Origin of the sequence: Microbacterium sp. ZW T5_45 (genome assembly GCF_044987415.1) — a bacterium.
Lineage (GTDB): Bacteria > Actinomycetota > Actinomycetes > Actinomycetales > Microbacteriaceae > Microbacterium.
Map to the genome: position 1 here is coordinate 1 of NZ_JBJDRJ010000013.1, position 54,018 is coordinate 54,018.

Genomic DNA, 54,018 nt, shown 5'->3' on the forward strand with positions numbered 1-54,018 from the left:
TCGCGCAGAAACGACGGATGCCGCGACCCCGAGGGGCCGCGGCATCCGTAGAGAACAGGTCGGGGCTCAGCCCGGGTGCGTCATGCTCAGCAGGTCGAGCTTCTCGTCGAGCTGCTCGAGCGTGAGCTCGCCGCGCTCCACGTAGCCGAGATCGATCACGGCGTCGCGCACCGTGATGCCCTTGGCGACCGAGTGCTTGGCGATCTTGGCCGCGGCCTCGTAGCCGATGAGCTTGTTCAGCGGCGTCACGATCGACGGGCTCATGCCCGCGAAGGCGGCGGCGCGCTCGAGGTTCGCCTGTAGGCCGTCGACGGTCTTGTCGGCGAGCACGCGCGAGGCGTTCGCGAGCAGGCGGATCGACTCCAGCAGCGCGGTGCCCATGACCGGGATCGCGACGTTCAGCTCGAAGGAACCGGATGCTCCCGCCCAGGCGACGGTCGCGTCGTTGCCGATCACGCGGGCGCAGACCATGAGCACGGCCTCGGGCACGACCGGGTTGACCTTGCCGGGCATGATCGACGAGCCGGGCTGCAGGTCGGGGATGTGCAGCTCGCCCAGGCCCGTGTTCGGGCCGGAGCCCATCCAGCGCAGGTCGTTGTTGATCTTCGTCAGCGAGACGGCGATCGTGCGCAGCGAGCCGGATGCCTCGACGAGACCGTCGCGGGCGCCCTGCGCCTCGAAATGATCCTTCGCCTCGGTGATCGGCAGCTCGGTCTCGGCCGCGAGCAGCGCGATGACCTTCTGCGGGAAGCCGAGCGGGGTGTTGATGCCGGTGCCGGTCGCGGTGCCGCCGAGCGGCACCTCGGCGACGCGGGGGAGCGCCGACTGCACGCGCTCGATGCCGAGGCGCACCTGGCGGGCATAGCCGCCGAACTCCTGGCCGAGCGTGACCGGCGTCGCGTCCATGAGGTGGGTGCGGCCGGACTTCACGGCGTCCTTCCACAGCTCGGCCTTCGCCTCGAGGGCGACGGCGAGGTGGTCGAGCGCCGGGATGAGGGTGTCGATGAGGGCCTGCGTGACGGCGATGTGCACCGACGTCGGGAAGACGTCGTTCGACGACTGCGAGGCGTTGACGTGGTCGTTCGGGTGCACGTTCGCGCCGAGGATGCGCGTCGCCAGCGTCGCGAGCACCTCGTTCATGTTCATGTTCGATGAGGTGCCGGAGCCGGTCTGGTAGGTGTCGACGGGGAACTCTCCGTCGTGCGCACCCGAGGCGACGGCATCCGCAGCCTGGGCGATCGCGTCGGCGATGGCCCCGTCGAGCGTGCCGAGCTCCTTGTTCGCCAGAGCGGCGGCCTTCTTGATGCGGGCGAGCGCGGCGATCTGCGCGGACTCCAGGCCCTTGCCCGAGATCGGGAAGTTCTCGACGGCGCGCTGGGTCTGCGCGCCGTAGAGAGCGTTCACGGGCACCCGCACCTCGCCCATGGTGTCGTGCTCGATGCGGTACTCGATGTCGGTCATTCCGAACCCTCCTTGGTTGCGGGGCTGTCGATCCCCTCGGTCTCGATTCCGACCGTGATGACGGGCACCGCGGTGCCCTCGGCCAGACGGTAGTTCGCGCCGACGATGCCCAGACGGCCCTCCTCGACGGCGGTGCTGATGATCTCGGATGACTGCAGCAGATCGGCCACCGTGTTGCGCAGGTGCTCACGGCCGACGAGCTCGGCGTCGATCTCGGCGACCGTGCGTCCACCGGACTCCGCGAGCACCTTGCGGGCGGCGGGCACGATCGGGGCGACGAGCTTCCAGATATGCGGGGGCAGGGGCGCGGCGTCGATCGCGGTGCCGTCGATCGCGGCGCGCACGGCGCCGCACGAGTCGTGCGCGAGCACGACGATCAGCGGTACGTTCAGCACGGCGACCGCGTACTCGAGGCTGGCGACGATCGACTCGCCCATGACCTGGCCGGCATTGCGCACCACGAACAGGTCGCCCAGGCCGAGGTCGAAGATGATCTCGGCGGCGAGGCGCGAGTCGGAGCATCCGAACAGCGTCGCGACGGGGTTCTGCGCGGCGGCGAGATCCCGTCGTCGGGCGACGTCCTGGTTGGGATGACGCGGGGCATCGGCGACGAAGCGCTCGTTGCCCTCCTGCATCTGCTTCCAGGCGGCGGCCGGCGTCAGGGTCTCAGTCATGAATCCTCCGTGAGTGCGTCGATCTGAGGGGTGAGGGACTCGGCGAGCTCGGCCGTCGAGTCGGCGGAGCGGGAGCCGTAGAGAAGGACGTAGTCGGATCCCGCCTGTGTGCCGATCGCGTACGTGATGTTCTGCTTCGCGCCGGCGTCGCCGGGCTTGTAGACATCCCACTCCCGGCCGTCGATCGTGACGGTATCGGTGGGCGCGATGCCGTTCAGCCGCTGCGGCGCCCAGGTGGCGTCGGCATCGAAGGCCTGCGCGAGACGGATGTACCCGCGTTCGTCCTCGTCGGCGGGTGCGAGTGTGACATCCCAGACGACGGTGGAGCCACTGGTGAGTTCTGCCTTGTTCACGCGCCAGAACGTTCCTAGCTCAGGGACGACCACGGGGCTCTGCATGGTCGACTCGACGTCGGCGGCGATGCCGGGCAGGTCGATCGTGCGGACGGATGCCGGTTCGCCGCGCGGCACCGCGAAGACGATGACGGCCACGACCGCGACGGTCACGATGAGCGCAGCGACCAGGCTGCGCACGTTCTGGCTCGCGCGGTAGACCCGGCTGGACTCCGCCTTGCGGGCCGCGGTCTCTTCGGGGGTCTCCGGGCGGCCCAGCTCGGCGACGATGGGGGCGGGCTTCTTCACGATTCGTCCTCTTCGGATGCTGCGGAGCGGGCGGCGTCCAGCCGGCGCTTCGCGCCGAGCAACCACTCCTCACATCGGGCGGCCAGGGCCTCTCCGCGTTCCCACAGGGCGAGGGACTGCTCGAGGGTCGGCGCGCCCTGTTCGAGTTCGGCGACGACTCTGACGAGCTCATCCCGCGCGGCCTCGAACGACAGTGTCTCGACCGGGGTGTCGTTCTGGGCGCTCACCCCTCCATCCTACGTCGTGGGCGGCGACGCTCCTTCCGGCGTCTCGCCCTCGGAGCGTGCACCGACGGATCCACGATCCAGGGTGATCGTGAGTGCCGTGCCCGCCGGCGCATCCTTCGCGTCGCGCAGGATCGCCCCGTCGCGGAGGTGCGCGATCGCGTAGCCACGAGCGAGAGTCGCCGCGGGGGAGAGCGCACGCAGCGAGGCTCTGAGCTCGCTCGCCGAGCGACTCGCCGAGTCGAGCCGTCTCGTCACCGAGTCGCGGCCCCGCGACTGCAGCAACCACAGCTCCTGGGCTCGGGACTCGATGATCGGATCGGGCGATCGCAGCGCGGGGCGCGAGCGCAGCTGCTCGAGCTGTGCGATGTCGTGTCCGACCCGCTGGATGAGACGCGTCGTGGCCCGCGAGCGGAGCTGGGCGATGAGCGCGCGCTGCTCGCCGACGTCAGGGACCACCCGTTTCGCAGCATCCGTCGGGGTCGATGCGCGCAGATCGGCGACGTCATCGAGCAGCGGGTGGTCGTTCTCGTGGCCGATCGCACTGACGACGGGAGTGGATGCCGCGGCGACGGCTCGCACGAGGCGCTCATCGCTGAACCCGAGCAGGGTCTGCGGGTCGCCGCCCCCTCGCGCGATGATGATGACGTCGACCTCGGGATCCGCATCGAGGCGGGCGAGTGCCCCCAGCGTGTCCGGCACGCAGCGGTCGCCCTGCACCGCCGCGTACTCCGTGCGGAATCGCACCTGCGGCCAGCGCAGTTCGGCGTTGCGGTGCACGTCCTTCTCGGCATCCGATCGCTCGCCGGTGATCAGCCCGATCACGTGGGGGAGGAACGGCAGGCGCTTCTTGCGGTTCTGATCGAAGAGCCCCTCCTGGCGAAGCTGCATCCGCAGCTTCTCGAGCCGCTCCAGCTGATCGCCGAGTCCGACGTGCTTCATCGCCGACACCGTGAAGCTGAAGTCCCCGGACTTCACGAAGTAGTCGGACTTCACGGCGGCGACCACGTGATCGCCGACGCCGAGATCCTTCGGGATGCGGGCGCGGACGCTCGACCAGACCCGGATCGAGATCTGTGCATCGGAGCGGGTGTCCTTGAGGCGGGCGAACACATTGCCGGCCCGCACGTTCCACGAGGTGATCTCTCCCTCGACCCACACCGTGTTCCAGCGCGCCACGAAGTCGCGGATCGTGGCGTTGAGGCGAGCGACCGACGTCGGCGCATCCGCCGAGGAGTCGCGCGGCGCGACGGCATCCGCCGGGGGCGTCTCGCCCGGTGCGGTCTCGGCCTCGAAGACTGTCATGCGCTCTCGTCCTCACCCCGGCTCTGCTCAGCTTGGCGACGGTAGAATTCAGGGGTGACTTCGACTGCCGTGCATCTCTCCACCCCGCGTGTCCCACGAGTTCGTGCGGCGGCCGGGCGGCTTCAGGATAACCCGGTGGCCGGACACAAGCGGGTGCTGCTGGCCGCACCGCGCGGATACTGCGCCGGTGTCGATCGCGCGGTGGTCGCCGTCGAGAAGGCGCTCGAGCGCTACGGAGCACCGGTGTACGTGCGCAAGCAGATCGTCCACAACATCCATGTCGTGACCGAGCTCGAGGCGAAGGGCGCGATCTTCGTCGAGGAGGTCGACGAGGTCCCCGAGGGGGCGCACGTCGTCTTCAGCGCGCACGGCGTCTCGCCGGCTGTGGTGAACGCGGCATCCGACCGTGGCCTTCATGCGATCGACGCGACCTGCCCGCTCGTCACGAAGGTCCACCGCGAGGCCGTGCGCTTCGCCCGTGATGACTTCGAGATCCTTCTCATCGGCCACGACGGACACGAAGAGGTCGAGGGCACGGCGGGTGAGGCACCCGAGCACGTCACCGTCGTGAACTCTCCGGAGGAGGCCGACACGGTGGTCGTCAAGGATCCGAGCAAGGTCGTCTGGCTCTCGCAGACCACGCTCTCGGTCGACGAGACGATGGAGACCGTCAATCGGCTGCGCACCCGGTTCCCCGAACTGCACAATCCGCCGTCCGACGACATCTGCTACGCCACGCAGAACCGTCAGGTCGCGATCAAGAAGGTCGCGCGCGCGGCGGATCTCGTCATCGTGGTCGGATCGGCGAACTCCTCGAACAGCGTGCGGCTGGTCGAGGTGGCTCTCGAGTACGGAGCCAAGGCCGCCTACCGGGTCGACTACGCCGAGGAGATCCAGCAGGAGTGGCTCGACGGCGTCGAGACCGTCGGCGTGACCAGCGGAGCATCCGTGCCCGAGGTGCTCGTGCGCGAGGTGCTCGACGCGATCGGCGACGCCGGCTACCGCGACGTCGAAGAGGTGAAGACGGCGGAGGAGGACCTCATGTTCTCGCTGCCGAAGGAGCTCCGACAGGACGCCACCGGTCAGCGCGACGCTCGTGCGCTCGGCGGGCGCACTTCGGGCGCGTGACCCCGAGACCGGATGCTGCACCCACTCTGATCGGATCGGTGCAGCGCGCACTGCGACTGGTCGATATCGTCGCCAACTCCTCGCGGCCGCTGCCGCCCAAGATGCTCGCGGCGATCACGGGTCTCACTCCCGGCACCACCTACAACCTCGTTCGCACGCTGGTGCACGAAGGGTATCTGCAGCACGAGCCCGATGGTCTCGTGCTCGGAACGAAGTTCCCGTCGTTCCAGCGGGACATCGACTCCCGCGGCGTCTTCCTCGCGCAGGTCCGTTCCGCGCTGCGAGACGTCGCGGACGAGCTCGGCGCCTCGGCATACCTCTCTCGATACGACGACGGGGAGATGCACCTCGTCGACATCGTCGATGCCGACTTCCACCCGCGCGTGGACCTCTGGGTCGGATTGCAGTCGAGCGGGCACGCGACGGCTCTCGGCAAGCAGATCCTCGCGGGGCTGTCCGCCGAGGATCGCGCGGACTATCTTTCCCGCCACCGGCTCGAGTCGCTCACACCGCGCACCATCAGTGATCGACGAACTCTGCTCGCGCAACTCGACGAGTCCCGCGGGTTCGCCGTCGATCTCGAGGAGTACGCGATCGGCAATGCCTGCGTGGCGGTGCCCGTCGTCGGTCCGCATATCACGGCCTCCCTCGCGATCTCGTTGCCTGCGGACGGACTCGTCGTGGATGATGCTCTCATCTCGGCACTCCAGCGGGCGGCTCGTCGGCTGTCGCTCCAGCTTGGCGCAGATGCGTTGGAGAGCGGCGCCCTGCCTGTCGTGAGCGTGACCTGAATGTTCGTTCACCATTTGAAGAAGAACCCCTGGCGGAATGGCATGCGCTTTCCTATGATCGGAACTGCAGCGCTCCGTACATCGACGCTGCTGGTGGTGGAACGTCCCCAGCGTTCCGCGAATCCACTCGGATGATGAGCGTCCCCAGTGCTCTGATTCCGCGGCCCCGAGGAGTCCCCACTCCTTCGGGGCCGCTTTCGTCCTCGGGCCGTCCCCCCCGGGGGCGGGCTCTCCGGGGAGGGCGTTGCTCCTGAGAGCCGTCCAGAGCCCGGCCGGTTAGCATGGCCTGATGACCGATCAACGGCCTCAGTACGGCGAACTCGCGACCCCGGAGGAGCAGCGGCGCGCGGCGGGACTGCCTCCGCTCGATGAGGTGCCGCCGTCCCCGGATGCTGCCCCGGAGCTCTCTCCGGCCGGTTCTGCAGTGCCGCCGGTGGCTTCTGCCCCGCCGCCGACGCCAGCACGTCGCAACCCGGTCGACCGGTTCGCGACGATCGGGCTGCTGGCCTACGGGCTCGTCAACGTCGTCTCGACCGCGATGTCGTACCTCAATCTCCCCGCGGTCATGACCGAGGCCATGAAGATTCTGGGGGTCGAGGGAGAGTTCACGAACTACGCGCAGGGCCGGCTGTGGGGCACGATCGCCGCGATCGTGCTGTTCGCGGGCTGGGCGGCGACGACGGTCTTCGCGCTCCGTCGCCTTCGAACCGGAAAGCTGTCGTGGTGGGTACCGCTCGTCGGCGCCGCCGCGACGATGATCGCCGCATCGATCTGCGTCGCGATCCCGACGATGAATGATCCCGCGTTCATCGCATACGTGAACTCGATGAACGGCTGACACCCGCCTTCACGAAGAACGCCCCGGCCAGCAGGCCGGGGCGTTCTGTCATTCCCTGCGCGAAGGTCAGCTCTTCGACTGGCCGTGCGAGCCGAGCTGACGGGTCGACTCGACCACGCGTGCGGCCATCGCCGACTCGGCGATCTTGCCCCAGGCGCGCGGGTCGTACTGCTTCTTGTTGCCGACCTCGCCGTCGACCTTCAGCACGCCGTCGTAGTTCTTCAGCATGTAGTCGGCGATCGCACGCGTGTACGCGTACTGAGTGTCGGTGTCGATGTTCATCTTGATGACGCCGTTCGCGACTGCGAGCGCGATCTCGTCGTCGGTCGAGCCCGAACCGCCGTGGAAGACGAGGTCGAGGGGGTTGGGCCCGGTGCCGTACTTGGCGGCGACCTGCTGCTGGATCTCGCCGAGCAGCTCCGGGCGCAGCTTCACGCCGCCCGGCTTGTACACGCCGTGCACGTTGCCGAAGGTGAGGGCGGCGATGTAGCGCCCCTGCTCGCCGAGACCCAGCGCCTGCACGGCCTGGTCGACGTCGGCGAAGGTCGTGTAGAGCGCGTCGTTCGAGCCCTCGTGCTGCACGCCGTCCTCTTCGCCGCCGACGACGCCGATCTCGACCTCGAGAATGGCGTTGATGTTCTTGATGCGGGGGAGGAGATCCTTGGCGATCTCGATGTTCTCCGCGAGGGGAACGGCCGAGCCGTCCCACATGTGGGACTGGAAGATCGGGTTGCGACCCGCCTTGACCTCTTCCTCGGACGCGGCGATGAGCGGCTCGACGAAGCCGGCGAGGGCGTCCTTCGGGCAGTGGTCGGTGTGCAGAGCGACGGTCACGGGGTAGTTCTTCGCGACCTCCGTGGCGTAGCGCGCGAAGGCGAGGGCGCCCGTCGCGCGAGCCTTGACAGTGTGGCCGGCGAAGTAGTCGGCGCCACCGGTGGTGACCTGGATGATGCCGTCGGAACCGGCCTCGGTGAGGCCCTGGAGGACCGCGTTGATGGTCTGCGAGCTGGAGACGTTGAATGCGGGGTACGCGAAGCCGCCGGCCTTCGCGCGGTCGAGCATTTCTGCGTACTGGTCCGGGGTTGCGACGGGCATGAGAACTCCTGCGATAGGTGAAGCCGGGACGACAGTCACTCTATCCGGCTCGGAGGACGGATGCCGTCGGCCTCCGCGCGTTCGAGGTGCCCACATATCCAGGTGTTAAGAATCGGCATTCCTTCGTCCGATCTCGATGAGAAGGACGCCTCTTCACACCTCATGCTGGTTAGGCTGACCGCATGGTGAGTCTGACTGGTGATCTGAGCCCTCTTCGTCCCGACCGCAACCTCGCGATGGAGCTCGTTCGAGCCACCGAGGCGGCGGCGATCCGCGCCGTGCCGTTCATCGGTCGTGGTGCCAAGGAAGCGGCTGACGGCGCGGCGGTCGATGCCATGCGTGCCTTCCTCGGCACGGTCGCGTTCCAGGGGCGCGTCGTGATCGGCGAGGGAGAGAAGGACAACGCCCCCATGCTCTTCAACGGCGAAGAGGTCGGCACGGGGACGGGGCCGCTGTGCGACATCGCGGTCGACCCGATCGACGGGACGTCGCTCACTGCGGCCGGTCGGCAGAATGCACTCTCGGTGATCGCGGTGTCCGACCGTGGGACGATGCTCGACGCATCGAGCGTGTTCTACATGGACAAGCTGGTCACCGGTCCTGCAGGGGTCGGGGTCGTCGACATCCGGCTCCCGATCGGCGAGAACATCCGACGACTCGCTGGGGCGCTCGACAAGCCGATCGATGAGATCGTCGTCTCCGTGCTGAACCGACCGCGTCACGAGAAGCTGATCCAGGAGATCCGGGATGCCGGCGCAGGGACGCGTCTGATGAGCGACGGAGACGTCGCCGGAGGTATCAACGCGGCTCGGCACGGGGCGCGCACGGATATGTGCGTCGGGGTGGGCGGCAGCCCCGAGGGCATCGTCACCGCATGCGCGATCAAGGCACTGGGAGGTCATATCCAGGGCAAGCTGTGGCCGCGTGATGATGACGAGCGTCAGCGGGGCATCGACGCGGGCCTCGACATGGACAAGATCTACGAGGCGGACGACCTGGTCAAGGGCGACAACACGATCTTCGTGGCGACCGGTGTCACAGACGGTCAGCTCGTCGCGGGTGTGCGTCGCGAAGCCGGCTACATCTACACCGAGAGCGTCGTGCTGCGCGGTGCGTCGGGAACGCTGCGCCGGATCGCGTCAGAGCACCTCGTCTCGAAGTGGCTGTGACGCTCGTGGTCGGGATCTGATCACCGCATCGTTACCGAGACGGAATCGCCGCGCCACGCGCTGCGCCGCGCCCGGACGGAGCGCGTGTCACAATTGTGACTGGGTTTCTCACCGTCGACGGAGCCGCAGGGCACCGCAGACACAGGAGGCGAATCAGATGGCGACGCAGCAGACGAGCAGCTCCAAGGCCGCTCCGACCAAGATCGTGACGACCAACACGGGGCGTATCCTCCGGGTGAACGCGGATGAGATCGCGGGTGCGTCTCCGGTGAAGGCGCCGGCTCCTGCTGTCGTGCACGCCTCGGATCCGGCTCGCCGAGCGGACGTGCTGTTCCGCGTTCGTCGTGATGAGGGTCACGAACTCAGCCCCTGGTGGATGATCGGCGCGTTCGTGGTGACGAGCGGTCTCGTGATCCTTCTTCTCTCGGGCGTTCCCGGAATCGCCTGAGCCGCGTCACGGCTGACGACGCGACCCGCGCCGACAGCCGGGAGGAACTGCGCCGGCCGCCGAGACGAATTGCGCTGAAGCCGGGAGGCCCTGCGCAGTCAGCCGTGAGGCACGCGTCTGCGCCTCGCCGTGCGGCATCCGTCCTTGCCGTGCCGCGTCAGTCCTCCCCGAGTCGCTCCCTGATCTCCCCGATCTCGGCACGCACAGCGACAGTTGCGTCGGGGTCGACCAGTTCCGGGGCGGTGAATCGTCGTGTGTTGCTCTCGACGACTCGTGGTGCCGTGTCGAGGGTGGATGAGTCGATGCCGGGGAACTGACGAGCGGTGACCAGGACCCTGCTCTCGAGAGAACCGGCGAACTTGTTGTAGCTGGCGACCGTGCGCTCGAGTGCGCGGCGCAAGTCGTCGGCGTGACCGGCGAGCACACCGAGGCGGTCGTAGAGCTGGGTTCCCAGATTCAGCAGAGCTTTGGCCTCGGTGGACACCTCCTGCTGCGTCCAGGTGTAGGCGACCGTTTTGAGTACCGCCCAGAGATTGACGGGGGAGGCGAGGGCGACTCGGCGGCTGAACCCATAGTCGAGCAGCGTCGGGTCCTCATCGATCGCGGCCGACAGCAGGGACTCGCTGGGAAGGAAGCAGATGACGAACTCGGGGCTCGATTCGAGGCCCGACCAGTAGGCCTTCTTCGTGAGCGCGTCGATGTGCGATCGAACGGCCTTGACATGCTTCTGCATCAGCATCCGTCGTTCCGCCTCGTGGGCGTCGCCTGCCGGAAGAGCCGATGCCTCGAGATAGGCGTCGAGTGGGACCTTCGCGTCGACAGGGATGGAGGCGCCGCCGGCGAGCCGGATCACCATGTCGGGGCGTCCGACGCCGCGGTCGGAGGAGACCGTGGACTGCAAGTCGAAGTCGACATGACGGGTGAGGCCGGCCGCTTCGACGACTCGGCGCAGCTGTGTCTCGCCCCACACGCCGCGGGTCGAGGTCGAGCGGAGCGCGCCGGCGAGCGATTCCGTGGTCGCGCGGAGCGCCTCGTCGGACTCCTGCGCGCGGCGCAGTTGCTCGGTGAGGGAGCCGAACTGCGCGTGACGCTCCTGCTCGATCGTCGCGACCTTCTGCTGCATCTGCTGCAGGCTCTCGCGCACCGGTGCCAGCGCGGCGAGCACGGCGTTCTGCTGCTGCACGCGCAGCGCTTCGGCGCGCTGCTCTTCACGCGAGTGCTCGACCGCATCGCGGTAGAGGTCGTACTGGCGGTCGCGATCGTCCCGAGCGGCTGTGAGCTCCGCCTGGGCGCGCGCGAGTTCGGCGGAGCCCCGCGCGGCGTGCAGCAGCCAGCCGATCGCCGCGCCTGCGGTGAGGGCGATGACGACGAGAACCACGGTGAGAGCGTCCATGCTGATCATGATGCTCCGGGCCTCCGACATTGCGGTGCAGGCGGTTCCTCGGTGCTCAGTCGCGTGGCAGTATCGTGCGCTCGAACTCCGGATAGTCGCTCACGTGCTCACCCTCAGGGAACGTCACGCACGCGTTAGAGGTGGTGATGCCGACCTCGAGTTCTTCCGCACCGTAGCGTGTCTCTCCCACGGTGAATCCACCAGTCATGAGGTCGATCGTGACGTCTCCGCGTTCGAGTCGAGCGGACGGGTAGTCTCCGCCGAGTTCTCCGATGTACGTCCAACCGGACGACTGCAAGCCTGTCGTCATCCGATCTATGGCCGTTTGCAGGTCGTCACCGACCGCAGCGCTGGCTGACGCCTGATACTCTCCACCCCAGCCGGTCAGGCTTCCGCCGCACTGCTCGAGATGGCCGGATGCCTGGCCGTCGGCGAGTCCCGCGGCGTAGATCGCGCTCAAGACGTCTTGCGCCGCTTCGTCGACCGGCGCGGCGACTCTCTCGACCTCTGCGCTCGGATCCGCGGGCACGGCTGAGCAACCAGCTAACGCGAACAGCGCCGTGATCGAGAGCGCCGACATTACTTCGCGCATTGTCGATGCGTCAGCCATGCCAGGACTCTCGTCGGATCGCGAACCGACGTCGCCCGCCGGACCGAGCGGAGTCCAAGGCGTTGCACGCCATCGCCTCGTCACTCGATCGTCTTCTCGAGGTCATCGAAGTCGCTCGCGTGCGTGCCCGAGGGCACGCGCACACAGCTCTGGACGATCGTGACACCGAACTGCATGGCATCCTCGCCGTGTCGGGTTCCTCCAATGCTCGCCCCGCCGGTCTTGATGTCCACCCGGATGTCGTCGCGTGTGAACTGTCCGGCCGGAGCCGACGGGTCGATCGTCGCCCCGTCGTATGCGGAGGACTCCTTCCACCCGTCCTTCTTGAGGTGCGACGTCACTTCGTCGTATGCGCTGACCAGATCCTCACCGATCGTCGCCTCGATCCCCGCTCGATAGGAGACACCGGGGTCGGGCATGCCCTGGCAAGCCTCCACGATGCCGCGTGCGACAGCGTCGGGAAAGCCCGCGGCCCGGACCGCCGTCAGTACGTCACGCGTAGCGGAATCCACCTGCGGTGCCTTCGTTTCCAATGAGGTTCTCGGATCTTCCGGCGTAGAAGAGCACCCGCCAAGGAGAAGGGCCAACAGCCCCATGCTCGCGACGATCCTTCCTCTTCTCCTCACGGATCCAGCCCTGTGTCCGAGCGTCCACGGACGTCAGTTGTCGGTGCTCTGGTCTCGTCAGGATCGACGATAATGTCGATATCGGTATGCCGCCTTCGCAGCACGGACCAGAACGGATCGCTCTTAACCGCGTTGGTGTTGACGTCGATGTTCGGCATGAGAGCCCCCTTTGCTCGGATGCCTCATCCTAGGCATCCGACTGCGTCGAGGGACTCGAGAAGGTCCTTGGCTCGTCATCGACGGCGGATGCCTTCCCCTCGAGCGCGGCGGACGGCAGGGACTCGCTGGGAGGGGGGCAGATGACGAACTCGGGGCACGCATCGAGGCCCGACCAGTAGGCCTTCTTCGTGAGCGCGTCGATGTGTGAACGAACCGCTTTGGCGTGCTTCCGCATCAGCATCCGTCGTTCCGCCTCGTGGGCGTCGCCTGCAGGAAGAGCCGATGCCTCGACATAGACGTCGAGCGGGACCTTCGCGTCGACGGGGATCGATGCACCTCCGGCGAGCCGCACGCTCGGCGGGCATCGGGGTGTGCGTACTGACCACGAGCACATGAGAATCGCGAGGAGCGGGACGCCTGTTCGCCCGAACGATCAATCAACCATGGCGAGGGATGTCCCGTTCGAGGTCTTGAAGATCCGTGAAGTAGGCGCTGTCCGGAATCCGTACGCAGTCGTCTTCGATCTTCACGCTGAGCTCCATCTGATCGGTGCCGTATCGCACACCACCGACGGTGGCTCCGCCCGTGGTGACATCGAGGGTGATGTCGTCGCGGACGAACCGAGCTGCCGGCGCGTCGTCATCGATATCGGCCGAGTCGAAGTCATCCGTCATCGACCAACCGGCGTTCGTTAGTTGTGCGGTGAATCCATCGAAGGCCGACACCAGGTCCTCGCCCACGGCCACGGTGATCCCCGCCGAGTACGCGGCTCCCGGTAGGGGCTCGCTCTGACAAAGATCAATGGTGCTTCCCGCAGACGCATCGGGCAACCCCGCGGCTTCGAGCGCACCGAGAAGATCTTCGACTGCGGCATCTACGGTGACCGCTTTCCCCTCGATCACGCTGCGAGGGTCAGCCGGAACCGGCGAGCAGCCGACAATCGCGAGGGCGAGGAGACCGGCGCCGATTACCATGCCTTTCGAACTTCTCATCCGTCGCGCTCGCTCAAGCCTGTCCGGGACTCACCCGGTACGCCTTGAGTAGGCGTCCGGTCCGACTCAGGATCCTGAGGGAGTTCCCAAAATGGATCATACGAGTTCTTCGCCGGGTTGATGTCATCTCCATGCCCGTCCACGATGCGCCCCAAGTTGTAGAGGGATTCGCTATCGCGGTCGAAGTACTTGACGTGGTCATCGAAGTTGTAGCTCGGCCCATCGTAGTGTCCTCCCTTGACCACCCCTTCATTGCGCTGGCGGTTGACATCCTCCGCCCGGAACCGTTGAGCATCGAACTCTTCAGACGAGGGATCGACGCCGAGCCCGATTGGGTGCTTGTTCAACCAGCCCTCATCTCCGAGCGTCGCGACGAGGTCACTGCTGTTGCGGCCGACGTAGACATGGTCTGCCCCGACGCTGAAGTCTGAGGCATCGTCGGCGGGGCCGGTGCCTGGGCTCCCGACAAGGGCTATGTCATCGACGGCGAGGTCGTGCTCTGCGGCCGCGTACGACGTCGCCGTCGAGCCGTAGCTATGCCCGATGGCTGTCATATGGGCGGGGTTATCGGCGCGCGATGCTCGCAATCCGTCTACCGCGGCGGCGAGTCGTTCACCCCCGTCGACGGCGTAGTGCTCGGAGGGGACTTCGCCCCACTCCAGCAGGTCGCCAGCGGGCGTGTTGTATCCGAGCCAGAACATCGTCGCCACGGTCGAACCATCGCCGATGTAGCGCGCGCTTTCGTAGAGATCTGTCGCGTCCTGAACATAGTCTGCAGTGTCGTCCATCTCAGTCCTGATGCCGGGAATCTGGATTGACACATCATCCGCGGTGTCCAGATCTCCCACAGCGATGGCGACCCGACCATCACCGCCGAAGGCGTCCGGATCGTACAACCAAAGCATGCCGCCCGGTTTGTCATCCGTACCAGGTACGACATAAGTGTCGGCCGTTCGCAAAGCCGCTTCCGCAGCCTCGGCATTCACGAGCCGTTGCTTCTCTGTCTCGGTGAGCGTCCCGTCTTCTTCTTTCGCGCGCAGGTCCGCGAGGTCGCTGTCGAGGAGCAGACGGTTCGCATCGTCTCGTGCCCACGCCGGGAGACCGTCAGCGCTTCCGAGCCTCTCCGGATATGCCGCGGTCAGTGCGTCCTGCTCGGCTTCGGAGAGGCCTTCCCACCATGCCGCCATCTTCTCGGGACCGTCTTCGACCGACGGCATGCCATTGATGGCAGTGAGCGCGAGCGGATCGATCCCTCCATCCGCCTCTCCCGCCTCAGCGGCCGTGTCGGCACCGGTGAAGAGCTGGACCAGGAAGTCCTCGTTCGCAGTAACCCGCTGCGTGAAGCTCACGATCTCCGACACCAGGCCGGAGCGTTGTGTCGTCAGGACCCTCGCGCGTTCCTGCAGGGCGCCGATCTCGGACTCCGTCACATCTTGGGCCGCATTCACGTCCGTGATGAGGTCGTTCCGATCGCGATGATAGGTGGTGATCTCACCCGTGAGGTCGGTGTGATCGCTCTTGAGCGTTCGTAGCTGCTCGGCGAAGACATCGACCCCGCGCGCCACACGTTTGAGTGTCGTAGCCATGGGCTCGTGCCTCGTCGCGAAGGCCGATGCGTGGGCGGAGTATGCTGCTGAGGCCTCGCCGACCCAGAGCGCATTGTGGGTGGCCAGTGCTTCTGCTTCATCGGCGAACTCGTTCATCCGCGCCGCATTCGTGAGCAGCGTGCTGGCAAGTGATTCGGCGTCGGCGGGCGAGCCTTCGGGACGGTCGACAGAGCCGATCGCTGCGGGCACATCGATTGTCGTCATCACTTCTCCAGAGCTTCCATGCGCCGAGCGATCTCCTCGTCGAAGTTGGAGTACACCCCGTGCGTGGAACGTAGCTCATCGGCGTAGACGTCGGATGCGACGGACGCCTTCCGTTCTGTGGTTTCCCACATGTCAAGAAAGATGCGACCAGCGCCCTGAGCGACGGAGGGCAGGCCGCCCGTAGACGCGGACGACAGGCTGTCTGCTGCAGCGCGCAGTTGGGATGCTTGAGTGCTCCACCGCGGAATCAGGATCTCGGTCACGGCCGGGTCGTAGTAGACACCGTCGGTCATGATGCTGATCCGATCAGCTCGTGCGAACGCGCCTTGCCGACCGGAAGACCCGTCGACGTGAGACGTAGGAAAAGGCGCCCTGTCTCGGGAGCGAATCCGAAGAGGATCTTCTCGGCGCCGAGCTCTCCAGAACGGTCTGCCGTGATCCGCGGCATTCCGGTCGGCGGAGCGAACACATTCCAGTCTGTCGAGGTCAGCAGCGCGCCCGCTTCACGCAGGTGTCCCAGGCCTGCGGTGCTGCTCACTCCGTCGAGCGTCATCGTGACGGTATGACGCACGGAGTCGCCGGTCGGGCCGGCGATCCATCTGCGAGTGCTGACGGGTAGACCGTGTCCGACGAGCTGTGCCCAATAGTCATCCGCTTTCGTGATCTCAGACTCGGCGAAAGCCCCGGCCGAGCGCGGAGGCAGCCCGGATTCATCGACCAGACCCGGTTCTTGCGGGAGGATGACGATGTCGAGGTCGGGATGCCGTCGTCGCACCACAGACCAGAATGGATCGTCCTTTAATGCCTCGTCATCGACGTTCGACATGTGAGCCCCCCTTGCTTTGCTCGGATGCCTCATCCTAGGCATCCGGCGAGCGGCGCTTCGAGGGGGAGAACTCCCCATACGGTAGCCGCTCCCGTCCCAAGGCCGGATCAGTCGCGGGGGTGAATGGTCTTCTCCAGATCGCGCATCTTCGAGAAGTAGGCACCGTCTGGCATGCGTACGCAGTCGTCGGCGATGGTGATGCCGAGAGTCATCTCGTCGGCACCGTATCGGGTGCCACCAGATGTGAACCCGCCGGTCTTGACGTCCAGGGTGATGTCTGCCCGGACGAATCTGCCCATCGGAGCGGCCGGGTCGACATCAGCGTCATCGAAGTCGTCGGTCGCCGTCCACCCGGCTCTTGTCAATTGTGTCGAGAGCGAATCGAAAGCCGAAACGAGATCATCACCGACCGTCACTCCGATTCCGGCTCCAAATGACGCGCCAGGTGCCGGTTCGCTCTGGCAGGCGTCGACGATGCCGCGCGCCGCCGCATCCGTATACCCGGCCGCGTCGAGGGACTCCAGAAGATCCTGTGCCGCGTCATCGACGGCGGCGGCCTTCTCTTCGAGCACCGCATGGGGGTCAGCGGGGACCGCGGAACAGCCGGTGAGGAGCAGCGCAACGACCGAGATTCCGAGTGCGGCGATCTTCCTCGACATGTCGTGCCCCCTCTCCTCGCCTCGACCGTACGTCCTACCCGCGCCTACGGCGATGGGGACGTCTCCCCACCATGCTCAGGCGACGGCGCGCTCGAGCTTCGGAGCTGCGGGTTCCGCGATGCGCAGGCTGAGAGCATCCGCCAGGGCGAACACGTCGGGGGCGCCGGCAATGCGGGCGGCGTCGATGACGATCTGCGCGCAGGCACGGGCGTCGGCCAGCGCGTCGTGGTGCGAGAATTCCTCGAAACCGGCGGCGGCTGCGGCCTTGGGCAGCCGGTACGAGTCGAGGTCGTACGTCTTGCGCGCGACCTGCAGGCTGCACAGGGAACGGTAGGGAGGGCAGTCGTCGCCCGTCGCCTCGGACGCCCGACGCAGCACGTTGAGGTCGAAACCGGCATTGTGGGCGACGAGCACATCGGCGCCGGCGAACGCGCACAGGCGATCGAACTGTTCGGACCAGGTGGCAGCCCCGATCACGTCCGCGGGACGGATGCCGTGGATCCTGACGTTCCATTCCTGGAACTCATCGTGGCCGGCCGGCGGTTGAATGAGCCAGCCCGCTGTGGCGACGACACGGCCGTCGCGCACCCGCACGAGTCCGACGGAGCAGGCCGAGGCGGGACTGGAATTCGCCGTCTCGAAGTCGATCGCGGTGAAGTCCAGTGGCACGCCTCCACTCTCGCGCCGGCATCCGTCGAGCCTGCGCAGGCACGCCGTAGGCTGGCGACATGGCAGATGGCATGGCTCGCTCATTCGGTGCGGAAGCCGGAAACTATGAGATCGGGCGTCCGGACTACCCGTTCGACGCCGTGGCCTGGATGCTCGAGCCCATGCCGCACGGATCCCGCCGCATCGCCGACGTCGGAGCCGGCACGGGCAAGCTGACCCGGGTGCTCATGAAGGCTCCGGATGCCGAGATCGTCGCCATCGATCCGGATGCTGACATGCTCGCGGCCCTGCGCGCTGCGGTGCCCGGCGTGCCCACCTTCCTGGGGACGGCCGAGTCGTTGCCGCTTCCGGATGCCGGAGTCGATGCGGTCGTACTCGGCCAGGCATGGCACTGGGTGGACCCGGCATCCGCGTCCGCCGAGATCGGCAGAGTCGTGCGCAGCGGGGGAGTGCTCGGTCTCATCTGGAATCTGCGCGATGAGCGCGTCGACTGGGTGCGTCGCCTGACCGGCATCATGCACGGCAGCAATGCCGAGATCATGCTCGGCGAGGGCGACCCCGTCGTATCCGAGCCGTTCGGGCCGCTGGAGCAGCAATCGTGGGAGTGGTCGCGCGCGATCACGCGCGAGCAGCTGCACAGCATGGCGAGTTCTCGCAGCTACGTGATCACGTCGTCGGATGCCGAGAAGGCACGCATCCGTCGCGAGATGGACGAGCTGTTCGACGAACTCGGACTCGCAGCGGACGCAACCATCGATCTGCCCTACGTGACTCGGGCTTTCCGGGCCGTGCGGGCGTAGCCGCGGCTTCCGTCGATCGCCGTCGGGTGACGGCATCCGCCCGGGTAGACTCGACTCCCGTGGCTCTTACTATCGGGATCGTCGGCCTGCCGAATGTCGGCAAGTCCACCCTCTTCAACGCACTGACCAAGAACGACGTGCTCGCGGCGAACTATCCGTTCGCGACGATCGAGCCGAACGTCGGCGTGGTCAACCTTCCCGACGCACGCCTCGACAAGCTCGCCGAGATCTTCGGCAGCGAGCGCATCCTCCCCGCGGCGGTGTCGTTCGTCGACATCGCCGGCATCGTGCGCGGCGCGAGCGAGGGCGAGGGCCTCGGCAACAAGTTCCTCGCGAACATCCGCGAGGCCGACGCGATCGCGCAGGTCGTCCGCGGATTCGCCGACGACGACGTGGTGCACGTGGACGGGGCCGTGAACCCGGCATCCGACATGGAGACCATCAACGCCGAGCTCATGCTCGCCGACCTCGAGACGCTCGAACGGGCCATCACCCGCTACGAGAAGGAGGTGCGCGGCAAGAAGCTCGACCCGTCGGTGCTCGACGCCGCCAAGTCGGCGAAGGATGCTCTCGAGCACGGGCAGCTTCTCTCGACCAGTGGCCTCGACCTGGCGCCGATCCGTGAACTCGGTCTGCTCACGGTCAAGCCCGTCATCTTCGTCTTCAACGTCGATGAGGCGGTGCTCACGGATGACGCGCGCAGGGCCGAGCTCGCCGCTCTCGTCGCCCCGGCGCAGGCGATCTTCCTTGACGCCAAGATCGAGTCGGAGCTGATCGACCTCGATCCGGAGGACGCCGCCGAGCTGCTCGCGGCGACCGGTCAGGACGAGTCCGGTCTCGACCAGCTCGCGCGCATCGGCTTCGACACCCTTGGGCTGCAGACCTACCTGACGGCGGGTCCGAAAGAGGCCCGTGCCTGGACGATCCCCAAGGGCGCGAAGGCTCCGCAGGCGGCCGGCGTGATCCACACCGACTTCGAGAAGGGCTTCATCAAGGCCGAGATCGTCTCGTTCGACGACCTCGTCGAGACAGGATCCGTCATCGAGGCCCGCGCCAAGGGCAAGGCCCGTCTCGAGGGCAAGGACTACGTCATGCAGGACGGCGATGTGGTGGAATTCAGGTTCAACAACTGATTTCAATCCTGATCAGGATTTTTTATCGATCTTCGCCGCGGTCGTGGTGGGTTCCGGATGCGCTTCAGTGCTGCGTGCCTGCTGACCGATTGCGTGCTCATTGCGCGCTCCCGAGTGCTGGTGGTTCGGTCCGGGCGCTCCGTGAGTGGGGTGCTCGGGCTCTGAGGACTCTGACAACGTCGATCCGTAGGGTTGTTTTGTTCCCTCGATAGTCTGGATCGCGAGGGGATCGATCTTGCAGCCGGGGGTGAGCGATGAACGAGTCGGGTCCGTTGATGCTTGACAGTGCGACGGAGTCCTCCTGGCGTGAGTTCTTCCGCAGCGATCGGGCCTTCGCCGCTCCCGTGGATCGGGTTCGGCTTTTGCGTCGCACTCGGACGAATAGTGTCGTGTTGATCGTTTCCGGCGGGGTCATCGTCGTAGCTCTCGGCGGCATCGTCGCGTCGGCGGTGACGGATGCCGGCCGGATGCTGACGTACTTTTGCTGGCGCTGCTGGTTCTCGCCTCTGGTTTCGTCTTCGTCAAGTTCTGGCTGAATCGACGCAGGTTGAGAGCGGGAGAGGGCAGCGCGGCGCAGTTCCTCGTCGTCACTCGGGGCGGGCTTCGGATCGCGGATGCTGTCGAGGTGCCCTGGGCATCGGTGTTCGGGGGCGTGGGATGTGATCTGCGATCGAGCGGTGGACGGGTTGCTGCGCGGATTTCGCGAGCGGCGGGAGTTCCGGAGGCGGAGTTCGTGCTCGGGGTGCGGGGGGTGCGTGAGCTTCGCGATGCGGCGCCCTCGGGGGTGCGGGGTCTGTTCGAGGTGATCGGTTCGCATGGGGGCATCCGGCTGCCGCTGGACACGCTGCTCGCTCCGGATCAGGTTCGGCCGGCGCTGGCGGCTGTGGCTGTAGCGGGGCGGCTTGCGGGCGCGCGAATGGTGCTGTCGAACGACACGGGTACCGTCTTCAGGGCGACGACGGCGGTGCTGGGCGACCCGGCGGCTTTCGCGTCAGGCCCAGGAGCAGCGTGAGATGAACAGTAGTCAACCGGATGCGCGGCGGCTGTCCCTCTCAACTGGGGCAACTATTTCGTGATCGGTGGGGTTTATCTATCAACCGAGTAGACAATCGGCGGAGAACAGAGACAGTAGGGTGTTGCGCGCCGTGGACCCAGCGGCCGAACCGCGTCGACGCGAGATCCCGGTGGATGAGTATCGGGTCACGGAGGTCTCGCCGTCCGCCACGTATCGCGGGCACCGCGTGGACGCGCTGATGCTCCAGTCCGATGGAACTGTGGCGTTCAGGACGTGGGAGCATCCGCGTGAGTGGCCAGCGGACGTGCACCTGAACCGATATGGCATGCCGGAGCGCGCTGGTGACGGGTGGTGGTCGAGCACGGCGTCGGTGTCGGAGCTGTCGGATATCGATGATGGCATTCCCGGGGACTGGCGCCCGTTCCTGCCTCCTTACGATTCTGTCACCCTTGCTCCGAGTGATGGCCGTGCGGAAGCAGGTTGGACTGGACGAGAGAGGCAAGCCCGTGCTGGAGTGGGTGAAGGTCGCGTGATCCCGCTCAACTGGGGATCGTATGTCCTCGTCGATGGTGCCATCTACGAGCCCAAGGGACAGTCGCCGGAGAGCAAGGACCGGATGTTGCTGTTCGCGGTGGACCCGGCGGTGCCGGCGCGGCGCGAGATCCCGTTTGGTCCGGATCTCGGCGGTGCCCACCGGTTTGACGCGCCGTTCACGGGAAACGAGTTCCTCCAGAATCCCGATATGACCTTCAGACCGGAGTGCTACGCGCAAGACAGGATGAATCTGCTGAGAGGTACAGAGATTTGGGTGAATGAACGAGGGATCGCGCGGCTCGTAGCTGTTTTCGATCCTCGGCGCGGGTTCGTCCCTGCGGTGCCGTGATGGAGATCAAGGGCGGGGGCGTATTCGCTCTGCGTGACGGGGTGGAGTACCCAGTCGATCGTGATGCGTCGGGGCGGTCTTGGGTGCTGTTGGGGCCTCGTGGCGACAGCCCGGGGCCTGGGTGGATCGCCGATGGGGACGCATGGGACCTTCCAGTGACCGCGGACATGGTGGATGAGGTTTATGCGTTCCACTACCGCGGTGTGTACAGGGTGTCCCGGTGAGTGTGAGCGCAGCCGACGATGGGAAGGTCTTTGCGTACACGCCTCGTATCAACGAGGGGTTGGCCGTGGGTATGCGTCGTTCGGACAAGTTCGAGGCGGAGATTCTTCTCGATCAGGACGATCCTGATCTGAGTTTCGAGGAGATCCGTCAAACCATCCCGTTCCCGACGTGATGAAGCATTGATGTCGATGGATCTCAATAGCGTGTACTACAGGTCGGATCCGCCGACGCTCGATCTGGAAGGGTGGTTCCGTGGCTGAGATGGTGATGGCGGTGATGCCCGCCAAGGAGCACGCGTGGTTGACGCGCGGGCTGGAGATGATTGTCGGCTTCGCCGTGCGGGCGGACGATATCGAGTGGGCCACGTCTTCTGCTGCCTTGGTCGAGGCCCTAGGGCTCGGGTTCCCTGGAAGCCCGATCGCGGCGGATGCTCCGTTCGTGGATCTGCTCCGTTTCGTGCCGAACGGCCTTCTCACCCTCGTGGACGCTGTCGGTGGAACGACGGTCGAACGTGCGGCACAGCTCGGAGGGAGCTTCGTCCAGCCACCGCCCTTCACAGGCACAGGATTCGTCGCGACCGATCACGTCGTACCGCTCTGGTGGGTCGAGCCCGCCAGAGTTCCGGCCGGAGCGCAGCTCTGGCGCATCTATGCGGATGGTGCGCGGTCGATGCTTGCGGTGTATCCACACGTGGGCATCGGCTGGCAGATCGTTCCAGGACTCGATATCGGCGACCGTCACGCGTTCCCTCCGTCGCACATGCTCGGTATCTTCACGACCTACCGAGGTGAGCGGCTTTTCGCGGATCTGCTCGTTGATGGTGGCGTGATCGTCGCATCACCGGAACCCCTCCCCGGACTGACCGAGCGATCCGAACGGGGCCTCTGGTGGACGGTGGTCGAGGCGTCCACGGGAGGAGAGCCCGTTGGCTATCGCGTGCGAGCGCATTGGCGCGGGCTGCCGTTTGACGTCGTTCATCGGCTGCGCCCCCGGACGGCGACCTCGCGATGCTCGTCTACGCCGATCACGATTGCAGCGCTGCCGAGGCAGCGGGGCTGCCGAAGACGGATCAGGGCGTGTACGAGGTAGTCGCTCCGTGGAGCGAACTGGAGAAGCTCGAGGGCGTCGAGATCAGCGGTGCGGGATCCCGTGAGCGCTGAGGCTGTGAAGGGTGAGCGATGAACGGATTGCGTGACGTCCGGGCCGACGCGGCCTATTTCGATGGTGTGCTGGATCTGATGCGGCGTCACAACGAGCGTCATGATCAGCGGTTGGACGATTCGAATGCGGTGTGGCGTAAACCGTCGTATCGTGGTGCGGCTGCCGGGGATGCGATGGTGCCTCGTTGGGCGCGGTTCAGCGCGTTGTACTCGGCGGGTGCGAGCGTGGCCGAGCTGCGGGCGGAGTACGAGTCTGTTCTCGTCGCGGCGGAACGTGCCGGACGCCTGGCGAAGGAGACGATGCCACCGGACACGATCGCGGTGCGATTCGGGTTCGGTGCCAACCGGGACTTCTACAGGCAGTGGTTGTCGCTCGTGGCGCTTGGCATCGTGTTCGACGTGGACGAGGCGACCTTCGGCAGGGTGGTTGCTGCCGTCGGGTTCAGCGGGGGCGATCGACTGATCGACCGCCTGATTGCGGTGCGGGTCCCCGAGCATCCGATCGGGATGCAGCTGGCGTTCCCGTCGGTGACCGCGGGGCTGGAGCGTGTCTTCGACAGCCGCGATCCGGGCGATGTCGGCACCTACCTTGCCGGGTGGTATCCGGCGTGGAAGGGCGTCGACGGGTGGGGCGGTCACGCGGCCTTGGACAAGAACCAGTACTACGGGTACCGGGCTTTTGAGGTGGCGGGGGTCGTCGCCGCACTGGGTATCGATGATTCGTCGTTCCGTGAGAATGAGTATTACCCGGGGGATCTCGCACTGGGCATCGATGATTCGTCGTTCCGCGAGAACGAGTACTACCCGCGTGATCTACAGACTCTGGAGCGGTGTCGTGTGATCCCGCTCAACTGGGGATCGTATGTCCTCGCCGGCGGGGTCATCTACGAGCCGGGCGGGTACTCGCCCGAGCACAAGGACGGGATGTTGCTGTTCGCGGTGGACCCGGCGGCTGTGCCGGCGCGGCGCGAGATCCCGTTGAAGGAGTACCGCGCGACGCAAGTATCTCCGTCGGCGACGTATCGGGGTCAGCGTGTCCACGATCTGAGCGTTCGCGATGACGGCACGGTGCTCTTCACGCTCCGGACGGATCGCGCTGAGACGGCAGGTTCAGAATGGCCCGACGGCGTCGTCGTGCAGCGGATGACCGGTCAGCATCCGGGTGACAACTTCGTCACAGGCGTCGTTCCGGCATCCGAGTTGTCGGACATCGACGATGACATTCCAGACGAGTGGCGTCCCTTCTTGCCGCCACGTGATGTCCGCGAACGCTGACAGCGTCTCGGCGTGAGGGAGGCTCGATGACCACTTGGCAGAAGCTGTTGATGCCGGCGGGCGCGGATCTGATGCTCAAGCGGGGCGTCGCCGAGATCGGCGGTCCGGTGGTGCGTGCGGGTGATGTGGCGGGGGCTCGTCCTGCCGACCTGGTGCGGGCGTTCGGCCTGGGTGGGGAAGGTCTCGTCTTCCGGGAAGCTCCGGTGAATCGCCGTGGGTTTGGTTCCGCTTCTTTTGGGAGGATGAATCATGCCCCGTCAGTTCCTGCCGGGGTTCCGGCTGGCGCGCGCTCAGGATGCTCGATGAGGCGTTGCCTGAGCGCGATAACACCCGGGCCCGGATCGATAGTCTTCTGAAAGACATACGGATCTGAACCGGAAGCGAGGCATCGCATGATTCAAGGTGACGCCCTCACACTCCTGAGCGCACTTGGCGCACGCGAAGGAGAGCCATCGCTTCAGAAGGTTCTGGACTTCGTCGGCGATGATTATGAGGCGGAGATCTACGACGAAAGCGGCGTCGAAGAGAAGTACCTCGTCGCGGTCGATCGTGGGGTCGACTTCCTCCTCAAAGATGGCGTGCTGACCACGATCTTCATCTACGCGGTCGACAGCGCCGACCAGCGTTCTTACTCGCGATGGTCGGAACTCGTGGAGGGGATCGCTCCGAGCGACACGCGGGAGGACATCGTGCGAGTGCTCGGAGACCCGATCGCTGCGATGGGTGAGTACCTGCGGTATGGGACGAGCGCCGGATTCCTGCAGTTCGATTTCGAGGAGGGGCGCCTGAAGATGCTCGTTCTCATGGCCCAGGTCATCGGAGCGGGTGGGGGGACGGAGTACTCGGATCCCGAACCTGTCGCGGCCACGCACGCTGCCGTGCAGGGAGAGATCTCGGTGTTCATGGGGGCGATCGGGCGAGCGATGTTCTCGCCCGAACATCTCGCGATCATCGGCTTGGCCGGGCCGGCGAACGAATCCTTCGACGAGGAACGCGGAGGAGTTCTCTGGCAGTACGAAGTTTCGGCACGAACCGGAGTCACCCTCCAGTTCCGGCAGGACATCCTTGTCGGCGCGTTGATAACCCTGTTGAGCGAAGACGGAGAGCCTGCATACCCGACGTCGGGGAGCCTCATCGACGGATTGGCGCTGCCCTCCAGTCGCCAGGCAGTCACCGGTCGTCTTGGCGCACCTCGACGCTCCAGCGAGCTCATGGACCTCTACCTCGTCGATGACGTGTATCTCAGGTTTGATTTCCTGGCATCTGGACAGAGCTCGCTTCTGACCGTCGTGAGCCAGGACGTCGAGGTCTGAGCCGCTCGCATACCGCTGGTCTGCGGTCGTAGCTCATGCGTTCGTAACCGCGGCGACGTGGTGAAGTTCCGCTTCAGCAACTGACCGAACGTCTGGAGTAGCGTCGGTCGCGGCCGCCTCGGTGTCGTGGACAGAGCGGCCATCCCGGCTCAGATATGAGTCTCCCGATGGTGGGATCGGCCGCTCTGGTGTCGGCATCCCTCAGAACGAGTCTCCGGCGGCACGATCAGGTGCGGTAGGCCTGGTGTGCTACGGGCTGGTATGACAGCGCGGCCTCGACGATCTGTGCGCTAGAGGCCTCAGCCAGTGCGTCGGGAGGCCAGTAGATGAGATCGCTGGCCGCCGGGTGCGGCACGTTCAGCTGGAACAGTTCGAGGTAGAAGTCGCTGTCCCCGTGATCGGCGATGACTCTGTCGACGATCTCTATCAACTCCTCTCGCGTGATGTCGAGCACTCGTTTCGGCCGGTTGATGACACGATACTGCCGGCGCTGATGTCGATCCGCTTCCACGCCGGGACGTAGGGGGAGATCCGGTTGTAGCGTTCATAATGTCTTCACAGACCATGGCTGCGGATGGAGCGCATGTACGAGGAACGTCATCCCGACTCGACCGTGGTGGAATGCGTGTGGCAGGCGCGGGCGACGCGAGATGAGCGCTACCTGGTCCCGGCGGTCGAGTACTGGGATCTGTGGTTCGCGCGCGCGGCAGGGGGAGAGTTGCTCGCTGGGCTGTCGGGACCGAGCCTGGGGCACCGCTGGATTCGCTCGACGATCGGCGAGCACAGCTGGGGTGTTCAGTTGAAGGCGCATGTCGTCCTGCCTGGAGTGAGCAAGCAGCTCCTGCTCGGCGGCGAGCAGCCGCTGGTTGTGGAAGCCGGACACGTCACACTTGCGCATCACGTCGTGCCGTTCCCGGAGTTCGCGGAGCTCGAGGCCTTCACCGATCGTCTTCTTGAGCTCGACGTGCTGCGCTGCGACGCCGATGTCCGGCGCATACTCTCCGGTGACGATGCGGGGTACTCGGAGCGTCACCAACAGCGCCGGGTCCGCGCCGCAACGGGGCTCACTCGTAAGCAGATCGAGCAGCTGTCGCGCGCGCGTGAAGCGTTCGCCTTGCTGATGCAGGGCGTGCCGCCGAGCGTGTGCGCCGCACGCTGCGGATTCGCGGATCAGGCCCACCTGACTCGTTCGCTCAGGGCCTTCCAGGGGCAGACGCCGGCCCAGGTGCTCTCATGCTGACGATGGCGGAAATGTTCAATACCGGGACCTGCGCTCACTGATGGACTGAAGACATCGCATCCACCACCACGACAGGAGCACACGATGTCTGCACCCGCAGCCCCCGAGGGCTATGCCACCATCAACCCCTTCATCGTCACGAGGAACGCCGATGACATCGCCCGGTTCGTCGTCGACGTCTTCGAAGGTGAGGAACGCGCCGAAGCGCGCACCGTCGACGATGACGGACTGCTGCTGCAGGCTGAGGTGCGCGTCGGTACGACGACCATCATGTTCGCCGAGCGCAAGCCGGACTGGCCGTTCACCCCGAGTCTTCTCCAGATCTACGTCGATGACATCGATTCGGTGATTGAGCGTGCCCTCGCCCGCGACGCGCGGCTCATCACAGAACCGACGGACTTCTTCGGCACTCGATTCGCTCGGATCCAGGATTCGAGCGCGAACATCTGGTGGATCTGGCAGCATGGCGAGCCGGTCTGGGAAGAATCGTCCGGCGAGAAGGACTGGGCCACCGAGGAGCAGGGCGACGGGTGGGACGCGGTCTCGCCCGAACTCGCGTACATTCACGACACGCTGCTCGAAGCGATGGCCGCCCTGCGCGACTTGAGGGCCTGAGAGGGCATCACTGCCGATGCTGCGCGAGCCAGGTGTGGTTGACGATGGCGGTGGCGACGGCATCCCGCCACTGCTTGCCATCTGAGCCGCCGAAGAGATTGCGAGCGTAGAACGGTGAGGTCTCGCGATGGGGTGAGCCGTCATGGATGCTCCGCGCGAGCTCACAGAGGTAGGAGCGGCCGTCGGTCCGGTACGCCTCGACATCGGCGGCATCCAGGCGCACGAGCGCCGAAGCGTCCACCATCGAGGAGACGACGTAACGGGCGTCCAGGAACAGCGCGTCCTTTCGACGAACGAGGAACCACGCACCCGGCTCATGGTCGACATAGTGCAGAGCCTCCTGATCGGCGGCGATCCTCTCCTCGTCGCCCCACAGCTCGACCGCGGGTATCGCTTCAAGCGGATGCCTGCGCGCTTCGTCCATGGCGCAGTACTCGAACCGGGGGCCGCTGTCACGGACGAGTGCGAAGCAGACGATCCGGTGGCATCGCGTGCAGCGCAGCTGGCACTCGACGCGGGGCATGAGCCGAGAGGCATGAAGCGGAACGAGATCGCTCAGGCGCACCCAATGCAGATCCTCGACCAGGATGCCGGCGCTCACGGCGTCGCCCAGTGCACGTACGGTCGCGTTCACATCGACAGCGCCGTGATCACGGACGAGCACCTCCGCACAGGCAATGCAGTCGTCGTCGTCCGGCCGGCAGCCGAGGCCGGGTTTGGTCGCCACGACAGTGATACCGACGAGGTTGCCGGGCTCGTTCCAGCCGCGATTCCCTGCGAAGTCCGCCGTCGCGTACACAGGGCCGAGCGTGAAGTAGGGCTGCCCGAAACCAGCGAAGCCGCGTGGCGCTCCGATCGCCGTCACCAGCTCTTCGAGTGTCGCGTTCGGGCTGGCGCCGGGGATCCACGCGGAGAGCTCGACCGTGGCATCCCGCGCGTGGAGGGTGACCGCGACGACGATCTCATCGTGCAGGATTACCTCGATGCCCGTGGCGTAATGCAGGCGGCGGGAACGGATCGCAGGTTCACCGACGAGACGCTCTGTGACGCCGTCAGGCGCTGGGCCAGCCGCATCCAGAAGTCGTCTGGCGCCGGAGGCCGTCACGTGCAACCCGATGGCATCGACGATCAGCGGCAGTTTCGTCTTCCTGCGCCAGCGTTCCATGCGATCAGACCGTTGCATCGATCGGGTGCGGCTCAGACGCGCGAGGCCGGCACGGATCGTCATGGGTACGAGCCTAAGTCAGACGTGCCGGCTGCCAGGTAGTCTTACCCCGCGCCGAAGAGCACGCGGCATCGGCAAGGAAGATGACAGGGAGAAGTCGTGTCAGTTCGTGCAGGACGGGTGTTCCTGGGGATCACGGCAGCGGTCTTCTTCGGCTGCGTGGTCTGGCTTGCCGTCGCCTCGATGCGGCATGGAACGATCTCGGGAGCGTCCGCAGTTCCGATCGCGGTGGCGCTGGCCGCTGTCATCGGCTTCGCCATCGGGACGATGCTTTTCCCCCGATTCGCCGAGGCTCACGTGGGGTCGGAGAATCTGATCCTCCGGCGTGTGCTGGGCGCTCCTCGACGAATCCCGCTCGCCGTGATCGACATGGTCGTGGTCGTCAAGCAGCTGCACCTGCCGTCGCGCTCGGGAGCTGCGCCAGTCATCCGGGTCGTGCTGCGCGCGGGGGACCGCACCTTTCTCGCCTTCACTCCGCGCGGCGACGGGGTGGTGCAGCAGCTGAGCGCTCACGGCATACCCGTGGAGACGGTCAGTGAGCCGGTCTCGCCCCGCGAGCTCGCGCAGCGGTATCCGGGGTCCGTCAGCCTCGCCGAACGGGTGGTCAGTGCGTTGCCCTGGCTCGCGATCGTGATCGGCGTGGTCGTTGTGGCCTGGGTGTGCGGGGAGGCACTGCGCCGGTGACCTAGCGTTAATGACGCTCCTCGTTACACATCCATCCGGGAGAGATCCTCATGGAGGACTTCATTGAGGGCTTCGGGATCACGCAGAACAAGCTCGCGGTGCCGATCGGTGTCCCGCCGTGCCGGATCGATGAGATCGTGCACGGCAAGCGGGGGATCACCGCGGATACGGCGATCCGCCTGGCTCGCTACTTCGGTGCCTCCGAGGATTTCTGGATGAACCTGCAGTCGAACTACGAGCTGTGGCTCGAGCGTCGAGCGCTGCGCGACAAAGTCGCTGCGATCACGTCGCTGAAAGTGTCGAGTCGTCAGTCGCGGACGAGTTTGCGGAGCAGGGCCTCGAGATGCCGCCGCTCCGTGTCGTCGAGGGGGGAGAGGAGCTGGTTCTCCAGCTGCAGATGCGCGGGGTAGGCGTCATCGATGAGCGCACGGCCCTCGGGGGTCAGCTCGACGATACGGCCGCGTGCATCATCCGTCCGCTGGCTGCGGGTGACGAGCCCGGTCGCCTCGAGCCGGTCGACGCGCTTCGACGTCGCGCCCGCGGTGACAACCGTGTGCGCGGCGATGTCTCCCTGCGACAGTGCAAAAGGTGCGCCCGCTCGACGGAGTGCGCAAAGGACGTCGAACTCGCCCTCGCCCAGCCCGAACCGGCGATAGTTCTCGATCAGCTCCCGCGTGAACTCGTCCGAGACTCGCCGCATCCGACCGATCACCGCCATCGGGCTCGGATCGAGGTCCGGGCGCTCGCGACGCCACTGCTCGACGAACATCCCCACGCGATCCTGGCTGCTCATGCACCCATTATAGTTTCCGCGGAACGTATACTGGTTTCCATGGAAACGAAAACGCGAGCACCGGGACTGTGGCGCAGGGTGCGATGGCCCCTGATCGCGGCGATCGGGCCGATCGCGTTCGGCTCGAACTACTTCGTCACGCACGAGTTCCTGCCGGCCGACTCGCCGCTGTGGGGGTCTGCCATTCGGGCGCTGCCGGCCGGGCTGGTGCTCCTGATCGTCGCCCGGAGGCTTCCTGTGGGAGCGTGGTGGTGGCGTTCGATGATCCTCGGCACGCTGAACATGGGGATGTTCTTCTGTCTGGTGTATGTGGCAGCCCAGCTGCTGCCCTCCAGCATCGCCGCCTCATTGATGTCGCTGAGTCCGATCGTCATCGCCGCAGCTGCGTGGCTGCTCATCCACGAGCGACCCGCGCCGCGCGTGATCGTCGGCGCGGTGATCGGAGGAGCCGGGGTCCTGCTGATCGTCGGCACGGCGACCGGCGCGCTCGACGGCTGGGGCATCGCAGCGTCGATCGCGTCCATGGTCCTCTCCTCGATCGGCGCGATCCTCACGAAACGATGGCAGGATGACACGCCCGTGCTGACCGTCACCGCCTGGCAGCTCATCGTCGGCGGAGTCGAGTTGCTTGTCGCTGCAGCCATCGTCGAAGGCGCGCCGCCTGCCATCACGCCCGTCGATTCCCTCGCTTTCGCCTACGTCAGCCTTGTGGCCACTGCGCTGGCGTTCGTCTGCTGGTTCACCGGGTTCCGGCACCTTCCGGCGGGAGTCGTGGGCGTCATCGGCCTGCTCAATCCGGTCACCGGCGTCTTGCTCGGCGTCCTCCTCGGAGGTGAGACCCTCACGCCGCTGCAGATCGTCGGCATCCTCCTCGTGCTCGCGAGCATCTCGATCGTCAACACACGCCGGCGCACCCCGCGACGACGGGTGTCCGCCGCCAGGCCGTCAGCCCGCCGTTCGGATCGATCACAGCTCCGGAACGGAGACGCTGGTTCCCGGCATCCTGGCGAGTGAGAGCGCATGGGGCCGCTCGACGACCCGGGCTGACGGGCGTGTGCTGGACGTGACATCGTCGAGGTGGAATTCGGCGATCTGCTGCTCGCGATCATCGGCTTGGCCGGGCCGCCGAGCGATTCCTTCGACGAGGCGCGCGGGGGAGTTCTCTGGCAATACGAAGTATCGGCACGAACCGGAGTCACCCTCCATTTAAGGAAGCACGGGGATCAGGTACGGTGGTCGATCGCTGAGCGGAGACAACGTCTCGCCGCCTCCAGGCAGCGACTCGCCGTCGAGGCTCACGTGCTCCGCAGCGGCACGCCTCGGCGACCCCTGGCTCCGCGGGCTGCCAGCGCATACCGTGGAGGTATGGAACTGCGCACGAGCAGGACCCTTCTGCACTACGTCGAGCACGGGGCGGGGCGCCCGGTGCTCGTACTGCACGGCGCGGGCGTCGACCACCGCGAGGCCGAGGGCTGCATCGAGCCGGCGTTCGCGGGGGCCGACAGGTTTCGGCGGATCTATCCCGACCTGCCCGGAATGGGGCGCACAGCGGCCGACGGTCTCGACAGTGCGGAGGACGTCGTCGCCGTTCTGTGCGAGTTCGCCGATCGGGTCGCCGGCGGAGAGCCGTGTCTCATCGTGGCGCATTCGGCCGGGGCGCACTTCGCGCTCGGGATGGCGGCGCGCCGTCCCGCGGCCGTCGTCGGGCTGGCCTTGATCTGCCCGCTGCTCCCGAACGTTCGGGACGTGCCGCAGCATCGGATCATCGTCGGGTCCGGCGAACTCGGCGACGAGACGTTCCGGGACTACTTCGTGGTGCAGACCCCCGAGATGCTCGAGCGATACGAACGCCTCGTCGTACCCGGTATGCAGCTCGCCGACGAGGAGGCGATGGAGCGGATCGGCGAGCGCTGGGAGCTCGCGCTAGAGGTGCCGTTCGAGGGGCCGGCGCTGATCCTGGTGGGGCGGCTGGATGCGACGGTCGGCTACGCGGCGGCCCTCGACCTCGCACACCGCTGGTCCCGCGCCACCGTGGTCGTCAGCGACGGCGCCGGACATGCGCTTCCCCACGAGAAGCCCGAGCTGTTGCGTGTGCTGCTCCAGGACTGGCTGAAGCGGTGTGAGTAGGCGCTCAGACGCTCCGAGCGACGTCGCCCGGCTCAGCGAGTCGAGGAGGCTTCGGTGCCGCTCGTGGAGGGACTCGACGGGGAAGCCGGGAGCAGCTCGGCGATGAGGTGTTCGACCCGGGTGCGGATCTCGTCGCGGATGGGGCGGACCGCGTCGATGGTCTGCCCCGCGGGGTCGTCCAGAACCCAGTCCTCGTATCGCTTGCCGGGGAAGATCGGGCATGCGTCGCCGCATCCCATCGTGATCACGGCATCCGACTCGCGCACGGCCTCGACGGTCAGCAGCTTCGGTGTGTTCGAGGCGATATCGATGCCCTCTTCTGCCATCGCGGCGACCGCGACTGGATTGATCTGATCCTTCGGTGCCGACCCCGCGGACAGGACCTCGATGCGGTCGCCGGCAAAGGCCTGCAGATAGCCGGCCGCCATCTGCGAACGGCCGGCGTTGTGCACGCAGACGAACAATACGGTGGGCTTCTCCGCCATGGTCGGGTCCTCTCCTCGAAGCGCTGGTCGCATCCAGCTTGACGGATGAACTATAGCTCAGTCAATATTGAGACAATGAACAATGAGCGAATTCAGTCGGTGGAAGAGCGGGCGCGCACGCATGCGGCTCTCGCGGATCCGGTGCGATTGCGGATGCTCGATCTGCTGACTCTTGGTGATCTCTCGCCGACCGAGCTTCGCGAGGCGATCGGCGTGCCGTCGAATCTTCTCGCTCACCACCTGAACGTGCTCGAGAGGGTGGGCATCATCACCCGCGGTCGTTCTGAAGGCGACGGCCGCCGGACGTATGTCGGCCTGGTCCCCGGCGCGCTGACAGGGCTCGGGTCGTCCGCCGTCGCTGTCGCTGACCGCGTCGTGTTCCTCTGCTCCGCCAACTCCGCGCGTTCCCAGCTCGCCCGGGCTCTGTGGAACACGGTCAGCCCGGTGCCGGCGCAGTCCGCTGGCACGCACCCGGCTGATCGAGTCGCCCCGGGGGCGATCGCGGCGGCCATCCGGCATGGCCTCGACCTCGCCGGCGCGGTGCCGCAACCCGTGGACGACGTCGACCTGGAGGGTGCGTTCATCGTCACGGTCTGCGATCGGGCTCACGAGGAGTACCCCGAGGGAAGCGTGCACTGGTCCGTGCCCGACCCGGTCCGAATCGGAACCGACGAGGCATTCGATTCCGCGTTCGAGGACATCCACCGCCGCGTCGACCAGCTCGCCCAGCGGGTCGTCGCCGTTGCGTGAGCCCCGCGCTGTCAGCGATGTCCAGGGGGTGCCGGTGAGGGCGGAGCGCCTCGCCGTCCGGTCGCAGGGCTCTCGCAGATCGGCCGCTGTGCCCGTTGCTGATCGTCGCGTCCAGGATGACGGCGCCGCGCGACGGAGGTACGGACGGGGCCTCGAGGAGAACAGGTGGTGTTCGATCTGGTGATTCAACCCGCCCATCGCGACGTTGTGGTTCGGGGTGAAGGGGAAGAGCGTCGGTGCTGCAGGCCCCGCCTGCGGATGTGCTGGGCCAGTTCCGTGATTGTGCTCGAGCCGTATGTCCGGCGATCGTGGGGTCTGGTGGGGATCGTCGGACGGATGCCGCCCATGATGGCTTCTTCCGGGTATCGCGCTACCCGCGGACGGCACCGCCTTCTTCGTTCCAGTCTGCGATGCGCGCCTCATCGTCGTCCGGGGACCGGGGCGGTTCACCGGAGAAGGAGACGGATTCGGCGAGAGCCGCGACGGCAGCCGCGCGCTCCTGCTCGCGGTGTGTGGCTTGCTCGTACCTGTCGGCTGCGAACATCCTCTCGGTGCGCAGAGCAGTGCTGATCTCGGCGAGGAGAGTGGCGAGCACAGCGCCGAGCCCGTCCCGCAGTTCCTCCAGATTCGTGTTCGCGATCTCCAGACGCCGATCCGCGACATGCAGTTCGACGGTGGGGAATCCGTGCGCCGAGAGATACGCACGAGTCTTGTCTCCCTCTATCGCGGCGACTTCGTCACGATCGGTCTTGCGCGTGAACACCGCTTCCACGGTGTAGCGTTCGGGGGCTGTCTCCGTCAGGAGCGTCGCGGGAAGCGAGCCGATGAGGACGGATCCGAGCCCAAGCAGTCCAGGTTCTTGCCCTGCGATCTTCACTTGTGCGTTCATGAACCGACGGTACGCCCCGGACATGTGTGCGCTCACAGGATGGCGAGTCCGTCAACCGCGTTCGTCCGGGCTCTGCGAGGCGATGTGCTTCGGCTTCGACGATCGATCATGTTCCTCGAAATCCGCACGAGCCGCAGTCTCCGCGGTCGCGGAGTACGGATGCCAGTGCATCCCCACCGCCCGCTGCCAGTCGGTGTCTGCCTCGCTGGCTCGCTTGCCCGGTGCGCGCGAGCTGGGCGTGGCATCGGTATCGGTCGAGTGTGCAGCCGTGTCTTCGCCGGCATCCTCTTCGGACGAACGCTTGGTGTTCATCCGAAGACCGTACGTCCACGACATGTACGCGCTCACAGGTTGGCGGCGTGCGAGAGCTGAAGCCTCCCCGACGCTGCAGACGGCAGCCGCACCGCTCCCGGCTCACGCTGCTCTGCGGCTCTCGGAGCGCTTGACCCCGAGAGCCGCTGCACATGTTCACGTCTGTGGAGAGCGGGGTCCGAGTCCGCGCCGCGGCACCAGCCCGTTCTGGCCGAAGACGGCAGCAGCGAAGCGGGAACCCATCTCCGCGTACAGCTCCGTGTCGGGGTGCAGGCTGTCGGGCAGCACGTACCGCTCCTGATCGTCCGGGCCGAAGAGCTGCAGACCGTCGAGGTACGTGATTCGCTCGCCGGCCTCCGCGCGAACGCGCACGACCTCGGCGAGCTGTCGTCGCGACTCCGTCATGGTGAGCGCGCCACGGGTCACATCCGCGGGATCGCCAGCCGTGTAGCAGCGCACGCGACCATCTTCGAGGAACTCCACATCCGAGGGACCCGGCGCGTCTTCGCTGCCCGGCCAGAGGATCGACGATGCCAACACGATCGGTGTGTCAGGGTGCCCTGCGCGCACCCGATCGAGGAAACCGTGCATCGCCGGCGTGAACGTCCGCCGATCGAACGATCGCGCTCCGACGATGTTCACGCCGACCTTCAGCGAGATGACACTCGCCGGCGTCGCGGCGATCGCGTCGGCGACGAACGGGTCGAGCATGCACTGGCCGCCAAAGCCCAGGTTGATCAGCGACAGATCGCTTGCGCGCGCCGCGATCACCGGCCAGGTGCCCGTCGGCGACGGTGTTTCGACACAGTGGCTGATCGAGCTGCCATGGTGGATCCAGACCGGCGCATCCGATGGAGCCGCCGGGACGATCGGTGCGTCTGCGGTGAGATCCTGCAGGTCGACGATCATCCCCTGGGGCAGCCACACGGTCACAGCCTGCTCATGCCCGCCTTTCAGGGCGACGTCCAGTGTTGCGGGCGCGGTCACCGTCGACGACGTCGCGCCGTCGCCCGTCCACGAGAGTCGGCGGATATCGGTGACAGGACCGCGCACCGTGTGGATCGCAGTGCCGTCGACCTCCACCACCAGGTCGTTGACCGGTCCGGCGAGTTCGTCGAAGAACAACTGCGTGCACCGCAGCGTCAGCGACAGTCGGGTCGCCGCCGTGGTGAACCGCACCCGTACACCGCTGGCGTTCGCGGTGATCGCGCGGAGGATCTCGCCGTGGGGCGGAAAGTGCGACCAGGTGCTGCGCGGCAGTCGGAGCGGGCGGATGCCGTGGGCGTCGTCGACGTCGAGGTGCCCCTCGAGGAGCACGGTCTCGTCGCCGATGCGGATGACCTCACCGGAAGTGGGGGAAGCGGAGGTCGGGGGAGTGATCACGGGATGATCCTCTCTGCGTGTGATCGGATGAAGGAGACGGTGCGCGCGAAGAGTTCATCGCGCTGCGGGAGCTGCGCCCAGCCGTGGTCGGCGCCGTCGACGATGACCACCTCGGCGCGTTCGCCGAAGACATGGGCATCCGCATAGCGTTCGGCGTAGCTCACCGGGACGAAGTCATCCGTGCCGTGCAGGAGCAAGGCCGGCCCGAGATACCCTGCCGCGCGCTCGTATGGGTCGAAGGCGAGTGCATCGTCCCGCATCGCCGGCCCCATGCGCATGCCGAGGAAGTCGAAGTACCCGGCAGGACCGTCCAAGGCTGCGAGAGAACGCCCCTGGATCTGGCCCGAGCGGATGTCGTCGACGAACACCGCCGCCGTCGACCACATGGTCAGTGAGCGGATGCCGGTGTCCTCTGCGGCCACAGCCGCGGCGATCACGGAGCCGAGGCTCATGCCGACGAGTGAGATGTTCGCGGCGTCCACGTGAGGACTCTCACGCAGCGCGGCGAGTACCGCGGCGGTGTCGGCGATGTCCCCGGACGCGGTGGTGTCGTAGAACTCGCCATCGCTCTCGCCATGCCCCGCCCGATCGAACGCGAGCACACCGAGACCGGCGGCGACCAGCGCGCGGGCGAGCTGGACGAAGACCCCGGTGGTCTCCACCCGCGACCCGCCGAACCCGTGCAGGAGCACGACGGTCGGCAGCGCCGTGGGCACGTCGTCCGCAGGATCTGGCAGGTAATGCGTGCCGCGGAGCCGCAGATCGCGGGCGAGAGTCTCGAAGTTCAGAAGTCGCATGTGCAGAACTCTCCTCGGTGGGTGGGGCGGCTCAGGACGCGACTGTCGACGAGCGGGATTCGACAGCGGCGGCATCCGGGAGCGTCTCGGAATCGACGTCGAACGCGTTCGTCACCCCGCGGCGGAATCCGATCCATCCGATGAGGAAGCCCGCGGCCGCGACGATCGAGACCCCGACGTACACGCCGGACGGGTTGAGTGCGAGAAGCGCCGGTGTGACGACGTTGAACCCGGCGGTGGCGAAGCGTGCGACCGCGTACACCGTGCCCTGCGCGGTGGAGCGGAGCATGGTGGGGAACGACTCCTGCGTCCACACCTTCATGATCGTCTCGAAGCAGAACGCGCCGGCGAAGGTCGACACCACGACCGAGATGATGAGGGCCGGCAGTGTGAACCCGAAGAAGACCGGCACGAGGTTCGCCGCGACGACGGCGATCGATCCGGCGACGAAGTACGACATCCGCCAGGGCGTGTCGGCGACGGCCATGAACCACACGGCGCCGAGGATCGCGGCGGGCATGGCGAGCAGCGTCCAGGTCTGATACTCGTTGACGGGGATGGCCGCGACGTTCACCGCGACGAATGTGCCGAAGCTGCCCGCGACGCTGATCGCGATCGACGCGAGTGTGTAGTAGACGAGCAAGGTCGCGAACGGCCGACGGTACGGCATGCGGCCGAAGTCGCGGATGCTGCCCCGCTCGGCGCGAACGGTCTGCACACCAGCGCGGTGTTCGGCGCGGGCGGCGAGCCAGGACGCCGACTCGGGGATCGTCAGCCGCAGAGCGAGCACGATGAGGCCGACGCCGCCGAAAGCGGCGAACATGATCCGGCCACCCGCCGCGCCGAGCGAGCCGAAGAAGATGCCGATGAGCACGGCGAGCAGGATGCCGAATCCGCCGAGGAGGTTCGAGAAGACCAGGATCTTGCCGCGGTTGCGATCACTCGCGGCCTCGGAGATCGACGCGAGCGCGGCGGGCAGGTCGGCCCCGACGCCGAGTCCGATCAGCGCGATACCGGGAAGCAGGGCGCCGAGCGACAATCCGAGGAACGGCGTGAGGGAGCCCAACACGATCAGCGTCATCGTGACGAGGAAGACCCGGCGGCGACCGAAGCGGTCGGCCAGTCGGCCGCCGACGAGCGATCCTACGGCGACGCCCGCCGTGAGCACGCCCGTGAGCAGACCCACCTGGTCGGGTGTGAGTCCGGCGACACCGGCGGTGGACGACTGGAACAGCACGAGGGCGACGGCGATGCCGGTGGTGGCAGCGGCATCGACGAAGGTCGCCATCCCGCACACGAACCCCACCCACCAGGGGTTCGGGGCCGTCCGAATGGACGAAGCGCTCATGGTCATACTCCTTTGTATTCGGGTGAAGAAAGGTGCGGCCGAGCAGTGACGATTCGGGACCGTTGCGCCGCCGATGATTAAGCTATACGGATTTAGCACCGGAAGGCAAGGGCAACTTCTCTCGTCTTTCGCGCGAGAGGAACTCCGCTGCGAAAAGAAGGGTCGCCGTCTCAGCCGTCGTCGCGCTCGCGCCCCTCAGGCGTGCGGTCCGGCCACGGAGCCGCCTGAGCCGACCGGCATGTCGAGCAGATCGTGACGCGGACTCGCGTCAGGCTCGAGCAGCAGATCCGCCGCGCGTCGACCGATCTCCGCCTGGGGGAGCCGCAGCGAGACCAGCTGCGGATCCGTGGCCTCTGCGAGCAGGCTTCCGTCGAACGATACGAGCGAGACATCCTGGGGCACACGGAGTCCGGCCCCCTGCAGGGTCTGGAAGACTCCCACGCCCACGGCATCGTTCACACAGATGATCGCCCTCGGGACCGTGCCGCTCGCGAGCAGACGAGCGGCGGCCGCCCTTCCGTCGTGCACGGTCCAGTCGTCGTCGACAGCCACTGTCCCGGCGAGCGATGCGCCCGCCGACGCGAGTTCCTCGCGGACGCCCTCGAGCCTGCGGGGCAGAGCGAGTGGATCCCATTCGTGCCAGGCCGCGCCGCCCGTGCGCCCCGGCGCCAGCACGCCGATGAACCAGATGCCGTCCTCGTGGCCGGCGTCCAGCAGGAGCCTGGCGGCCGCGGCCCCGGCCGCGCGCTCATCCGGCACCACGGAACTGATCGTGGGGTCGGCGGCCTCGCAGTTCATCAGTACCAGGGGTGTGTCCCGAAGCGAGGCCGGCGGAGTCACCCGGCGCGTGAACATCGAGGCATAGAGGATGCCGTCGATGTCGCGCGCGAGGAGATCGTCGAGAACGCGGCGCTCGGTCTCGGCATCGCCCTGAGTGTCGACCGTGAGCAGAAGGAGGTCCGCTTCATGCAGCCTCTCCAGTGCGCCGCGCACCATCGAGTTCGCGAATGAGGTGGAACTGACGAAATCGGACACCAGCGCGACCGTGCCGGAGCGGCCGGTGCGCAGGGTTCGGGCCGTCACGTTGGCGCGATAGCCGAGATCGTCGGCCGCCTGGCGCACGCGAGCCATCGTCTCCTCGGAGAGGCGCTGATCCAGACGGCCGTTGAGCGCGAAGGATGCGGCGGCACGGGAGACTCCCGCTCGCTCCGCGACTTCGGTCAAGGTCACGCGACGACCGGGCCTGTCGGTCATCGCCATCGCACGAGCTCCCGTGCCTCGCCGACCCGAAGTTCGTTCACGCAGTTCACAGTCTCGGCACCTTTCGGAGACATCGATGCACAGGAGGGCAGGATGCGAGCTCACCTCGAACGATGCGTCTTCGCTGGGGCCAGCCTACTCACCTGCGCGTCGCGTCATCGCCGTTGCGGTTCCCTCCAGTAGGTCTGCACGCGCACGCCACCGTTGAGTTCGACGAGCGAGCGGGGACGATAGCCGAGCCTCTCGTAGCGCGCATCGTTCGCAGGATTCGAGGACTCCAGATAGGTGGGGACGCCCTCCTCGTCGTAGCGCGCGAGCGCCGCGCGGAGCAACGCCATGCCGTGGCCACCGCCGCGCGCCTCCGGCGCCACCCCGAGCAGGGTCAGATAGGCGTGGGGTTCGCTCGGCCGGGCGTCGGCGAACTGTGCCCCGGCCTTCTCCAGCGCGGTCGCCGCATCGGGGGAGAGCAACTCGCCGATCATCGCCCCGTATGCGGGCAGTGCCTTCTCGGAGATCTCGTCCGCACCGGGCGGGTACCAGATGGAGACCGCGCGGAGAGGTCCGCCTCCGACTCTCGACGAGGGATCGGCCTCGCGGGCAAGAGCACCGTCCAGGACTCGGGACTCGGAGAAGCGCAGCGCTTCTCCGACCATGAATCGCCAGTATGCGCCAGCGACGCGCGGGCGTGTCGCTGCGTCGGGAAAGGCGGGTCCCCAGACCGGATCCTCGAAGAAGGCCGACGTGAGGATTCGCGTGATCTCGTCGACGTCGTCGAGAGTCGCCGGGCGCGTCCCGGGGGAGGGTGTGTCGTTTCTCATAGCATCCTGTCCATGCAGCACTCAGTGTGCCGCAAGATCTGCCGAGGTGCGAAGCAGATCGATGAGCGCACCGCCGTGGGTCAGTTGCGGGTGGTGTCCGGCATCCGGGATGGTGACGAGTTCGATGTTCGGGCGCGAGGTCAGCGTCGGGATCAGGTCGGGGGCGAGTGGGTCGTCGCTGCCAGCGATGATCCGGATCGGGCCATTGAAGCGCCTCAGCGCTTCACGGAGTTCGCCACGCCACTGCGCCGATCCGGCACGCGTGAGATGCTCGGCCACAGACCCGGCCGTGCGCCGCCGGAGGTCGCTGACGCTGGATTCGATAGCGGCGGCGTTCGCCTCCGATCCGGTCAAGCGGCGCGATAGACGTGTCGGGTCGGTGTGTCGTAGATAAGTGCGCACGAACGGCCGCAGCAGGGCTGACGATCCCGCCTGAGCCTGCAGGAAGAACGGGGCGATCAGCGTGAGCGACGCGACTTTCGCGGGGCGCCTGTCGGCCGCGACGACGGCGGCGGCTGCGCCGATGGAGTGCCCGATGAGGTCGACGGGCCCGTCGCTCAGCAGGGCGGCGAGCCACTCGTCCCAGTCCGGAATCCCCGACCCTCCGGTCATGCCGAGACCCGGCAGATCGACGGCTCGTGCGCCGATGCCGGACGCCACATCGCTCCACGTGTCGGCATTGACCGGTAGTCCGGGAAGGATGATCCGGCGGGACCCGGGAGCGCCGAGTTCGAACGTCCGCACCCCGCCGACGTCGACGAAACGACGGTCGAGGGCCATGGCTGCGCCGAATCGATGCGCCGCCAGGTAGTCAGCCCAGCGCTCAAGCGACACCAGAACGTCGGGAGTCCGGATGCCGTGTCTTTCGGCGAGTTCGACAGCGGACTCCGTCGGATAGCGGTCGGAGGACATGAAGGTGAGCGTCTCGGGATCAGCCCTGGTGATCCACCGTGGGAGGCGCTGAATGAGGCCGACCGGGAGCCTCAGCCGGGGAACCTTCGCTCCGAGGTGGACGCCGACATGCGTGAGGAGATCGGCCAACGGCGGTGTGGCATCATCGAGGATCCAGTAGGCCCTGTTCACGGCATCCGGGTCCGCCGCCGCCGCCGTCATGAACGCCGCCAGATGGTCCACCGTGACGACCGGGAGGAACGTCGTCTCGTCTCCCGGCAGCGCGGCCGCCGTGCCGTTCCAGATCTGCTCGATCGTCGCGGGGAGTCCGATCAGCTGGTCGGATTCTCCGGTCGCGCTGTCGCCGATCACGCTGGACGGGTTGACGATGGTCCAGGGGATTCCGCGCTCGAGCGTCAGAGCCTGGAAGATCGCGTCGGATTCCACCTTCGACGCTTCGTAGGCGCCGAGCTCCTTGTATGTCGCGGCGCGATGGTCGTCCGACCAAGGAACGGTAGCGGGGTCCTGTCCGCCGACGCGATAGCCCGACACGTGGACGATGCGCTGCAGGCGGGGGAGGCGTTCGGCGAACGCCACGACCTTCTCGACGATCCCGACGTTCGCGGCGCGCGCCTCATCCGCGGTCATCCCGAACCGATACGTCCCGGCGCAGTTGTGTATCTCTGTGATGAACGGAAACGCCGAGGGGCCACCGGCGATGATCTCCGCCGTGTCGAAATCGACGATCGTCGTGCGGATGCTGCGGCTCAGGCCGTGCTCCGCGAGCCAGCGCTCGACGCGGGCTCCTGAATCCTCGGTGCGCACCGCCGCAGTGACGTCCGCCCCCGAGGCGGCGAGGGCCAGGATGAGGTGGCGACCGACCAGGCCGGACGCGCCGAAGACCAGGGCGCGGCAACCGCCCTCGTGCGAGGTCATCGCGTCGCCCCCGCGGCTCCGATGCGCTGGTCGATGAGGTCCGCGACCACGTCGGCGGCCGCGAGCAGCGGCTGCGTGTCCTGCATGGCGCGAGAGACGATCACGGCCCCCTCGATCATCGAGACGATGACGGTCGCGAGAGAGCGGGCTTCTGGGTTCTCGAGACCACCGGTCTCGAGAAGGGCGGCGGTCGGCGCGATCCACGACTCGAACGCCGTCGCGCACGCCTGACGCAGGCGCTCGCTCTCCGCTCCCATCTCCAGGGTCACCACGGAGACCGGGCACCCCAGCCGGAAGTCGCTCTCGCCCACGATCGTCGCGAGGGCCTCGATCGCGAGACGGGCTGCCCCGGCCGCGCTTCCTGAGGAGGACGCAGCCTCGGCGATCAGCGACTGGAACTGCGCCGCCGCGAGGTCGACCGCCGCGACGCCGAGACCTTCCTTGCCATCGGGGAAGTGGAAGTAGAACGACCCCTTCGGGGCGCCGGCATGGTCGATCACGGCGTTCACGCCGGTGCCGCTGTAGCCGCTGGTCTGGATGAGTTCGAGCATCGACTCTGCGAGCCGCGCCTTGGTGAGGTCTCCTTTGGATGCCATGGATTAAAAATAGACCGGTCTACATAGTTTTGCAATCTGCGAGCAACCTCGGCCGGATAGGGTGCTGCCCATGCGACTGACCAATGTCACGCACCTCCGCCTCCCGTTCGGCCGGCTCTGGGGGTATGACGTCAGCGCGTCCGCGCCAGGGCGACGCCTGGCGGTCTCGTTCGACCAGCGGATCCATGTCGGGGCCGGTCATCGACCCGGTTCCTGGATGGCGTTGTCCTTCCGGCTGCCTGCGGAGACCCGACGTGAGTCCATCGCCGATGCGTGGCTCGCCGTCATCGCGCGCCATGGCACACTGCGATCGGCGTTCACACCGGGTGCGGGCGGGGATCCGGTGCTCCAGGAGATCCGGATCGGACCGGGAAGCTGGGTCGAGCACGAGGTGGCTCCGGGGCAGGCGATCAACGACGCGCTGCGGGACATCCTCGATGAGACGTGCTCGCCGTACCGGCATCCGTCGCACCGGCTGTGCGTGCTGGAGACCGCCGCCGACCTCACGGTCGTGATCGCGGCGGACCATGCGCACGTCGACATGTGGTCGATGCTGGTGATCGCGCGGGATCTGCTGGCTGCACTCGACGAGGGGCTGGCGACAGAACGATGGATGCCGGTTCCGGCGTTCGTCGAACACACGCAGGCGTTGCGCGATCGCGATCCCGCGCCGGACCACGTGCGTCAGCGATGGACGGACATCATCGAGGAGAGCGGTGGGGTGATGCCGCGGTTCCCGTTGTCGCTGGGTGCACCCGAACCGCATCGGGAACGGGTGGAGGTGCGCGATGTCTTCGACGTCGACGACGCCGCGGCGTTCGCCGTACAGGCTCGGGACGACGGCGTGTCCACGCTCGCGCGTGCCGTGGTGGCGATGACCGCGGTGACCCGCGAGTTGGCGGATGCTCCGCTCCGAGCCGTCTTTCCCGTGCACAGCCGCTTCGACAGCACCTGGCATGACTCGGTCGGGTGGTTCATCACCAACTCGGTCCTCGAGTCCGGGGTCGCCGAGCCGCAGGCCGCGGCCGCCGCGGTGAAGGAGGCCGTGCAGCTCGGCGCGTGGCCACTCGCCGACGTGCTCGCTCCGTGGGGCGGCATGCCCGTGGCCCCCGGAATGTTCGCGATCTCGTGGCTGGACCTGCGCAGGCTGCCCGTGCGCATCGACTCCGTCGGGCTCGATGCCCAATACGTCAGCGCGGCGACCGACACGGACGGAGTCATGCTGTGGTTCATCCTGAACGAGTCGGGACTGCACCTGAGATGTCGGTATCCCGACACGTCTGAGGCGCGCACCAACGTGGGTGGGTGGCTCGACCGACTCGTCACGAGATTGCAGGCGGACGCGCGATCATCCGTGCGCGGGCGGCTCGACGTCGCGGGCAGGAGCTTCCGGCTCGAGCGTGCGAGTCGCGACGACATCGAGGCCATCGCCGCGCTGCTGTTCGACGACGACTTTGGTCCGGATCGCGAAAGCGTCGAACTGGAACGATACGAGACGGCCTTCGGCGCGATCGCTCGCGACGGGTCCCACTATCTCGGGGTCGTGCGGGACGACGCCGACCGGATCGTGGCGACCATGCAGTTGACCGTGATCCCCGGCCTCTCCCGCGGCGGATCCACCCGACTGCAGATCGAGGGGCTGCGGGTCGCGCGCGCCGAACGCTCTCAGGGACTGGGCGCGGCGATGCTCGAGTGGGCGCATGAGTTCGGCCGTGCACGGGGAGCCCGACTGGCGCAGGTCGCGACCGACGAGACGCGGGATCGGAGTCGCGCCTTCTATACGAGGCTCGGATACGAGACTGCGCACGTCGGGCTGAAGAGGCAGCTGTGAGCGGCGTACGCTGTGCGTGTTGCTGCTGACCGAAGGATTCGCGATGTCTGACCACCACACGCACATACCCGCCCCGGACGAGCCTTCCGTCCCGGAACTCGAACTCGACGAGAACATCGCGCCGAGGCCGGAGGACGAGATCGCCGACCTCGCGCGCGCGAGGCCCGATCTCGAGGACCACAGCGGCCATTCCGAGTGAAGACCGCTCGTCACTTCGATCGGTGACGGCGCGGCGCGACGTCCGAGCAGAAGCGTCGTCGCGAAGATCCCCGTGGCGGATCGCCTCGGCTAGGATCCCGGTGTGGCCAGGGGGCGAGGGGAAGAGGGCGCAGGGTGATCAGCTATCGAGACGTTCCCGATCTCGACGAGGCCACACGCGCCGAAGTGGATGACCTCCTCGAGCGGAGCAGAGTGATCGCTCAGATGCCGCCGGATCGCGCACAGATCGCCGCGTGGGAGCAGCTCGCGGCGGACTGCGACCGCATCGGGTTCCCCCACCTCACCACGACTGCCCGGTTGAGTCAGTATCACCTCCTCAGCCGAGGCGGCGAGACAGCGGAAGCCATCGCCGCGTTCGTGAGGCTGATGCAGCTGGTTCGACGACACAGCGATCTCATCGATCCTCGGAAGACGGAGATCGTTCTCGGAGAGATCTCCATGGCGGTGCTGGATGCGTTGGATGACCCCGCTGTACCGCTCGAGCGTGTAGAGAAGATGATCGATCTGGTCGATCAAGAAGTGCGCCAGCAGGGAGTCGATCGCGCCGGCGTGCACATCGCTCGCGCGGCCCTAAATTGTTCGCGAGGCGACGCCAGTGCGACGAGGCAATGGTTGGAGCGCTATCGCGCCGAGGGCAGCGAAGGCTGGCGTCCGGACGACCCCTCCGTGCTGCAGATCGACGTCCCGCTTCTCGCACGCTTCGACCCGGCTGCGGCCGATGAGCTGCTGATGCGCGGCGCGTACGCGAACGGCCTCGATCCGGAGCAGCCTGGCGCCGACGCGACCGATCGCCTCATCCCGCTCTGCGTTCTGCACGCATTCCTGCAGCGGAGGCAGCAACGACATGGTGATGCCGATCGGATCGCAGATCTTCTCTTGGCCTCGCGCCCGGTCACGGAACTCATGAGGCAGGCTCCGCCGGAGCAGCTGGTCCCGGTGTTGGAGAACCACCCTGGCGCAGCCCTGGTGGTCGTGGACCACGCGCTGGAGAACCTGACCTTCGATGGAACCAAGTGGGAGCTGCTCGCAGCGCTGGCGCGCGAACGGATGCTCGCGGATCCCGATGGAGCAGAGGGACGACTGATCCGGATGCTCGCGGAGGAGGCGGCTGCGGCACACGACGCTCGCGGCTCCACCGACGTTCACTCGCGTGAACTGAGCGACTTCTGGTGGGCGGGAATGCCGGACGCGCAGTCGACCGCCGCTCCTGCATCCATAGGCGCCGAGCAGTGGAACGACCCTGATAGTCGCGCTGACCTCGTCCTTGCGGCGGGGTGGCTGGAGCGGGCGGGGTGGGTATCCGCCTTCGACGCGCCGTACGCTCTGAGGGCGCGATATCAGCGGCTGCTCGAAAGCAGCATGGAACTCGCGTCGGCTGCGGACGCTGCCGAGGCCGCTGCGCTCGCTGCACGCCTCAGCGCCGAGGGGGATCGGCTGCACTGCGCGGCCACTCACGTGAACGTTCCCCTGTTCCTGGCAGCGAATGCCGCCGAGCGCGGAGACATCGAGGGACTGGTCACGGGTCTCCGCCGAGCGCAGTCGCGTGTCATGGAGGTTCACGAGAGCCTGCCGGGCTTCGTCTCGCAGGGGCTTGAAGCGATCTTCATGGTCGCTGTGCAGATCGCGGTCGCCGAGCCCGGCATCAGCTGGCGGCAGATCGAAGAGCTGATCGATGCCGAGCACCGCATTCTGAGTCAGACAGGGCTGACCTCAAGGACCAGTCTGCAGATCGCGGGCCTGGAGATCGCTGCTCATCGGGGGAACGAAGACGAGGTCCGTGAACGCGCGGAAGCCGTTCTCGACGCGATGCGGGGCGAGAGCGAGCAGCTCGATGCCGTCGACATCCTGCTCACCGTCGTGCGCCTGACGGCCGAGACCGCCTCGGACATCGCCGAGTACCTGGCTTCGCACGCGGCATCTGCGGGCGACGAGATCCAGGCGCGTGCGGCCGCCGCATGGTTGTACTGGTTCGCGCATGGCCGCGGAGAGGACGGCGCAGTCGCGGAGATGCGTCGCGTGATTGAATCGGTCGCGGGCGAGGTCGAGGCCCTGGGCCCGGTACCCGGATGGGTGGTGTTGGACGTGCTCCGCTCGGCATGCGGCGTCGACCTGGTTCCGCTCGTCGACGCGTTGCTGAGCGAGGCCGAACCACTTTCCGCCGACAGCCTCGGCCTTCTGGAATCCGTCGGCGAGGTGCTGCGCGAACACTCGCCCGGCGATCGTCGCGGGGTCGAGTTCCGGGAGCGGGTCGACGCCATCGTCCGAGGACTCGACGGGCGCAACGGCGACACCCGTTGGAACGCGTGGCTGGCCGAGCGCAGGGCGGCCCGACCGTGACCGGGGCGGATGCCGAGATCTTCCGGGTCGACCTCAGAGGCATCGTCGGAATCCTGTCTCATCACCTCTACTCCAGTCCCCGGGTCTATCTGCGGGAACTGCTGCAGAATGCCCGAGACGCGGTGGTCGCAGCTCAGGAGTTTTCCCCCTCGCCCACCGCGGCGATCGAGATCCTGGTCGACACGGCGTCCGCGACCCTCACGGTGCGAGACCACGGGATCGGGTTGACCGAGCGGGAAATGCGCGAGGTGCTCGCCACCATCGGTGCATCCAGCAAACGGGAGCACATCGAAGCGACTCGTAGGCGGTTCCTTGGCCAGTTCGGCATCGGGCTGCTCTCGTGCTTCCTGATCGCAGATCGGATAGAGGTGCGATCACGCAGTGCCCGCACAGCGGATGCCCCGACTCTGATCTGGCAGGGACACTCCGATGGTAGCTTCACCATCGCGCCTGCGGCAGAGCCGCTGGACAGCTCGGGCACTGAGGTCCGGGTGCAGGCCCGTCCCGACGATCGGGACTGGGTGCATGCTGACCGGGTCCGGCTGCTGGCCCGGCGCTTCGCGGAGCTGCTGAACGTGCCGATCACGATCCGCTCCGATGGTGCGCCGGCCGAACTGGTCAGTTGCCGCACTCCGCCCTGGAGGCTGGACCCGACGGAGGCTGAGGCCTGGTGCCGTCAGGAGTTCGGCTTCTATCCGTTGGCCGTGCTGCCGATCGGTATCGCCGTGGCAGGCGTGAGCGGCGTGGCTTACATCGCCGACTCTCCTGGTCGGGTCGGCAACCGTAGAGGGGATTCGGTCTGGTCCCAAGGGATGTTCGTCGCCGAGGACAACACCCAGCTCGCCCCCGACTGGGCCTACTTCGTGCGCCTGGCCATCGAGACCGGGGATCTGCCCCTGACCGCATCCCGTGAATCAATCCAGGAGGCATCGGCCCTCCCCGCGGTCCGAGAGCAAGTCGGCCAGCAGATCCGATCCGGCATCGAGGCGTTCGCCCTCCGGGATCCCGAGGGATTCGCGCAGTTCATGCAGATCCACGTCAAGGGTCTGCTGGCGATGGCTGTCAGCGATCACGGAATGCTGGACTTGGTCGTCCGGCATCTGCTGTGGGAGACGAACCAGGGTCGGATGACTCTGGCCGATGCGCTGCACTCGTACAGCGGTGTGCGATACGCAGTCACAGAGTCCGACTTCGACACCTTCCGGGCCGTGCTATCGGCGCAGGGGGAACTGCTGATCAACGGCTCCTATGTCTACGGGCAAGAGATCCTCAGCATGTTGTCCCGCGAGAGGGGGAGGACGGGGCGGCTAGGACGGTTCGACCCGGATGTCTTCCTCGCGCAGCTGCCGGAACCCGCCTCCAACGAGATGACCGCCGTGCTCCGACGCCGAGCGACGCCGATCTTCGACGAGCTGGGCGTCGAGCTCGTGCTGCGCGCTTTCGAGCCGACGAGCGCTTCCGTCCTCTACCTGAAGGGGCAGGCGGATGCCCTTGCGGATACCGATCCTGATCCCTGGGCCGAGTTCATGGACGATCAGGGCGAGGCACCGCAACGCCCGCGCACCGTGCTGAACATGAACAGTGACATCGCACACACCCTGGGATCGATCAGGGATCCCGATCTGCTGGGCGACGCGCTGGTCGCCGTGCACACCATCGGCATGCTGACGGCACGAGAGCATCTCGATGAGGATCAGAGTCGACGGCTCGATCAGTCCCTGCGCGCGCTGGTCACGGCGGTTGCCCACCGTACCTGAGTTCGACCTCGGAGACTGGCCCTGGACATGACTGCTCGGGCGCCGTCAGCGTCGCGCGACGGACACCGTGACCGGCATGCCACCGCGCGCAGAAGTGGGCAGGGCGTCGAGAGCATCCTGAAGCGGGGCGATGTCGGCGTCGGATGCCACGGAGAACTCGGCCCGCGACGCATCGGTCCATACGTAGCGGATGAGTCCTCGCGACTCGTCGTCGAGGGCTGCGAGCATCGTGCGCACGTCATCGCCGGTTCCACCGAGGCCCAGGAGCACCAGAGGGCTCTCGAATGCGATCGGCGTCTCGAACACGGCATCCGTCTCGCGCATCGCGTTCTGCGCGGACGGCACGTCCGCCTCGTCTCCGACGGCGAGGATGACGCGCGTGTCGTCGGCGCGCACGCCGGTGACGACGGATGCTGCCGAGACGATGGTCCATGCGATCTCCGCATCGTCCAGCCAGCGACCGGGCACGCCGCTGATCCTCACGGCGGTGCCCGAATCGTTCACTGTCACATGCACACCCGTCGGCGAGCCGATCGTCGCGACCCGCTCGGACGACGAGCGCGTCATGGCGAACGCCGCGGCGATGTCGGCGTTGATGACGACGGAGACGCCGGTGATCTCATCTTGCTCGGAGGTCGTGAATTCCACGGATTCGACGCCGTCGCCGCCTGCGATATCCGCTGCCGCGTCGAGGATGCCGGTGTTCATGCCATCGTCGCCGAAGACGGGCACGGTCACGTTCTCGGATGACACGGTCACGAGCACCGGTTCGTCCGGATGCTGACGGATGAAAGCAGACAGTCGCGTCACGAGGTCTGCGAACGACGGGCTGTCGAGGCCGTCCGTGGCAGTGAGGGTGGCCCGGACTCCCTCGGTGAACGGCATGTTGTCGGCGGTGGTGAGTTCGAGCTCCGCGATCGCCGAGTCACTGCGGAACTCCCGCGCGAAGTCGCCTCGGGCGCCGGACGAGACGCAGCCGGTGAGGGCGAGAACACCCGCGAGGAACCATGCCGCACCGGAACGCCGTCTTCGTCGTCGTGCCGATGTCATGCGCTCAGCCTAGAGTGCTGTCGTACGCGTTCGAGCTGGGCATACGGCCCGCGACCATCGGCGGACTCGCTGAGGCGGCGAGTCACGCGGCGCTGAGCGGACCGCGACAGGGGGGAGTCCACCATGGCACGATCATCAGCCGAGAAGGCCTGGGACGCGGCGTTTCGCGCGGCCGCCCGCACTCACGGACTGCGTTGGATATCTGGGAGAGCATGCCTGCTTGACGACCTCTACATCAGCATGCTCGGCGTCGGCGTCTCTCACCCGCCGCGGCGGAAGGACGTTCTTCGCGTGGGCTGGTCTGTCAAAGTCAAGCCGCTGGCCGTGGACCCCATTCTGTGGGCGGCGTTCCTGCCAGAGACGGAGTACACGGAGCGCGTCGCCGTGAATCGTCGAGTCAACGGGTACGGGGTGCGTCCGGTCACGCTGCGAAGAGGAGAGATCGAGGTCGCATCGGATGCGATCCCGGACGTGGACGAGTTCTTCGACATCTTCTCGACGTTGTGCACGGAGTTCGTATCCACGCATCCTGCGCTCACGGATTTCGTCGAGGTCGCCGCGGACGAGTTGGACCGACGATGGTCCGGAGAGGCGGTGATCCGGTTGATCACCGCGCTCATGAGCGTGGGCCGCGCGGACGAGGCGCACGCTCTTGCTGCGGATGCGGTGGCACGTCGTGAGCACGGCGGAGCCATCAGTACGGCCACGGTGATGGAGTTCCTGGCCGCGTATACGGCAGGTCCTGAGACGTATGCTGCGTTCACCGAGAGCCTTCGTGCCACCCATCGGCTGAATCTGGTGGGAGATGCGAAGGGCAGCGGCGGGTCCAGCACGCTGGCGCGTGACCATCACGATGGTCGTTTCGATCGCCGCCTCGGCGAACTGGATGGCTCGGATCATTGGGCGGTCGTGCTCGACGCGCTTCCGAGGGACACGGAACCTGCTCCCGAGAACCTCACCTATATCCAGGCGGCGGGGTCGGCCGAGGCGATGTCCATCGAGCTGTGCGTTCCCGCAGCGCTGGACTCGGAGATCGTGTCCGTGCGCAGCGTGGTCGGGCATGCCATGCACGGCACCACCCCCCGAACCCGTCCGCATCGATTTCTCGGAACTGTCCGTCACGGTCGGTGCGCACGAGGTGTTCGCCGCCGACGAGGCAGCGGTGTTGTTCGACTCGTTCTACCGCACCGGTCGGATCCCGGAGGAGTACGTGCTCCGCCCGGATGCCGGGTACACCTCGGCGGGCGACGAGGTGACGCTCGACCCCGACGTCGAGCCGTGGAAGGACTTCGTCGCGCCGACGCACTGACCGCCTCTCGTTCACTCTCCCGGTGTCCGTGCCCGGTGCGATGATGGGCGCATGCCAGAGTCGCCGGAGGTTCAGGTGCTCGTCGAGTTCCTCGACGAGCGGACGCACGACCGCGTGATCGCGGAGGTCGACATCGCAGAGTTCCGCATCGTCAAGACGCGCGATCGGCCGCCGAGCTCCCTGATCGGCGCGCGCATCGACGGAGTACGTCGCTTCGGCAAACATCTCGGCGTCGAAACCGACGGTGGATGGCTGATGATCGGATTCGGTCGAAACGGGTGGATCCGCTGGCATTCGCCAGGAGAGTCTCCGGATGACGAGGCCGTTCCCGAGGTCGCAAGGGTCACGCTCGACGACGGAGCAGTCATGCAGATCGTCGACACCGGATCCTTTCTGGCGGTCACGGCTGCTGTCGTCGACTCACCCACCGACGCGGCGGGGATCTCCGCGCTCGGTCCCGATCCACTCGATCCCGGCTTCGTCCGCGACGACGTCGACCGGGCCCTCGGCACTCGCCGGAAGCAGATCAAGGCGCTCCTGCAGGAACAGGCATCGTTCGCTGGGATCGGCAACGCCTACTCCGACGAGATCCTTCACCGTGCACGATTGTCGCCGACCGTTCACGCTTCGGTGCTCGATGATGCAGCCAGGGAACGCCTGTTCCTGTCCATCGTCGACGTCATGCGGGGTGCGGTCGAACAGCGTCGCGGTCTGCCGCCTTCTCAACTCAAGGAGGCGAAGGTGCGCGCCATGATCGTGCACGGCCGCGGGGGAGAACCGTGCCCGGTATGCGGCACGACGATCGTCGATCTGCCGTCTGGGGGAGCATCCGCCCAGTTCTGCCCGCACTGCCAGGCGCCGCCGGCCTGAGAAGCGAGCTCTGACGCGGAGGTGTGATCGGAGTGAACACCGCGTGATGGCAGCCGGTTCAGGAGGCCCTTCCCCGACAACGGCTACGCTGGATGAGGCTTTCGACCAGACCGAACCGCGCGAGGAGACCGACGCAGATGACCGACACTCAGACCTTCGAACCCGACGGCCGCGCGATCCTCTTCGGCGATGAGGGAGAGGGGCCGGTCAAGCTCGTGCTCATCCAGGAGGCCGGCTTCACGGCTGACGTGCTGAGCGTCGTGTCGCACTACCTGGCCGAGGAAGCGGGCTTCCACGTGCTGCGCATCGGACACCGCGCCGGCGATGCGACCCTCGATGAGCGCGTGCAGGACGCGATCGACATCATCGATGCCGCGGGTCTCGAGGACGCCTGGATCGGTGGTCACGGCTTCGGCGGAACGATCGCGCGGGCACTCGTCGCCGCGCACCCCGAACGCGCCAACGGCCTGCTGCTGCTGGGCGTCGAAGACGTCGACATCCCCGTCGCCCCGGCGATCCCCGTGCTGATCGTGCAGGGAACCGACGACACCGTCACCCCGGCCGCCAACGCCGAGCGCCTCCAGGCCACGGTGCCCGACCGCTCGAGCATCAAGACCATCGCGGGCGACCACCTCTTCCCGGTGCACCACCCGATCGACACCGGCTTCATCATCGAGGAGTACCTCGACTGGGACTGACGTCCGACAGAGGGGCCGGGGCCTAACGCCCCTGGCGCTTCTTGTAGGGCTTCGGCTGGCCCTTGACGATCGGGGCACGTCCCTTGCCCTTCGAGGCCTTCGCCTTGCCGCCGGCTCGGACGACCTGTTTCGCCTCCGGTTCGGGCGCGGCAGCGATACGTACGCGAGCCTCCTCCAGCAGCAGCATCCCGGCGGGGGTCACCCGCGTGTTCGCACCCCGGGTGATCAGCGGATGGCCGACCTCCTCCTCCAGTTTCTCGATGGAGGTGTACAGCGACGCGAGCGGGATTCCCAGAGCATCCGCCGCCCGAGGGAAGTGGAGAGCGTCGGCGACGGCCACGAAGCGCCGCAGCTGAGTGATGTTCACGGGGAGAGTCCTTCCGCGCCGCACGGGCTGCGGACGACTTCCAGCGTACGCGGCCGACCGCTCGCTGGATGGGAGGATGGACGGATGACCGCGACCTTGGTGGCCCACGACCTCGCCGGTGGCTACGGTCATCGCACCCTCTTCGACTCACTCGACCTGACCGTCGCGCCGGACGACGTGATCGGCGTGGTCGGAGCGAACGGTGCGGGAAAGTCGACGCTGCTGCGCCTGCTCGCCGGCGTCGACGAGCCGCAGGCGGGCACGGTGTCGCTCGCTCCGGCTGACGCCTTCGTCGGCTGGCTGCCGCAGGAGCACGAGCGGGTCGCGGGGGAGACGGTTTCCGACTACATCGCCCGGCGCACCGGGTGCGCCGACGCTACAGCGGCGATGGATGCTGCGGCTCTCGCCCTCGGTGACCCGGCTCTCGCCCCCGAAGGCATCGATCCTGCTGACGCCTATTCCGCGGCGCTCGAGCGCTGGCTCGCGAGCGGAGCCGCCGACCTCGAGGAGCGAATTCCCGCGGTGCTCACCGAGCTCGGTCTCGATCTCGGCACCGCGGGCGAGAGCGAGATGACGTCGCTGTCGGGCGGGCAGGCGGCTCGCGTCGGACTTGCCGCTCTGCTGCTCTCGCGTTTCGACATCGTGCTGCTCGACGAGCCGACCAACGACCTCGACCTCGACGGTCTGGAGCGTCTCGAGAGCTTCGTCCGCGGCCTCCGTGGCGGTGTCGTTCTCGTCAGCCACGACCGCGAGTTCCTCGCCCGCAGCGTGACCCGCGTGCTGGAGCTCGACCTCACGCAGAACACGAATCGCGTCTATGGCGGCGGCTACGAGGCGTACCTCGAGGAGCGCGCGACCCTGCGCCGTCAGGCTCGGGAGAAGTACGAGGAGTTCGCCGACAAGAAGGCTGATCTCGTCGCCCGCGCCCGCACCCAGCGCGAATGGTCGAGCCAGGGCGTTCGCAACGCCATGCGGAAAGCACCCGACAACGATCGGATCCGCCGTAAGGCCTCGATGGAGTCGAGCGAGAAGCAGGCCCAGAAGGTGCGGCAGATGGAGAGCCGGATCGCGCGGCTCGATGAGGTCGAAGAGCCCCGCAAAGAGTGGC

General features: G+C 66.9%; 61 protein-coding genes and 1 pseudogene (1 of these 62 only partly in view). 28 read left to right on the plus strand and 34 right to left on the minus strand.

Annotated elements, in window-relative coordinates:
- Positions 1 to 66: 66 nt before the first annotated feature.
- From ACI3KS_RS08725 to xseA, 5 genes are read right to left on the minus strand one after another with little or no spacing between them, the layout of a single operon-like run.
- Positions 67 to 1,461, minus strand: coding sequence for a class II fumarate hydratase (locus ACI3KS_RS08725; protein WP_404917279.1), 1,395 nt, complete (start codon positions 1,459 to 1,461; stop codon positions 67 to 69).
- Positions 1,458 to 2,135 carry a carbonic anhydrase gene (locus ACI3KS_RS08730; protein ID WP_404917281.1) on the minus strand — a complete coding sequence of 226 codons (678 nt, stop codon included), beginning with the start codon at positions 2,133 to 2,135 and terminating at the stop codon, positions 1,458 to 1,460. Before ACI3KS_RS08730 ends, ACI3KS_RS08725 begins: the two co-directional genes overlap by 4 nt.
- Entirely contained in the window at positions 2,132 to 2,776 is a 645-nt protein-coding gene (locus tag ACI3KS_RS08735; protein ID WP_404917283.1) for a DUF4245 family protein, read from the minus strand. The genes ACI3KS_RS08730 and ACI3KS_RS08735 overlap by 4 nt, the downstream gene beginning before the upstream one ends.
- Positions 2,773 to 3,003, minus strand: coding sequence for an exodeoxyribonuclease VII small subunit (locus ACI3KS_RS08740; RefSeq protein ID WP_404917285.1), 231 nt, complete (start codon positions 3,001 to 3,003; stop codon positions 2,773 to 2,775). Before ACI3KS_RS08740 ends, ACI3KS_RS08735 begins: the two co-directional genes overlap by 4 nt.
- 9 nt (positions 3,004 to 3,012) lie before the next feature.
- Positions 3,013 to 4,305 carry an exodeoxyribonuclease VII large subunit gene (gene xseA, locus ACI3KS_RS08745; protein ID WP_404917287.1) on the minus strand — a complete coding sequence of 431 codons (1,293 nt, stop codon included), beginning with the start codon at positions 4,303 to 4,305 and terminating at the stop codon, positions 3,013 to 3,015.
- A gap of 135 nt (positions 4,306 to 4,440) precedes the next feature.
- On the opposite strand from xseA, the gene ACI3KS_RS08750 reads away from it, so the two are divergent.
- The 3 genes from ACI3KS_RS08750 (at position 4,441) to ACI3KS_RS08760 (ending at position 7,062) form a co-directional block, all read left to right on the plus strand.
- The gene (locus ACI3KS_RS08750) at positions 4,441 to 5,433 is read left to right on the plus strand and encodes a 4-hydroxy-3-methylbut-2-enyl diphosphate reductase (RefSeq protein WP_404917289.1); all 993 of its coding nucleotides are present in this window, start codon (positions 4,441 to 4,443) and stop codon (positions 5,431 to 5,433) included.
- Positions 5,430 to 6,224, plus strand: a complete 795-nt coding sequence (locus tag ACI3KS_RS08755; RefSeq protein WP_404917291.1) for an IclR family transcriptional regulator — start codon at positions 5,430 to 5,432, stop codon at positions 6,222 to 6,224. Before ACI3KS_RS08750 ends, ACI3KS_RS08755 begins: the two co-directional genes overlap by 4 nt.
- Before the next feature lie 289 nt (positions 6,225 to 6,513).
- Positions 6,514 to 7,062 carry a DUF6264 family protein gene (locus ACI3KS_RS08760; protein ID WP_404917293.1) on the plus strand — a complete coding sequence of 183 codons (549 nt, stop codon included), beginning with the start codon at positions 6,514 to 6,516 and terminating at the stop codon, positions 7,060 to 7,062.
- A gap of 66 nt (positions 7,063 to 7,128) precedes the next feature.
- Here the strand turns inward: ACI3KS_RS08760 and fbaA are convergent, their stop codons facing one another.
- On the minus strand, positions 7,129 to 8,157 hold the full coding sequence (fbaA, locus tag ACI3KS_RS08765; RefSeq protein ID WP_404917295.1) for a class II fructose-bisphosphate aldolase: 1,029 nt from the start codon (positions 8,155 to 8,157) through the stop codon (positions 7,129 to 7,131).
- Between the two features lie 182 nt (positions 8,158 to 8,339).
- Here fbaA and glpX point away from each other — a divergent pair, with 182 nt between their 5' ends.
- Both glpX and ACI3KS_RS08775 read left to right on the plus strand, forming a co-directional pair.
- Positions 8,340 to 9,326, plus strand: a complete 987-nt coding sequence (glpX, locus tag ACI3KS_RS08770; RefSeq protein WP_404917297.1) for a class II fructose-bisphosphatase — start codon at positions 8,340 to 8,342, stop codon at positions 9,324 to 9,326.
- Positions 9,327 to 9,483: 157 nt separating this feature from the next.
- A complete protein-coding gene (locus ACI3KS_RS08775) occupies positions 9,484 to 9,774 on the plus strand; it encodes a hypothetical protein (protein WP_404917299.1) in 291 nt (96 codons plus the stop codon).
- A 157-nt stretch (positions 9,775 to 9,931) separates the two neighbouring features.
- On the opposite strand, the gene rmuC (ACI3KS_RS08780) is transcribed toward ACI3KS_RS08775, so the two are convergent.
- From rmuC (ACI3KS_RS08780) to ACI3KS_RS08830, 11 genes are all read right to left on the minus strand, one after another.
- Positions 9,932 to 11,167, minus strand: coding sequence for a DNA recombination protein RmuC (rmuC, locus tag ACI3KS_RS08780; RefSeq protein WP_404917301.1), 1,236 nt, complete (start codon positions 11,165 to 11,167; stop codon positions 9,932 to 9,934).
- A gap of 55 nt (positions 11,168 to 11,222) precedes the next feature.
- Positions 11,223 to 11,777 carry a hypothetical protein gene (locus tag ACI3KS_RS08785; protein ID WP_404917303.1) on the minus strand — a complete coding sequence of 185 codons (555 nt, stop codon included), beginning with the start codon at positions 11,775 to 11,777 and terminating at the stop codon, positions 11,223 to 11,225.
- 80 nt (positions 11,778 to 11,857) lie between these two features.
- Complete coding sequence (locus ACI3KS_RS08790) at positions 11,858 to 12,196, minus strand: hypothetical protein (RefSeq protein ID WP_404917305.1); 339 nt, start codon at positions 12,194 to 12,196, stop codon at positions 11,858 to 11,860.
- Between the two features lie 203 nt (positions 12,197 to 12,399).
- Complete coding sequence (locus tag ACI3KS_RS08795; RefSeq protein WP_404917307.1) at positions 12,400 to 12,561, minus strand: hypothetical protein; 162 nt, start codon at positions 12,559 to 12,561, stop codon at positions 12,400 to 12,402.
- Between the two features lie 29 nt (positions 12,562 to 12,590).
- Positions 12,591 to 12,914, minus strand: a complete 324-nt coding sequence (gene rmuC / locus ACI3KS_RS08800; RefSeq protein WP_404917309.1) for a DNA recombination protein RmuC — start codon at positions 12,912 to 12,914, stop codon at positions 12,591 to 12,593.
- 85 nt (positions 12,915 to 12,999) lie between these two features.
- Positions 13,000 to 13,464, minus strand: a complete 465-nt coding sequence (locus ACI3KS_RS08805) for a hypothetical protein (RefSeq protein WP_404917311.1) — start codon at positions 13,462 to 13,464, stop codon at positions 13,000 to 13,002.
- Between the two features lie 86 nt (positions 13,465 to 13,550).
- Entirely contained in the window at positions 13,551 to 15,365 is a 1,815-nt protein-coding gene (locus tag ACI3KS_RS08810) for an alpha/beta hydrolase (RefSeq protein WP_404917313.1), read from the minus strand.
- Entirely contained in the window at positions 15,365 to 15,658 is a 294-nt protein-coding gene (locus ACI3KS_RS08815) for a hypothetical protein (RefSeq protein WP_404917315.1), read from the minus strand. The genes ACI3KS_RS08810 and ACI3KS_RS08815 overlap by 1 nt, the downstream gene beginning before the upstream one ends.
- Entirely contained in the window at positions 15,655 to 16,191 is a 537-nt protein-coding gene (locus ACI3KS_RS08820; protein ID WP_404917317.1) for a hypothetical protein, read from the minus strand. Before ACI3KS_RS08820 ends, ACI3KS_RS08815 begins: the two co-directional genes overlap by 4 nt.
- 107 nt (positions 16,192 to 16,298) lie before the next feature.
- Positions 16,299 to 16,850, minus strand: a complete 552-nt coding sequence (locus ACI3KS_RS08825; RefSeq protein ID WP_404917319.1) for a hypothetical protein — start codon at positions 16,848 to 16,850, stop codon at positions 16,299 to 16,301.
- 75 nt (positions 16,851 to 16,925) lie between these two features.
- Entirely contained in the window at positions 16,926 to 17,519 is a 594-nt protein-coding gene (locus tag ACI3KS_RS08830) for a 3'-5' exonuclease (protein ID WP_404917321.1), read from the minus strand.
- Between the two features lie 59 nt (positions 17,520 to 17,578).
- Here ACI3KS_RS08830 and ACI3KS_RS08835 point away from each other — a divergent pair, with 59 nt between their 5' ends.
- From ACI3KS_RS08835 to ACI3KS_RS08855, 5 genes are all read left to right on the plus strand, one after another.
- Positions 17,579 to 18,319, plus strand: a complete 741-nt coding sequence (locus ACI3KS_RS08835; protein WP_404917323.1) for a class I SAM-dependent methyltransferase — start codon at positions 17,579 to 17,581, stop codon at positions 18,317 to 18,319.
- A 59-nt stretch (positions 18,320 to 18,378) separates the two neighbouring features.
- Positions 18,379 to 19,452: a redox-regulated ATPase YchF gene (gene ychF / locus ACI3KS_RS08840; RefSeq protein WP_404917325.1), complete on the plus strand. Its 1,074-nt coding sequence runs from the start codon at positions 18,379 to 18,381 to the stop codon at positions 19,450 to 19,452.
- 481 nt (positions 19,453 to 19,933) lie between these two features.
- Positions 19,934 to 20,464, plus strand: a complete 531-nt coding sequence (locus ACI3KS_RS08845) for a hypothetical protein (protein WP_404917327.1) — start codon at positions 19,934 to 19,936, stop codon at positions 20,462 to 20,464.
- A 532-nt stretch (positions 20,465 to 20,996) separates the two neighbouring features.
- Complete coding sequence (locus tag ACI3KS_RS08850) at positions 20,997 to 21,350, plus strand: hypothetical protein (RefSeq protein ID WP_404917329.1); 354 nt, start codon at positions 20,997 to 20,999, stop codon at positions 21,348 to 21,350.
- Positions 21,351 to 21,570: 220 nt separating this feature from the next.
- Positions 21,571 to 21,747 carry a hypothetical protein gene (locus tag ACI3KS_RS08855; RefSeq protein ID WP_404917331.1) on the plus strand — a complete coding sequence of 59 codons (177 nt, stop codon included), beginning with the start codon at positions 21,571 to 21,573 and terminating at the stop codon, positions 21,745 to 21,747.
- A gap of 218 nt (positions 21,748 to 21,965) precedes the next feature.
- On the opposite strand, the gene ACI3KS_RS08860 is transcribed toward ACI3KS_RS08855, so the two are convergent.
- Entirely contained in the window at positions 21,966 to 22,316 is a 351-nt protein-coding gene (locus ACI3KS_RS08860) for a hypothetical protein (protein ID WP_404917333.1), read from the minus strand.
- 266 nt (positions 22,317 to 22,582) lie between these two features.
- Here ACI3KS_RS08860 and ACI3KS_RS08865 point away from each other — a divergent pair, with 266 nt between their 5' ends.
- The 3 genes from ACI3KS_RS08865 to ACI3KS_RS08875 all read left to right on the plus strand — a co-directional run bounded on the left by ACI3KS_RS08865 (position 22,583) and on the right by ACI3KS_RS08875 (position 25,323).
- A complete protein-coding gene (locus ACI3KS_RS08865) occupies positions 22,583 to 22,735 on the plus strand; it encodes a hypothetical protein (RefSeq protein WP_404917335.1) in 153 nt (50 codons plus the stop codon).
- A gap of 18 nt (positions 22,736 to 22,753) precedes the next feature.
- Complete coding sequence (locus ACI3KS_RS08870; protein WP_404917337.1) at positions 22,754 to 24,010, plus strand: PoNe immunity protein domain-containing protein; 1,257 nt, start codon at positions 22,754 to 22,756, stop codon at positions 24,008 to 24,010.
- A gap of 392 nt (positions 24,011 to 24,402) precedes the next feature.
- Positions 24,403 to 25,323, plus strand: a complete 921-nt coding sequence (locus ACI3KS_RS08875; protein ID WP_404917339.1) for a hypothetical protein — start codon at positions 24,403 to 24,405, stop codon at positions 25,321 to 25,323.
- A 226-nt stretch (positions 25,324 to 25,549) separates the two neighbouring features.
- Here the strand turns inward: ACI3KS_RS08875 and ACI3KS_RS08880 are convergent, their stop codons facing one another.
- Positions 25,550 to 25,777 (minus strand): hypothetical protein, encoded by a 228-nt coding sequence (locus tag ACI3KS_RS08880; protein ID WP_404917341.1) that lies wholly within the window; start codon positions 25,775 to 25,777, stop codon positions 25,550 to 25,552.
- Between the two features lie 120 nt (positions 25,778 to 25,897).
- On the opposite strand from ACI3KS_RS08880, the gene ACI3KS_RS08885 reads away from it, so the two are divergent.
- On the plus strand, positions 25,898 to 26,563 hold the full coding sequence (locus ACI3KS_RS08885) for a helix-turn-helix domain-containing protein (protein ID WP_404917343.1): 666 nt from the start codon (positions 25,898 to 25,900) through the stop codon (positions 26,561 to 26,563).
- 84 nt (positions 26,564 to 26,647) lie between these two features.
- Positions 26,648 to 27,178: a VOC family protein gene (locus ACI3KS_RS08890; protein ID WP_404917345.1), complete on the plus strand. Its 531-nt coding sequence runs from the start codon at positions 26,648 to 26,650 to the stop codon at positions 27,176 to 27,178.
- Between the two features lie 7 nt (positions 27,179 to 27,185).
- Here ACI3KS_RS08890 and ACI3KS_RS08895 read toward each other — a convergent pair whose 3' ends face one another.
- Positions 27,186 to 28,406 (minus strand): hypothetical protein, encoded by a 1,221-nt coding sequence (locus ACI3KS_RS08895; protein WP_404917347.1) that lies wholly within the window; start codon positions 28,404 to 28,406, stop codon positions 27,186 to 27,188.
- A gap of 96 nt (positions 28,407 to 28,502) precedes the next feature.
- On the opposite strand from ACI3KS_RS08895, the gene ACI3KS_RS08900 reads away from it, so the two are divergent.
- On the plus strand, positions 28,503 to 29,087 hold the full coding sequence (locus tag ACI3KS_RS08900) for a hypothetical protein (RefSeq protein WP_404917349.1): 585 nt from the start codon (positions 28,503 to 28,505) through the stop codon (positions 29,085 to 29,087).
- A 29-nt stretch (positions 29,088 to 29,116) separates the two neighbouring features.
- Positions 29,117 to 29,389, plus strand: a pseudogene (locus tag ACI3KS_RS08905) (HigA family addiction module antitoxin); the annotation flags it as partial.
- Between the two features lie 5 nt (positions 29,390 to 29,394).
- Here ACI3KS_RS08905 and ACI3KS_RS08910 read toward each other — a convergent pair.
- Positions 29,395 to 29,880 (minus strand): MarR family winged helix-turn-helix transcriptional regulator, encoded by a 486-nt coding sequence (locus tag ACI3KS_RS08910; protein ID WP_404917351.1) that lies wholly within the window; start codon positions 29,878 to 29,880, stop codon positions 29,395 to 29,397.
- A gap of 39 nt (positions 29,881 to 29,919) precedes the next feature.
- On the opposite strand from ACI3KS_RS08910, the gene ACI3KS_RS08915 reads away from it, so the two are divergent.
- Both ACI3KS_RS08915 and ACI3KS_RS08920 read left to right on the plus strand, forming a co-directional pair.
- Positions 29,920 to 30,894, plus strand: a complete 975-nt coding sequence (locus tag ACI3KS_RS08915; RefSeq protein WP_404917353.1) for a DMT family transporter — start codon at positions 29,920 to 29,922, stop codon at positions 30,892 to 30,894.
- Between the two features lie 351 nt (positions 30,895 to 31,245).
- Positions 31,246 to 32,007: an alpha/beta fold hydrolase gene (locus ACI3KS_RS08920; protein ID WP_404917355.1), complete on the plus strand. Its 762-nt coding sequence runs from the start codon at positions 31,246 to 31,248 to the stop codon at positions 32,005 to 32,007.
- 32 nt (positions 32,008 to 32,039) lie between these two features.
- Here the strand turns inward: ACI3KS_RS08920 and ACI3KS_RS08925 are convergent, their stop codons facing one another.
- Positions 32,040 to 32,492: an arsenate reductase ArsC gene (locus ACI3KS_RS08925; RefSeq protein ID WP_404917357.1), complete on the minus strand. Its 453-nt coding sequence runs from the start codon at positions 32,490 to 32,492 to the stop codon at positions 32,040 to 32,042.
- A 75-nt stretch (positions 32,493 to 32,567) separates the two neighbouring features.
- Here ACI3KS_RS08925 and ACI3KS_RS08930 point away from each other — a divergent pair, with 75 nt between their 5' ends.
- Positions 32,568 to 33,242: a helix-turn-helix domain-containing protein gene (locus ACI3KS_RS08930; protein ID WP_404917359.1), complete on the plus strand. Its 675-nt coding sequence runs from the start codon at positions 32,568 to 32,570 to the stop codon at positions 33,240 to 33,242.
- Between the two features lie 370 nt (positions 33,243 to 33,612).
- On the opposite strand, the gene ACI3KS_RS08935 is transcribed toward ACI3KS_RS08930, so the two are convergent.
- From ACI3KS_RS08935 to ACI3KS_RS08975, 9 genes are all read right to left on the minus strand, one after another.
- A complete protein-coding gene (locus ACI3KS_RS08935) occupies positions 33,613 to 34,131 on the minus strand; it encodes a hypothetical protein (protein ID WP_404917361.1) in 519 nt (172 codons plus the stop codon).
- A gap of 51 nt (positions 34,132 to 34,182) precedes the next feature.
- Positions 34,183 to 34,443, minus strand: coding sequence for a hypothetical protein (locus tag ACI3KS_RS08940; protein WP_404917363.1), 261 nt, complete (start codon positions 34,441 to 34,443; stop codon positions 34,183 to 34,185).
- 156 nt (positions 34,444 to 34,599) lie between these two features.
- The gene (locus tag ACI3KS_RS08945) at positions 34,600 to 35,826 is read right to left on the minus strand and encodes a GDSL-type esterase/lipase family protein (RefSeq protein WP_404917365.1); all 1,227 of its coding nucleotides are present in this window, start codon (positions 35,824 to 35,826) and stop codon (positions 34,600 to 34,602) included.
- Positions 35,823 to 36,623, minus strand: coding sequence for an alpha/beta hydrolase (locus tag ACI3KS_RS08950; RefSeq protein WP_404917367.1), 801 nt, complete (start codon positions 36,621 to 36,623; stop codon positions 35,823 to 35,825). The genes ACI3KS_RS08945 and ACI3KS_RS08950 overlap by 4 nt, the downstream gene beginning before the upstream one ends.
- 31 nt (positions 36,624 to 36,654) lie before the next feature.
- Complete coding sequence (locus ACI3KS_RS08955) at positions 36,655 to 37,971, minus strand: MFS transporter (protein WP_404917369.1); 1,317 nt, start codon at positions 37,969 to 37,971, stop codon at positions 36,655 to 36,657.
- 195 nt (positions 37,972 to 38,166) lie between these two features.
- Positions 38,167 to 39,201, minus strand: a complete 1,035-nt coding sequence (locus ACI3KS_RS08960; protein WP_404917371.1) for a LacI family DNA-binding transcriptional regulator — start codon at positions 39,199 to 39,201, stop codon at positions 38,167 to 38,169.
- A gap of 185 nt (positions 39,202 to 39,386) precedes the next feature.
- Positions 39,387 to 40,049: a GNAT family N-acetyltransferase gene (locus ACI3KS_RS08965; RefSeq protein WP_404917373.1), complete on the minus strand. Its 663-nt coding sequence runs from the start codon at positions 40,047 to 40,049 to the stop codon at positions 39,387 to 39,389.
- A gap of 21 nt (positions 40,050 to 40,070) precedes the next feature.
- On the minus strand, positions 40,071 to 41,876 hold the full coding sequence (locus tag ACI3KS_RS08970; protein ID WP_404917375.1) for an alpha/beta fold hydrolase: 1,806 nt from the start codon (positions 41,874 to 41,876) through the stop codon (positions 40,071 to 40,073).
- On the minus strand, positions 41,873 to 42,472 hold the full coding sequence (locus ACI3KS_RS08975) for a TetR/AcrR family transcriptional regulator (protein ID WP_404917377.1): 600 nt from the start codon (positions 42,470 to 42,472) through the stop codon (positions 41,873 to 41,875). The genes ACI3KS_RS08970 and ACI3KS_RS08975 overlap by 4 nt, the downstream gene beginning before the upstream one ends.
- Positions 42,473 to 42,542: 70 nt before the next feature.
- On the opposite strand from ACI3KS_RS08975, the gene ACI3KS_RS08980 reads away from it, so the two are divergent.
- From ACI3KS_RS08980 to ACI3KS_RS08995, 4 genes are all read left to right on the plus strand, one after another.
- The gene (locus tag ACI3KS_RS08980; protein ID WP_404917379.1) at positions 42,543 to 44,303 is read left to right on the plus strand and encodes a GNAT family N-acetyltransferase; all 1,761 of its coding nucleotides are present in this window, start codon (positions 42,543 to 42,545) and stop codon (positions 44,301 to 44,303) included.
- 43 nt (positions 44,304 to 44,346) lie between these two features.
- On the plus strand, positions 44,347 to 44,502 hold the full coding sequence (locus ACI3KS_RS08985) for a hypothetical protein (protein ID WP_404917381.1): 156 nt from the start codon (positions 44,347 to 44,349) through the stop codon (positions 44,500 to 44,502).
- A 134-nt stretch (positions 44,503 to 44,636) separates the two neighbouring features.
- Positions 44,637 to 46,859: a hypothetical protein gene (locus ACI3KS_RS08990; RefSeq protein WP_404917383.1), complete on the plus strand. Its 2,223-nt coding sequence runs from the start codon at positions 44,637 to 44,639 to the stop codon at positions 46,857 to 46,859.
- Positions 46,826 to 48,616: an HSP90 family protein gene (locus ACI3KS_RS08995; RefSeq protein WP_404917385.1), complete on the plus strand. Its 1,791-nt coding sequence runs from the start codon at positions 46,826 to 46,828 to the stop codon at positions 48,614 to 48,616. Before ACI3KS_RS08990 ends, ACI3KS_RS08995 begins: the two co-directional genes overlap by 34 nt.
- A 45-nt stretch (positions 48,617 to 48,661) precedes the next feature.
- Here ACI3KS_RS08995 and ACI3KS_RS09000 read toward each other — a convergent pair whose 3' ends face one another.
- Together ACI3KS_RS09000 and ACI3KS_RS09005 are read right to left on the minus strand one after the other, a co-directional pair.
- Positions 48,662 to 49,666 carry a hypothetical protein gene (locus tag ACI3KS_RS09000; protein WP_404917387.1) on the minus strand — a complete coding sequence of 335 codons (1,005 nt, stop codon included), beginning with the start codon at positions 49,664 to 49,666 and terminating at the stop codon, positions 48,662 to 48,664.
- Between the two features lie 135 nt (positions 49,667 to 49,801).
- Complete coding sequence (locus ACI3KS_RS09005; protein ID WP_404917389.1) at positions 49,802 to 50,566, minus strand: hypothetical protein; 765 nt, start codon at positions 50,564 to 50,566, stop codon at positions 49,802 to 49,804.
- 160 nt (positions 50,567 to 50,726) lie between these two features.
- Between ACI3KS_RS09005 and ACI3KS_RS09010 the strand changes: the two genes are divergently transcribed.
- The 3 genes from ACI3KS_RS09010 (at position 50,727) to ACI3KS_RS09020 (ending at position 52,543) form a co-directional block, all read left to right on the plus strand.
- The gene (locus ACI3KS_RS09010) at positions 50,727 to 50,975 is read left to right on the plus strand and encodes a hypothetical protein (RefSeq protein ID WP_404917391.1); all 249 of its coding nucleotides are present in this window, start codon (positions 50,727 to 50,729) and stop codon (positions 50,973 to 50,975) included.
- A 51-nt stretch (positions 50,976 to 51,026) separates the two neighbouring features.
- The gene (locus ACI3KS_RS09015) at positions 51,027 to 51,845 is read left to right on the plus strand and encodes a DNA-formamidopyrimidine glycosylase family protein (protein ID WP_404917393.1); all 819 of its coding nucleotides are present in this window, start codon (positions 51,027 to 51,029) and stop codon (positions 51,843 to 51,845) included.
- 137 nt (positions 51,846 to 51,982) lie between these two features.
- Positions 51,983 to 52,543 carry an alpha/beta fold hydrolase gene (locus tag ACI3KS_RS09020; RefSeq protein ID WP_404917395.1) on the plus strand — a complete coding sequence of 187 codons (561 nt, stop codon included), beginning with the start codon at positions 51,983 to 51,985 and terminating at the stop codon, positions 52,541 to 52,543.
- 22 nt (positions 52,544 to 52,565) lie between these two features.
- Here the strand turns inward: ACI3KS_RS09020 and ACI3KS_RS09025 are convergent, their stop codons facing one another.
- The gene (locus ACI3KS_RS09025; protein WP_404917397.1) at positions 52,566 to 52,910 is read right to left on the minus strand and encodes a LysR family transcriptional regulator; all 345 of its coding nucleotides are present in this window, start codon (positions 52,908 to 52,910) and stop codon (positions 52,566 to 52,568) included.
- Positions 52,911 to 52,994: 84 nt separating this feature from the next.
- On the opposite strand from ACI3KS_RS09025, the gene abc-f reads away from it, so the two are divergent.
- Positions 52,995 to 54,018 carry the 5' portion of a ribosomal protection-like ABC-F family protein gene (gene abc-f / locus ACI3KS_RS09030; protein WP_404917399.1) on the plus strand. It continues 635 nt past the right edge of the window, so only the first 1,024 of its 1,659 coding nucleotides appear in the window; it begins with the start codon at positions 52,995 to 52,997; its stop codon lies beyond the right edge, outside the window.

Coding starts and splice junctions, on each gene's coding strand:
- ACI3KS_RS08910 (WP_404917351.1), bottom strand. CDS start 29,880: ATGAGCAGCCAGGATCGCGTGGGGATGTTCGTCGAGCAGTGGCGTCGC.
- ACI3KS_RS08980 (WP_404917379.1), top strand. CDS start 42,543: ATGCGACTGACCAATGTCACGCACCTCCGCCTCCCGTTCGGCCGGCTC.
- ACI3KS_RS08985 (WP_404917381.1), top strand. CDS start 44,347: ATGTCTGACCACCACACGCACATACCCGCCCCGGACGAGCCTTCCGTC.
- ACI3KS_RS08920 (WP_404917355.1), top strand. CDS start 31,246: ATGGAACTGCGCACGAGCAGGACCCTTCTGCACTACGTCGAGCACGGG.
- ACI3KS_RS08935 (WP_404917361.1), bottom strand. CDS start 34,131: ATGAACGCACAAGTGAAGATCGCAGGGCAAGAACCTGGACTGCTTGGG.
- glpX (WP_404917297.1), top strand. CDS start 8,340: ATGGTGAGTCTGACTGGTGATCTGAGCCCTCTTCGTCCCGACCGCAAC.
- ACI3KS_RS08760 (WP_404917293.1), top strand. CDS start 6,514: ATGACCGATCAACGGCCTCAGTACGGCGAACTCGCGACCCCGGAGGAG.
- ACI3KS_RS08890 (WP_404917345.1), top strand. CDS start 26,648: ATGTCTGCACCCGCAGCCCCCGAGGGCTATGCCACCATCAACCCCTTC.
- ACI3KS_RS09020 (WP_404917395.1), top strand. CDS start 51,983: ATGACCGACACTCAGACCTTCGAACCCGACGGCCGCGCGATCCTCTTC.
- ACI3KS_RS08925 (WP_404917357.1), bottom strand. CDS start 32,492: ATGGCGGAGAAGCCCACCGTATTGTTCGTCTGCGTGCACAACGCCGGC.
- xseA (WP_404917287.1), bottom strand. CDS start 4,305: ATGACAGTCTTCGAGGCCGAGACCGCACCGGGCGAGACGCCCCCGGCG.
- ACI3KS_RS08870 (WP_404917337.1), top strand. CDS start 22,754: ATGAACGGATTGCGTGACGTCCGGGCCGACGCGGCCTATTTCGATGGT.
- ACI3KS_RS08885 (WP_404917343.1), top strand. CDS start 25,898: ATGGAGCGCATGTACGAGGAACGTCATCCCGACTCGACCGTGGTGGAA.
- ACI3KS_RS08970 (WP_404917375.1), bottom strand. CDS start 41,876: ATGACCTCGCACGAGGGCGGTTGCCGCGCCCTGGTCTTCGGCGCGTCC.
- ACI3KS_RS08810 (WP_404917313.1), bottom strand. CDS start 15,365: ATGACGACAATCGATGTGCCCGCAGCGATCGGCTCTGTCGACCGTCCC.
- ACI3KS_RS08975 (WP_404917377.1), bottom strand. CDS start 42,472: ATGGCATCCAAAGGAGACCTCACCAAGGCGCGGCTCGCAGAGTCGATG.
- ACI3KS_RS08725 (WP_404917279.1), bottom strand. CDS start 1,461: ATGACCGACATCGAGTACCGCATCGAGCACGACACCATGGGCGAGGTG.
- ACI3KS_RS08790 (WP_404917305.1), bottom strand. CDS start 12,196: ATGCCCGACCCCGGTGTCTCCTATCGAGCGGGGATCGAGGCGACGATC.
- rmuC (WP_404917301.1), bottom strand. CDS start 11,167: ATGGACGCTCTCACCGTGGTTCTCGTCGTCATCGCCCTCACCGCAGGC.
- ACI3KS_RS08785 (WP_404917303.1), bottom strand. CDS start 11,777: ATGGCTGACGCATCGACAATGCGCGAAGTAATGTCGGCGCTCTCGATC.
- ACI3KS_RS09005 (WP_404917389.1), bottom strand. CDS start 50,566: ATGATCCGAGCCATCCAGTTCGCCGAGGCGGCGATCGAAACGACCATC.
- ACI3KS_RS08955 (WP_404917369.1), bottom strand. CDS start 37,971: ATGAGCGCTTCGTCCATTCGGACGGCCCCGAACCCCTGGTGGGTGGGG.
- ACI3KS_RS08930 (WP_404917359.1), top strand. CDS start 32,568: ATGAACAATGAGCGAATTCAGTCGGTGGAAGAGCGGGCGCGCACGCAT.
- ACI3KS_RS08730 (WP_404917281.1), bottom strand. CDS start 2,135: ATGACTGAGACCCTGACGCCGGCCGCCGCCTGGAAGCAGATGCAGGAG.
- ACI3KS_RS08825 (WP_404917319.1), bottom strand. CDS start 16,850: ATGTCGAGGAAGATCGCCGCACTCGGAATCTCGGTCGTTGCGCTGCTC.
- ACI3KS_RS09000 (WP_404917387.1), bottom strand. CDS start 49,666: ATGACATCGGCACGACGACGAAGACGGCGTTCCGGTGCGGCATGGTTC.
- ACI3KS_RS08950 (WP_404917367.1), bottom strand. CDS start 36,623: ATGCGACTTCTGAACTTCGAGACTCTCGCCCGCGATCTGCGGCTCCGC.
- ACI3KS_RS09010 (WP_404917391.1), top strand. CDS start 50,727: ATGCCATGCACGGCACCACCCCCCGAACCCGTCCGCATCGATTTCTCG.
- ACI3KS_RS08820 (WP_404917317.1), bottom strand. CDS start 16,191: ATGTCGAACGTCGATGACGAGGCATTAAAGGACGATCCATTCTGGTCT.
- ACI3KS_RS08795 (WP_404917307.1), bottom strand. CDS start 12,561: ATGCCGAACATCGACGTCAACACCAACGCGGTTAAGAGCGATCCGTTC.
- ACI3KS_RS08915 (WP_404917353.1), top strand. CDS start 29,920: ATGGAAACGAAAACGCGAGCACCGGGACTGTGGCGCAGGGTGCGATGG.
- ACI3KS_RS08875 (WP_404917339.1), top strand. CDS start 24,403: ATGATTCAAGGTGACGCCCTCACACTCCTGAGCGCACTTGGCGCACGC.
- ACI3KS_RS08865 (WP_404917335.1), top strand. CDS start 22,583: ATGCTCGTCTACGCCGATCACGATTGCAGCGCTGCCGAGGCAGCGGGG.
- ACI3KS_RS08815 (WP_404917315.1), bottom strand. CDS start 15,658: ATGACCGACGGTGTCTACTACGACCCGGCCGTGACCGAGATCCTGATT.
- ACI3KS_RS09015 (WP_404917393.1), top strand. CDS start 51,027: ATGCCAGAGTCGCCGGAGGTTCAGGTGCTCGTCGAGTTCCTCGACGAG.
- fbaA (WP_404917295.1), bottom strand. CDS start 8,157: ATGCCCGTCGCAACCCCGGACCAGTACGCAGAAATGCTCGACCGCGCG.
- ACI3KS_RS08940 (WP_404917363.1), bottom strand. CDS start 34,443: ATGAACACCAAGCGTTCGTCCGAAGAGGATGCCGGCGAAGACACGGCT.
- ACI3KS_RS08835 (WP_404917323.1), top strand. CDS start 17,579: ATGGCAGATGGCATGGCTCGCTCATTCGGTGCGGAAGCCGGAAACTAT.
- ACI3KS_RS08965 (WP_404917373.1), bottom strand. CDS start 40,049: ATGAGAAACGACACACCCTCCCCCGGGACGCGCCCGGCGACTCTCGAC.
- ACI3KS_RS08775 (WP_404917299.1), top strand. CDS start 9,484: ATGGCGACGCAGCAGACGAGCAGCTCCAAGGCCGCTCCGACCAAGATC.
- ACI3KS_RS08895 (WP_404917347.1), bottom strand. CDS start 28,406: ATGACGATCCGTGCCGGCCTCGCGCGTCTGAGCCGCACCCGATCGATG.